This is a genomic window from Chryseobacterium sp. SN22 (genome assembly GCF_008329705.1).
GTDB lineage: Bacteria > Bacteroidota > Bacteroidia > Flavobacteriales > Weeksellaceae > Chryseobacterium.
This window is the reverse complement of the sequence record NZ_VTSX01000015.1, coordinates 57,672-115,342: the sequence shown is the minus strand read 5'-3', so window position 1 is coordinate 115,342 and position 57,671 is coordinate 57,672. Positions and strand designations below refer to the sequence as shown.

Annotated in this window: 52 protein-coding genes (2 of these 52 cut by a window edge); 30 read left to right on the top strand and 22 right to left on the bottom strand. The window is 41.0% G+C overall.

Annotated elements, in window-relative coordinates; all coding sequences use genetic code 11:
• The 26 genes from FY557_RS11805 to polA form a co-directional block, all read left to right on the top strand.
• Nucleotides 1-67 carry the final stretch of a peptidoglycan-binding domain-containing protein gene (locus tag FY557_RS11805; RefSeq protein ID WP_149247448.1) on the top strand. Its footprint begins 2,270 nt before the window's first position, so only the last 67 of its 2,337 coding nucleotides appear in the window; its start codon lies beyond the left edge, outside the window; it ends in the stop codon at nt 65-67.
• A 6-nt stretch (nt 68-73) separates the two neighbouring features.
• Nucleotides 74-970 carry a hypothetical protein gene (locus FY557_RS11800; RefSeq protein ID WP_149247447.1) on the top strand — a complete coding sequence of 299 codons (897 nt, stop codon included), beginning with the start codon at nt 74-76 and terminating at the stop codon, nt 968-970.
• A 189-nt stretch (nt 971-1,159) separates the two neighbouring features.
• Nucleotides 1,160-2,011, top strand: coding sequence for a hypothetical protein (locus tag FY557_RS11795; protein ID WP_149247446.1), 852 nt, complete (start codon nt 1,160-1,162; stop codon nt 2,009-2,011).
• 164 nt (nt 2,012-2,175) lie between these two features.
• Nucleotides 2,176-2,991 (top strand): hypothetical protein, encoded by an 816-nt coding sequence (locus FY557_RS11790; RefSeq protein WP_149247445.1) that lies wholly within the window; start codon nt 2,176-2,178, stop codon nt 2,989-2,991.
• 84 nt (nt 2,992-3,075) lie between these two features.
• Nucleotides 3,076-3,519 carry a hypothetical protein gene (locus FY557_RS11785; RefSeq protein ID WP_149247444.1) on the top strand — a complete coding sequence of 148 codons (444 nt, stop codon included), beginning with the start codon at nt 3,076-3,078 and terminating at the stop codon, nt 3,517-3,519.
• A gap of 22 nt (nt 3,520-3,541) precedes the next feature.
• Entirely contained in the window at nt 3,542-4,387 is an 846-nt protein-coding gene (locus tag FY557_RS11780) for an SH3 domain-containing protein (RefSeq protein ID WP_149247443.1), read from the top strand.
• A 37-nt stretch (nt 4,388-4,424) separates the two neighbouring features.
• A complete protein-coding gene (locus tag FY557_RS11775; RefSeq protein ID WP_149247442.1) occupies nt 4,425-4,820 on the top strand; it encodes a hypothetical protein in 396 nt (131 codons plus the stop codon).
• Between the two features lie 39 nt (nt 4,821-4,859).
• Nucleotides 4,860-5,324: a hypothetical protein gene (locus FY557_RS11770; RefSeq protein WP_149247441.1), complete on the top strand. Its 465-nt coding sequence runs from the start codon at nt 4,860-4,862 to the stop codon at nt 5,322-5,324.
• Nucleotides 5,325-5,439: 115 nt separating this feature from the next.
• Complete coding sequence (locus tag FY557_RS11765) at nt 5,440-6,153, top strand: hypothetical protein (protein WP_149247440.1); 714 nt, start codon at nt 5,440-5,442, stop codon at nt 6,151-6,153.
• A 134-nt stretch (nt 6,154-6,287) separates the two neighbouring features.
• Entirely contained in the window at nt 6,288-6,818 is a 531-nt protein-coding gene (locus tag FY557_RS11760; RefSeq protein WP_149247439.1) for a hypothetical protein, read from the top strand.
• Nucleotides 6,819-7,226: 408 nt separating this feature from the next.
• Nucleotides 7,227-8,189: a hypothetical protein gene (locus tag FY557_RS11755; RefSeq protein WP_149247438.1), complete on the top strand. Its 963-nt coding sequence runs from the start codon at nt 7,227-7,229 to the stop codon at nt 8,187-8,189.
• Nucleotides 8,190-8,379: 190 nt separating this feature from the next.
• On the top strand, nt 8,380-8,784 hold the full coding sequence (gene tssD, locus FY557_RS11750; RefSeq protein WP_185151712.1) for a type VI secretion system tube protein TssD: 405 nt from the start codon (nt 8,380-8,382) through the stop codon (nt 8,782-8,784).
• 268 nt (nt 8,785-9,052) lie between these two features.
• On the top strand, nt 9,053-11,548 hold the full coding sequence (locus FY557_RS11745; protein WP_149247436.1) for an ATP-dependent Clp protease ATP-binding subunit: 2,496 nt from the start codon (nt 9,053-9,055) through the stop codon (nt 11,546-11,548).
• A 40-nt stretch (nt 11,549-11,588) separates the two neighbouring features.
• Nucleotides 11,589-12,461, top strand: a complete 873-nt coding sequence (locus FY557_RS11740; protein WP_149247435.1) for a lytic transglycosylase domain-containing protein — start codon at nt 11,589-11,591, stop codon at nt 12,459-12,461.
• 42 nt (nt 12,462-12,503) lie between these two features.
• The gene (locus tag FY557_RS11735; protein WP_149247434.1) at nt 12,504-14,441 is read left to right on the top strand and encodes a type VI secretion system Vgr family protein; all 1,938 of its coding nucleotides are present in this window, start codon (nt 12,504-12,506) and stop codon (nt 14,439-14,441) included.
• Nucleotides 14,442-14,448: 7 nt separating this feature from the next.
• Nucleotides 14,449-16,080: a T6SS phospholipase effector Tle1-like catalytic domain-containing protein gene (locus tag FY557_RS11730; RefSeq protein WP_149247433.1), complete on the top strand. Its 1,632-nt coding sequence runs from the start codon at nt 14,449-14,451 to the stop codon at nt 16,078-16,080.
• A gap of 55 nt (nt 16,081-16,135) precedes the next feature.
• Nucleotides 16,136-17,149, top strand: coding sequence for a DUF2931 family protein (locus FY557_RS11725; RefSeq protein ID WP_228451778.1), 1,014 nt, complete (start codon nt 16,136-16,138; stop codon nt 17,147-17,149).
• Nucleotides 17,150-17,584: 435 nt separating this feature from the next.
• Complete coding sequence (gene tssD, locus FY557_RS11720) at nt 17,585-17,995, top strand: type VI secretion system tube protein TssD (protein WP_185151711.1); 411 nt, start codon at nt 17,585-17,587, stop codon at nt 17,993-17,995.
• A gap of 225 nt (nt 17,996-18,220) precedes the next feature.
• Nucleotides 18,221-20,398: a type VI secretion system Vgr family protein gene (locus tag FY557_RS11715; protein WP_149247430.1), complete on the top strand. Its 2,178-nt coding sequence runs from the start codon at nt 18,221-18,223 to the stop codon at nt 20,396-20,398.
• Between the two features lie 7 nt (nt 20,399-20,405).
• Nucleotides 20,406-21,464 carry a LysM peptidoglycan-binding domain-containing protein gene (locus FY557_RS11710; protein ID WP_149247429.1) on the top strand — a complete coding sequence of 353 codons (1,059 nt, stop codon included), beginning with the start codon at nt 20,406-20,408 and terminating at the stop codon, nt 21,462-21,464.
• 5 nt (nt 21,465-21,469) lie between these two features.
• On the top strand, nt 21,470-22,816 hold the full coding sequence (locus FY557_RS11705) for a PAAR-like protein (RefSeq protein WP_149247428.1): 1,347 nt from the start codon (nt 21,470-21,472) through the stop codon (nt 22,814-22,816).
• 254 nt (nt 22,817-23,070) lie between these two features.
• Nucleotides 23,071-23,460 (top strand): hypothetical protein, encoded by a 390-nt coding sequence (locus tag FY557_RS20350; RefSeq protein ID WP_228451777.1) that lies wholly within the window; start codon nt 23,071-23,073, stop codon nt 23,458-23,460.
• A 2-nt stretch (nt 23,461-23,462) separates the two neighbouring features.
• The gene (locus tag FY557_RS11695; RefSeq protein WP_149247426.1) at nt 23,463-23,909 is read left to right on the top strand and encodes a tetratricopeptide repeat protein; all 447 of its coding nucleotides are present in this window, start codon (nt 23,463-23,465) and stop codon (nt 23,907-23,909) included.
• A gap of 75 nt (nt 23,910-23,984) precedes the next feature.
• Nucleotides 23,985-24,335, top strand: coding sequence for an immunity 51 family protein (locus tag FY557_RS11690; RefSeq protein ID WP_149247425.1), 351 nt, complete (start codon nt 23,985-23,987; stop codon nt 24,333-24,335).
• A gap of 310 nt (nt 24,336-24,645) precedes the next feature.
• Nucleotides 24,646-25,077, top strand: coding sequence for a hypothetical protein (locus FY557_RS11685; protein WP_149247424.1), 432 nt, complete (start codon nt 24,646-24,648; stop codon nt 25,075-25,077).
• 408 nt (nt 25,078-25,485) lie between these two features.
• Nucleotides 25,486-28,326, top strand: coding sequence for a DNA polymerase I (gene polA / locus FY557_RS11680; RefSeq protein WP_149247423.1), 2,841 nt, complete (start codon nt 25,486-25,488; stop codon nt 28,324-28,326).
• A gap of 106 nt (nt 28,327-28,432) precedes the next feature.
• Here the strand turns inward: polA and FY557_RS11675 are convergent, their stop codons facing one another.
• Both FY557_RS11675 and FY557_RS11670 read right to left on the bottom strand, forming a co-directional pair.
• Nucleotides 28,433-29,158, bottom strand: a complete 726-nt coding sequence (locus FY557_RS11675) for a DsbA family oxidoreductase (RefSeq protein ID WP_228451776.1) — start codon at nt 29,156-29,158, stop codon at nt 28,433-28,435.
• Between the two features lie 91 nt (nt 29,159-29,249).
• Nucleotides 29,250-29,645: a DoxX family protein gene (locus tag FY557_RS11670; protein WP_228451775.1), complete on the bottom strand. Its 396-nt coding sequence runs from the start codon at nt 29,643-29,645 to the stop codon at nt 29,250-29,252.
• Nucleotides 29,646-29,767: 122 nt separating this feature from the next.
• Between FY557_RS11670 and FY557_RS11665 the strand changes: the two genes are divergently transcribed.
• A complete protein-coding gene (locus tag FY557_RS11665; RefSeq protein ID WP_149247422.1) occupies nt 29,768-30,124 on the top strand; it encodes a winged helix-turn-helix transcriptional regulator in 357 nt (118 codons plus the stop codon).
• Nucleotides 30,125-30,196: 72 nt separating this feature from the next.
• On the opposite strand, the gene FY557_RS11660 is transcribed toward FY557_RS11665, so the two are convergent.
• From FY557_RS11660 to FY557_RS11585, 15 genes are all read right to left on the bottom strand, one after another.
• Entirely contained in the window at nt 30,197-30,934 is a 738-nt protein-coding gene (locus FY557_RS11660; RefSeq protein WP_149247421.1) for a protein phosphatase 2C domain-containing protein, read from the bottom strand.
• Nucleotides 30,935-30,970: 36 nt separating this feature from the next.
• A complete protein-coding gene (locus FY557_RS11655) occupies nt 30,971-31,369 on the bottom strand; it encodes an immunity 22 family protein (protein WP_149247420.1) in 399 nt (132 codons plus the stop codon).
• A 132-nt stretch (nt 31,370-31,501) separates the two neighbouring features.
• A complete protein-coding gene (locus FY557_RS11650) occupies nt 31,502-32,059 on the bottom strand; it encodes a YdeI/OmpD-associated family protein (RefSeq protein ID WP_149247419.1) in 558 nt (185 codons plus the stop codon).
• A 5-nt stretch (nt 32,060-32,064) separates the two neighbouring features.
• Nucleotides 32,065-32,601 (bottom strand): HD domain-containing protein, encoded by a 537-nt coding sequence (locus FY557_RS11645; RefSeq protein WP_149247418.1) that lies wholly within the window; start codon nt 32,599-32,601, stop codon nt 32,065-32,067.
• A gap of 13 nt (nt 32,602-32,614) precedes the next feature.
• Complete coding sequence (locus tag FY557_RS11640; RefSeq protein ID WP_149247417.1) at nt 32,615-33,040, bottom strand: hypothetical protein; 426 nt, start codon at nt 33,038-33,040, stop codon at nt 32,615-32,617.
• A 19-nt stretch (nt 33,041-33,059) separates the two neighbouring features.
• On the bottom strand, nt 33,060-33,701 hold the full coding sequence (locus FY557_RS11635; protein ID WP_149247416.1) for a hypothetical protein: 642 nt from the start codon (nt 33,699-33,701) through the stop codon (nt 33,060-33,062).
• Between the two features lie 60 nt (nt 33,702-33,761).
• Entirely contained in the window at nt 33,762-34,631 is an 870-nt protein-coding gene (locus tag FY557_RS11630; RefSeq protein WP_149247415.1) for a hypothetical protein, read from the bottom strand.
• A 28-nt stretch (nt 34,632-34,659) separates the two neighbouring features.
• Nucleotides 34,660-36,375, bottom strand: coding sequence for an ATP-binding protein (locus tag FY557_RS11625; protein ID WP_149247414.1), 1,716 nt, complete (start codon nt 36,373-36,375; stop codon nt 34,660-34,662).
• A gap of 6 nt (nt 36,376-36,381) precedes the next feature.
• A complete protein-coding gene (locus FY557_RS11620; RefSeq protein ID WP_149247413.1) occupies nt 36,382-37,491 on the bottom strand; it encodes a sensor protein KdpD in 1,110 nt (369 codons plus the stop codon).
• Between the two features lie 347 nt (nt 37,492-37,838).
• A complete protein-coding gene (locus tag FY557_RS11615; RefSeq protein WP_185151710.1) occupies nt 37,839-38,924 on the bottom strand; it encodes a porin in 1,086 nt (361 codons plus the stop codon).
• A gap of 341 nt (nt 38,925-39,265) precedes the next feature.
• Nucleotides 39,266-39,817, bottom strand: a complete 552-nt coding sequence (kdpC, locus tag FY557_RS11610) for a potassium-transporting ATPase subunit KdpC (protein WP_149247412.1) — start codon at nt 39,815-39,817, stop codon at nt 39,266-39,268.
• Nucleotides 39,818-39,981: 164 nt separating this feature from the next.
• A complete protein-coding gene (gene kdpB, locus FY557_RS11605; protein ID WP_149247411.1) occupies nt 39,982-42,021 on the bottom strand; it encodes a potassium-transporting ATPase subunit KdpB in 2,040 nt (679 codons plus the stop codon).
• A gap of 148 nt (nt 42,022-42,169) precedes the next feature.
• Nucleotides 42,170-43,864 carry a potassium-transporting ATPase subunit KdpA gene (gene kdpA, locus FY557_RS11600; protein WP_149247410.1) on the bottom strand — a complete coding sequence of 565 codons (1,695 nt, stop codon included), beginning with the start codon at nt 43,862-43,864 and terminating at the stop codon, nt 42,170-42,172.
• 949 nt (nt 43,865-44,813) lie between these two features.
• Entirely contained in the window at nt 44,814-46,139 is a 1,326-nt protein-coding gene (locus tag FY557_RS11590) for a sigma-54-dependent transcriptional regulator (protein WP_149247409.1), read from the bottom strand.
• 409 nt (nt 46,140-46,548) lie between these two features.
• Nucleotides 46,549-47,037: a GNAT family N-acetyltransferase gene (locus FY557_RS11585; RefSeq protein ID WP_149247408.1), complete on the bottom strand. Its 489-nt coding sequence runs from the start codon at nt 47,035-47,037 to the stop codon at nt 46,549-46,551.
• Between the two features lie 136 nt (nt 47,038-47,173).
• Here FY557_RS11585 and FY557_RS11580 point away from each other — a divergent pair, with 136 nt between their 5' ends.
• A complete protein-coding gene (locus FY557_RS11580) occupies nt 47,174-50,050 on the top strand; it encodes a M16 family metallopeptidase (protein ID WP_410495929.1) in 2,877 nt (958 codons plus the stop codon).
• Between the two features lie 30 nt (nt 50,051-50,080).
• Here the strand turns inward: FY557_RS11580 and FY557_RS11575 are convergent, their stop codons facing one another.
• From FY557_RS11575 to FY557_RS11565, 3 genes are all read right to left on the bottom strand, one after another.
• A complete protein-coding gene (locus tag FY557_RS11575) occupies nt 50,081-51,160 on the bottom strand; it encodes a GNAT family N-acetyltransferase (protein ID WP_149247406.1) in 1,080 nt (359 codons plus the stop codon).
• On the bottom strand, nt 51,157-52,119 hold the full coding sequence (locus FY557_RS11570) for a polysaccharide deacetylase family protein (RefSeq protein WP_228451774.1): 963 nt from the start codon (nt 52,117-52,119) through the stop codon (nt 51,157-51,159). Before FY557_RS11570 ends, FY557_RS11575 begins: the two co-directional genes overlap by 4 nt.
• Before the next feature lie 102 nt (nt 52,120-52,221).
• Nucleotides 52,222-54,360: a S46 family peptidase gene (locus FY557_RS11565; protein ID WP_149247404.1), complete on the bottom strand. Its 2,139-nt coding sequence runs from the start codon at nt 54,358-54,360 to the stop codon at nt 52,222-52,224.
• A 255-nt stretch (nt 54,361-54,615) separates the two neighbouring features.
• Between FY557_RS11565 and FY557_RS11560 the strand changes: the two genes are divergently transcribed.
• Nucleotides 54,616-55,098 carry a copper resistance protein NlpE gene (locus FY557_RS11560; RefSeq protein ID WP_149247403.1) on the top strand — a complete coding sequence of 161 codons (483 nt, stop codon included), beginning with the start codon at nt 54,616-54,618 and terminating at the stop codon, nt 55,096-55,098.
• A 30-nt stretch (nt 55,099-55,128) separates the two neighbouring features.
• Here FY557_RS11560 and FY557_RS11555 read toward each other — a convergent pair whose 3' ends face one another.
• Nucleotides 55,129-55,773, bottom strand: coding sequence for an MgtC/SapB family protein (locus tag FY557_RS11555; RefSeq protein WP_149247402.1), 645 nt, complete (start codon nt 55,771-55,773; stop codon nt 55,129-55,131).
• 86 nt (nt 55,774-55,859) lie between these two features.
• Here FY557_RS11555 and FY557_RS11550 point away from each other — a divergent pair, with 86 nt between their 5' ends.
• On the top strand, nt 55,860-56,564 hold the full coding sequence (locus tag FY557_RS11550) for a hypothetical protein (RefSeq protein ID WP_149247401.1): 705 nt from the start codon (nt 55,860-55,862) through the stop codon (nt 56,562-56,564).
• A 51-nt stretch (nt 56,565-56,615) separates the two neighbouring features.
• Here the strand turns inward: FY557_RS11550 and FY557_RS11545 are convergent, their stop codons facing one another.
• Nucleotides 56,616-57,671, bottom strand: partial view of a T9SS type A sorting domain-containing protein gene (locus FY557_RS11545; protein ID WP_149247400.1) — the 3' end only. The gene runs 1,656 nt beyond the window's last position; 1,056 of the gene's 2,712 nt are visible here — the last part of the coding sequence; its start codon lies beyond the right edge, outside the window; its stop codon occupies nt 56,616-56,618.

Here is a 57,671-nt window from a genome sequence, read left to right as displayed (position 1 = left end):
AGTATATAAAAAACATATACAAAGTATAAGAGCAAGATTTGTAAACGAGTTCGAAAAAAGTAAATAAATTAAAATGATAAAACTACTAAGACTATTCTCTATTTTACTCCTTTTTTCTTGTAAGGGAGAATCCGGGAAAAAGGAGAAAACTGATAGTATCTCTGCTAACAATCAAAATGCGGCTATTGCTTCGTCTGTTAATGAAAAACCGGTTGATTGCTACGATTACCTTACCGAATTGGTAAGAAGCAGCAATTTCCCTTTTGCAGAATGGAAAATAAACAAAGAAAAAGTAAATCTGATTATTGATGAAGAAAATAATGAGATAATATCAAGTAAACTTGTTTTTGATACAAAAGGAACCGGAACTATAGGCTGGGTAGAATATCATAAAAAAGATGGGAAATTATACAATACCTCTGCTGAACTTGAGAGTCCTGTAGAGCTGAAATATAATAAAAAATGGCAAAATCTTTTTGACAATTGTTTATCTGAAAACAAAAAGAGCAATCCTGATAAAATAACACAGAGTAATTCTGAAAATTTAAAAGAATTTTATGATCGGTGTATACAACTTACTCTGCCAAACAGCTATGATTATGATGCTATAATTGAAGAAAAAGGTTTTCTTCCTGTGGATAAAAAATACTATCAAATTTTTCCTGTTGAACATCAGGATAATTATAAAATGGCAAAACTCCCGACAATTGATAATATCAAACCGGTGATTTTAATTACATACAACGAATCCGGACAATCGACGTGGTATTTATTTACACTAAATGATCAATATGTACCTGTTTCCAATATTATATTGTATACAAGCGAAGAGCTTGACAACGGTACATCCAAAGCAACTACTTATAAGATATCTAAAGATTATAAAATAACCATAAGCCAGGAATCTGGAGACAAAGTAATAAATAAAAAAGTTTATACTATTTCAAAAGATGGGAAATTCGTTTCTTAACAAATTTGAGTTTAGTAAAAATCAAATATGAAAGTTTATTTTATTATGTTGTTAAATATATTGATTAGCCTTTGATACAAAAGCAATTTGCCAATCAAAAATATCAAACGGGCAACTATCTAATCTAGAATAAGAAATTAACAAAATATAAAAAGCAGATTGATGAAATTAAAATATGATAAATAAATTTTGATATTACTTTATATATCAAGTACAATAATTTCCTGTAAAGGGGATGATTCAAAAAGTGAGAAAAGATCTGAAAATACTACAAATTTTGTTGAGGCTAAAACCGCAAATAAAGAAAAGAATGTTTCTTTACCGGAATCCTGGCGGTGGAAATCCCAGGATAAAAGTCGTGAGTTGATGATTAAGATCGTAAAATTAACTCATGATTCTCTAATTGCACAATATTGTGCAGTTTACGGTAGTGGTGAAAAGCTGGATTGTGAGTTTGAAGACAATTTTAATATAAAAGCGGCTTTCGATCAAAAAAAAGGTACGTATGTTAGAACTTTTAAAAGTTTTTTTAATTCCGGAAAAGGAATTTGCAGTATAAAACGAACTGATAATAGCTTAACATGTAAAATTTTAAAAATACCTTCCGGAGAATATTATGTACCTGATGAATGTGTTTTGCAGAAAAATGAAAACATTTTAAAGACCGGTTCTGCACAAAAAGATTCTGAATCCGAAAGTATTTCAGATGTATTTCCTCTTAATAACAATAATATAAGTGAAAAAATTAATTTGAATACATTTGCTGATAATAATCTGAAGGAAATTTTTAAACAACAATATCAACTGGATGTAGATGCTTTTTCTGAGTTACCATCAAGTGGGAATTATAATCTATATCTTGTAAATAATGTCAGTGGAGATAGCGACCTGTTTTATCTAATTACCATGAAAGAGCAAAAATTCACGGATAGACTTGAAATTTCAAACAGTAATGGAAATGAGGACTCAGAATCGATATTTGAAATTAACAAGAACTATAACATATCTATTTTTTACAAACTAATAATAAGAGAAAATTAATTAATACCTTTTATTTGAATAGTGACGGAAAATTTATAAAAAAATAAATAATTCCAAACCTTTAAAAGAATGTAGCCTATTTAATGCGCAAGACCGTTTTTCAATTATTCACCATTTTATTATTCGTATTGTATAGCTGCAGCGAAAACAAAACGGGTAGGAGTATGATTGACCGTATCAAAGATAAAAATAAGACTGTACCGCAACCTGATTGGTCAGATGACTGGATTTTTGAGAAAACATCAGCAGATGCTGATGTTCCTGAAGAGCAGTTTACCCTGACCATCATTCAGGAAGGAAACCGGATTAAAGCGCAATATTGTGCTATTGCTAACAGCGGTGGAAAGATTGATTGTGAAAGTACAAAAGAATATAACGTTTCAGGTGAGATCCGGGATGGAAAAATCACGGGAGAATTTTTTAGTTTTTTTGATTCTTCGAGAAATAAAGGAAAGTTTGAAATCTCTTCCTTAGATCGAGGTAAAATCCAATGGAAAGTAGTAAGTCCTCCAAAAGGAACATTTTACGCTCCGGATCGCTGCGTGTTAATAAGAAAAACCGGAAGCTTTCAATCTCAAAATTCAGAAAGTAAAACAGTAAGTCTTTTACCAATTGATTATAAAGATCTGGAAAGCAAAGTGAAGTTTGTAAATCAGCCTGAAGAGTGGTTGCAAAAATCATTTATGAAAAAATTTGATCTTTCGGCTGATAGAAGTGCCAAAATCTTTTCGAAAGATGGTTATGATGTATATCTTATTGAAAATCTCGGAGGAGACAGCGAACTTGTTTATCTGATTTCCGTGAAAGGTAAGTCCGTAATGGGAGGAATCAGTGTTGCAGACAGCAACGGCGACAGCAATACGGTAAAAACATTCTCAATAAACGAAAAAAATGAGATCTCGATTTTTGATGAAACGAATGGTAATCGTAAATTATCAGAAAAATATTTTTTTGACAAAGGTGAATTTAAAAAGAAGTGATTGTAAAAATTAAATTGGATACTAAATTGATCACGCTTAAACGTAATTTTATTTAGTTTAAAATAGAATACACAAATAATCTGGATGAAAAAACTATTGATATTATTTATTTTAACTCTTTTTTCTTGTAAGGAACAATCTGATAAGCAAAACGTAAGAAATAAAAATTCACTTATTGATTCTTCAGAAGTTTCCAAAAATAATTTTGATAAATGGCAAGGAGTGTATTCTGCTGAATTTGAAATTACAAGGGCTGATGGTGATTTTAAGGTAAATTATAATATAAAAGTTGTGAGTAAAGAAAAAGTTCTGATTAATGAAAAAATAAATGATGAGGGCAATAGTATTTCAGAACCTTTTATTGAATCAGGGTCAGATGATAAACTAGTCATTAAATCAAAAACGGATAATACTGTAGAATATATTATTTCCAAAAGCGGTAATCAATATTATTTGATGGGCAATACAATTTACATGCTTAATCCTCCAAATGACAAATATGTTTTAAATAAAGAAAAAATTGACTGAATTCGGATAAGACTACACAAAGATGAAAAACTATATGATTATATTCTTAATCGCAATAATCAGCTGTTCCCAAACGGCTGATCAGAAACAGATTACTTATAATGAAGAACATCAGATTGCCAATGAAATTGATGAAAAATCTTCATCATTAAAAAATAGTTCCGGACAAAAGACACATGGAACATTTGAGACCTACGTCAATAACAAATCTTTCTTTATCAGAACTTTTGATATCAACAAAGATGGAATTGCTGATAAAGTAGTCAGCAACGTAGCCTATGAAGGAGAAGATTTGTTTGTATTTTTCGGAAATAAGGCAGGAGGCTATGATGAGGTTTTGGAAACAACGAACTTTTCTGAGGATGGCGGAAATATAATTAAAGATATCTATGAAATCGCTGGTGAAAAAGGCTTTATGGTAAAAACCTACTTTCCTGACAAAGGATATTATGAGAAAGAATTTTATATTGTTCCGGAAAATAACACCTGGATTCTTAAAAATACCATTTATAAAACAATGTCAGATGTTTCAGAGAATTCAGTAAAATATATTTGTGACGTTATGCAGAATATCAATATTACAAAATCAGGTTGGTCGGAAAAGCTTCAGCCGATTCCTGATGAAAATGAAAGAAACAGGAAATGTCGTACAGAAAGTGTTAAAAACTCTGTAAAACAATATATTATTCAGGATCCGGATGGATATACAAACTTAAGAAAAGATAAAAACACATCTTTAGCGATTTTACAAAAAATTAATTCTGGAGAAAGTATAGAGGTTATCAATAATACAGGAGACTGGTTCTTAATAAAAACTAAAAAGGGAATGACAGGGTATGTGCATAAAAGCAGAGTACAAGTGAATTAAATTTAATAGTCATTTTCATGATATTTTATCAATTGCTATGAAATCAATAATCTGTTTCATCATTTTATTCATTAATTTTATAGGTCAGCCTTCTTCACAAGGCCAGGATGCCAATGAAAAAGAATGGATCGGCAGCTATCATTTTTCGGCAAAAAACCGGGACGGTATGAAAACGAGTTTTGACATACAGATTATCAAGCTTAATAACGTTACCGTAAAATACAGCAATGATGAAAGTAAACCGAAGATCTACAAAAATATTAAAAGCAAATTTATTCAAAAAGATAAAATAAGCATCGCTTTTAATCCAAAAGATAAAGAAATGGGAGCGATATATGTAGAAAAACTGGATGATGATTTTTTTATATCGGGAAGTCCTATTTATTTTATTAATCCGGGAAATGATGATCTTCCTCTAAAGAAAGTGAAGTGATTAGATGGACTCCATAAATTTAGATAGACATACATAAAAATGAAAAAATACATTACCGGATGCCTGTTAATCATCATCGGCTGTTTCAATACGCCATTGAGGTCAATGAATAAGAATAATGACTGGCGAATCATGGTCGGTAAAGAAGGAATTGCAGGAGGATATGGATCTTTTGTCCTGAGTTGCGGGTCCGGTTGTGCCATATCGTATACGGCAGAAAAAGTTCAACGCAGTCTTCCCCGAATAACGGTTACCTTTAAGGTGGAGATGTATCTGGACGGGCAATTATCGGATACTTATTATGAAACCTATGTATTTTCATATGATACGGCCGGCCGCATCAGGAACATCTATCCTAAAGGAAAAAGTGAAGACGTATTGAAAAACGGGTTGCCTGCTACCCAAAAATCATTCAGGGATTTTGCTGATGAATTGGTGAAGAAAGACAAGAATTCCCGGAAACCGCCCAATCAAAATGATTTGAAAAGTAAAAATTCTTTTTGAAGATTTTCTTTAGCCTATGAGAAACATTTTAAAAGCAGCATTAAACTTAGGAGTATATTTATGCTTAATCCTCTTATTTGGTTGTAATAAAAGCAGGCAGGAACCTCGGCCGAAAATGGCTGCAAAAGCTGATACAACAGTAAAGCAGAATACCGAACCCCAGGCAGATAAGAAATATTCCTGTAAAGATCTGCTGAAAGAACTCGTTTTATCAAGTAATCTGGAAGCTTTAAAGAAATTCAGGGAAACAGCGATCAGAATTGAAAATATTTCAGACAATAAAATTACCATCGAAGTCTACGCAAAGGAAATGTCGGACCGGACCGGCGAATTGCGTACCGTTGAAAATACGGTAGCGTGGCTGGAATTTATCCCCGAAAGTAAAAAGCTTTACGACATAACGGCAGATCCCGAATCGCCTGTTGATCTGAATTATGATAAAACCCTCTTCACCCGGCATTCAATTTCTGAATTATGTGGTCTGAAAACAGCTGAGCCTGTTCAGCAAAAAACAGATGTTTCCTGTAAAGAAATTACCGGCGAAATGGCATCCGGCCAGGAATGCATCTTATCTTCAACCACCTTTGAAAAAGCATATCAAGATCTCATTAACAAAGGAGCCGTAAATGATTCAAAATATCTTCCGAAGCAATTGCCGGCAAAAAATACATCAATGGAAATCAATAAAGACGGATTAATGAATATCGATTTTAAAATAACGGGCAGTAAAGTAAGTATTGAAATGTTGTATGCAGGAGGAACAACCGATATTGCTTTTGAAAAACAGGAAAATAATGTAAAGAGAACAGTGATCTATAATGCTGATTAATAATGACCTGAATTAATGCCATAAATCTGAGATAAACAATTGACAGATTTTAATATCGCAATTTAGACCAAAAAATATGTTCCGATGAAAATTTATGGTATTTTTGATCAGACAACCAAATACGAAAATACGGTATGATCAGAAAAAAACTTTTCGGACTTTCACTCATCGCCGGACTGGCTGTGGTTTCCTGCAGCAAGAATGAACCGAATCACACAAAAGCCAGACCGGAGTCATCCGTTGTTTCATCCCCTGCGGATCATGCTGTAGATCCGGTGAAAAAACAAAACACCGGACAACCGGAAAAAAACATCGGAGCACCCGAAGAGAAAAAGCCGGAAGCTGAAGTTTCCAAAAAATCGGTAGAAGGTAAATATGTAGCTGTTTCCTGTGATGGCGGAAGATTCTCTGTCGAATTTAAAAATACCGGCGGCAAGCCGGTTTTCAAAATTTTTGATAAAGGAAAAGTAATCGCAACAGGAAATGTTTCTACAGAAACCGATGAGAAAACCGGGGAAATTACGGAAATTGACATGGGAGATATCGGAGGCCTGTATGAAGGCGATAAAATCATTATCCAGAACTACGGGAACGCCATGAATGAATTCGATCATTTTACCCAGTGCGGCGATAAATACCTGGAGTTTACCAAAGTAAATAAATAGCCTGAACGCGAAGTAGAAACTGGTTTAAAGGCTGGAAGAGGGGAGCGGGAGGCTGGAAGTTTCTTCGGTCACCATATCGATACCAGTTCAAATATCAAATGATCGTGTTTACACTCCGTAAATAACAGACTCCATTTTAAAATTCCAGATCATTTCCTGTCTTTTTTATTTTAAATAACTGGAAACAAATTAAGTATCATCGAATTCACGTTATTATAAAAGATCACTTGTAAATTTTCCACTCCGCCATTGCTGAGCGGAGCGTCTTTGCGAACAAAAATCAAAACCATTATTCAAAAGCACTTTGCGGACGTTATGTTTAAAATATCCGCATTCAACTATCATTAAAACAATTTTGTAAAATAAAAATTTTCCTCTAAATTAGGTTGAGCCAAAAACAAAAATAATATGACCATTCATTTTATTCTTTCCGGGGAGACGCTGGAAAGCATATCTGAAGAAATTCATCTCGAAAACCCGAAATACCTCAAAGAATTTCACAATGCCCATTGTGCAAGGGAAGACATGATCCATGAAGCTCTGGTTCCGGGAAAAAAGCTGGTGGTTCCGGATCTGGGCAGAATCCGCGAATACAACAGCCGGAATGATGCCGCTTTTAAGCATCCGAAATTAAATCCGGACATCCCTTTCCGTCCTGAAAATTTCAGTAGAATATTTTCAGTGGTCAATAAAGAAACCGAAGATAACGGGCTGGAAGAAAACAGCAACACGCTTACCTATACTGTCTCATTAAAATGGCTGAAGACAGAAGGAAATTACCACTTCTTCCAAATATTTAAAAATAATTTTTCAGAAGGAAACGGCAGCATGGTGGCCGATCTCGCTGCAGAATCGATCCGCTCCCTGAATCCGGTTGAGGTAAAGACAGATCTTAAAGGGAATATTCTGCAGGTGTCGTTACCTGAAGAAACCCTCAGGGATTTCAGAAAAATAAAAGAAAGGCTCACCGATTTTTTTCCGGATCATTATGCAAAAACTTATCTTGACCAATTTGAAACGGCCGTGCTCAACCAGCGCCTGTTCAGCAGCAGGATGAAAGAAGATGTTTTTATTAAAACCTATTTTGCAGCCTTACGAAACCGTTTTGAAAACGGAAAATCCTTTCTGAAACAATCGGTCGGCGAGGAAAATATTCACATCGATATCCGGCAGCAGGTGGAAAGTCCGGATTACGATCGGGAAATAGTTCTGATTCAGGACTCGGACCCGGCAGAAACAGACAAAAGTTTTAATGGAAAATATAGGCTGGATTCACATTCCGGTATGGTGAATGAAATTGAAATCCGTTATGCTATTTCCCTTTTCGGTGTTAAAAACAACAGTTTTTTTACACTGAAAATGCTCTCTTAAATCGTTTGTTATCAGGCTGATGTTAAGTATTTGTTAAATCTAATATCGTAGAATTACGACATCAAATCGTAGAATTACGACAAAATTTAAAATTGAGATTTAAAAATTTTCAAAAAAAAGATTGCTGTTTTATCTTTGTATCACAATCATCGAATCACAAAGTATTATTAACGATTAAAATTTACAAATCATGGCAGCAAATTCAAGAGGAATCTTAAAATTCAACGGCGGCGAAGGCCAAAAATTATTAAAACTAAATTACAGTGTATCAAGATCTACGGATGTTTCCGGTAGGGTAGCTTCAGACCCGTCCAATGCATTGATCAAGCTTACCGTAGAAGCCACTGAAAAATCAGACATCCTGGAAAGCTTACTGAACGGGAAATACAAGCCTACGACAGGGGAGGTGACCTTCAATAAATCCCACGAAGAAGGCACCCTGATTACCCTGACATGGGAAAACGGTTATGTGATCCAGCACCAAGTGGAATTTGATGCGGTAGATGAAAACAGCATGCTGATCAGCTTCGTAGTAAGTGCGGAAACCATCAATTATGGTAACTCTGCTTATGAAGGTCTTTGGCCATCAGTATAAAAAGGATTGTGTATAAATACCATATCAAAAAAGGCTGTCCCTGAAAGACAGTCTTTTTTTAACTTTAATTTATAAAATATGGTATGCGATGAATAATATTGGTATGTCACATTTTTAAGACATATTTTTCATATTTTCCGAAAAATCAATATCTTAGTAAACAGTAAAATTCAGTCGGTTATGGATTGATTTTTGCTGCATTTCAGCGGATAAAACCAATGAATACACCAATACATCATACAGAATATTAATTTGAGAATAATACACAATGGGAGTACTAGTAACCAACGAGACGGTAAAACAGCTTTTTCATATTGCACAGTCGATCGCCAAGGAAAATTACAATGCAACTTATGGCGCACCACATATCCTGCAGGCTTTAATGCACAGAGATATCGGCCTTAGTGAATTCCTGAAAAGCATCGATAAAGATCCGGGATATTTCTATGAATGGGCAGACGTGCGAATCGAAGACTATCCGAAAACTACCCACTTGCCCGATGAAGTACGGGAAGATGAATCGGTAGACCAGATTGTTGAAGAAGCAGATGATGTCCGGTTGAAACTCGGGTTGGATGAAATTACCCCGGTCTGTATCCTGACAGCCATCGTAAAACCGCAGGTTGCTTTTACTTTACAGCAGCTGAAATCACTGCCCCTCAGAGAACACGAAATTTTTAATTTATACAGGAAAGATACCCCGTACGAAAGTTCCGGAAATGCAGACTTTTCCTCCATTTTTTCAAATGGTTCCGAATATTCGGACAATTCTTTTCCGTCGATTAAAAGCTATTGCGTCGACCGGACCGCCCAGGCCAGGAAAGGCGAGATCGAAAATATCATCGGACGGGATAAAGAGCTGAGAATGCTTGTTGAAATTTTATGCAGAAGAAGTAAGCCGAATGTAATTATCATCGGTGAACCCGGCGTAGGGAAAACTGCATTGGTAGAAGGTTTTGCCACTGAAATTATTAAAGGGAATGTTCCCGATATGCTTAAAAACGGGACTTTACTTGAACTGGATACCGGCGCTTTACTTGCCGGAACTTCTTACAAAGGCGAAATTGAAGACCGCCTGAAAAAGGTAATCAACGAATGTAAGAAAATCGAAAAAGCTATTCTTTTTATTGATGAAATTCATACGTTGCTCGATCCGAAAGGAAGCATCGGTAACGTGGCGAATCTATTAAAACCTGAATTGGCAAGAGGGGAAATTACTGTTATCGGAGCCACGACCCAGGAAGAATACAGAAAAATTATCGAGCCGGAACAGGCTTTCAACCGTCGTTTTGAAGTCTTGACCGTCAATGAACCGGATGAAAAGACCTGTGTTAAAATGATTGATGTTCTTTTGGACGGTTATAAAAAACACCATGGTATCGAAGTAGAAAAAACCGCCCTTCCGGAATGTGTAAGGCTCGCCAAAAGATATGCTAAAGGAAAAAAGCTTCCCGATGCAGCTATCGATCTGCTGGACCGTACCATGGCCGCCATCAAAATGCTGGACGAACTTTCTGAAAAAGAGCTGGAAAGCTGGAAAACAAGCTATGATGAAATCCTGAAAGAAGAATTTTTTGAAGAAAAGGATAAAGCCGATGAACTGATCTGGACCTATAATCTACTCAGGGATAAAATCAGCCCGATTTTATGGGGATCGTTAAGCGAACAGCCACAGATCGACAATTCGATGCAGGTTGAACAGATTCAGAAGATTATTGAAGATACCTATGCAGAGCTGTTACAGCATGCTTCCGTAAAAAGGGAAAAGGTGGACCGTCTGGAACTGGCAGCCGTAATGGCCGCTAAAACCAACATCCCGATCGGGAAAATTCAGGCGCAGGAAAAAGAAAAGCTCCTGAATATGGAATCCCTTTTAATGAACAGGGTAGTTGGTCAGGATCATGCCCTGAAAATCCTTTCGGATGCAATTGTTGAAAACCGCAGCGGACTTAATAAACCGGGGCAGCCGATAGGGTCGTTCTTCCTTCTGGGACCTACCGGGACAGGAAAAACCGAGCTGGCCAAATCCATGGCAGAACTGCTTTTCAATGATGAAAAAGCTATGGTGCGATTTGATATGTCGGAATTCAAGGAAGAACATTCCGCAGCCCTCTTATACGGTGCGCCTCCGGGATACGTAGGATACGAAGAAGGCGGAATGCTGGTGAATAAAATCAGACAGCAGCCGTACACCGTAGTTTTATTCGATGAAATTGAAAAAGCGCATCATTCGGTATTTGATGTATTTTTACAGATCATGGACGAAGGAAAAGTTCATGATAAGCTTGGAAAAGAAGGTGATTTCAGCAACGCGCTGATCCTGTTTACCTCAAACATAGGAAGCGAGGAAATCGTGAAGCAGTTTGAAGAAGGGAAAATTCCGGAATCCAACTCTTTGATGCAGATCATGTCGAATTCAGGACGGTTCAGGCCGGAATTTCTGGCAAGAATTACGGAAATTATCCCTTTTGCTCCGATCACGGAATCTATTGCAGAACGGATTTTCAATATTCAGCTCAAATCATTGCACACTTCACTCACAAGACTTGGAATGAGCCTGAAAATCACTGATGAAGCTGTGAAAAACCTGGCTTTGGGCGGATTCAGCAGCAAATATGGAGCAAGGCAGATTTCCGGAGTAATCCGTTCCCAGCTGGCGAGGCCGATTTCTAAAATGATTGTAAGGGAAGAGGTAAAATCAGGCCAGATCATCCATGTCGACTGGAATTCGGAAGAAGAAAAGCTCGATTGGAAAGTAGATTGATTTCACAAAAAATCAAGGCCTTTATCATATAATTATAAAAATGAAAATGAATCTTAAAAATATCTTACTGGCGGCGATGCTGCTTATGGCTACGCCCATGGTGAATGCCCAGTTCCTTACCGCTTCCGATACATCGGAGAACAGCGTAAAAAGATATAAAAGCATCATTAATGCCAATAAGGAAATTGTAGATTTTATTGAGTATTCTTTGGTTCAGAAAGGGTTGCCGAGGCATTTGAGGAACCTGGCTCTGATTGAATCCCATTTCAACAGAAATATTACCTCAGGAGCCGGTGCGGTAGGGGTATGGCAGTTTATGACCGCCCACGCCAATCAATATGGACTGACAGAGCAGAACAGGAATGATCTTTATAAAAGCACCAAAACGGCAGCCGTTTCTTTAGCCAACCTTTATAAAAAGTATAACAACTGGATAACAGTAGTGGCTGCCTATAATTGCGGGGAAGGAAATATTGCGAAAGCCATGGCTGCTGCTAATTCTTCACAGTATCACGTATTTTATAAATTTTTGCCTGAAGAAACCATAAACCATGTTAAAAAATATCTTAATGCCTGCTATGCCACGGGAGAACTTCAGGCAGTGCTGAGCAATTACAATTCTTCAAGAATGAATACGGTATTCTTTGCAGACGGCGGAAGCAAGAAAGACAATTCACAGCTGGCAGAAACCGATATCAATGCAGGATTTAACTTAAATATCATTGCAGACGAGCTGGACGTGGATATGGAAAAACTTCTTTCATGGAATCCCGGAATCAGCGATGAGCTGAAGCAGAAAGGGCAGAGTACCCTATACCTGCCAACCGATCTGATGCCCGATTTTTTATTGAGAAAGACTAAAATTCTCTCCAGATCCGTTAAAGAATCAAATACACCAACCATCAGGCAGTAGCCGTTGAGAAATCATGTTTAACCTATCCAAATCACAGGAAATATGAAAACAGAATCACAAGATATAGCAAACAGTCCTTCATTCCGTCCGTCACAAAATGCCGACGGAATTTCCCAGAACCACCATACCGGAATCAACAGGCTGGTAAAGCTTTCCCTGGTTATCGAAGGAAAAGTGATCCGGTATTATAAGCATTTTAAGCTTACCCAGAGTGCAAAACGCCATCATGAATTCAGTGTAACATTGGCTCATGACGCCCTGGGTGGCCGCCAGACCCATACTTTGGAAGAAGCCAATAAATTTCTCGGGAAACGTCTGACCGCTGTTATTTCCTATAAAGATATCGATAACAGTCCTGAAAGAACTTTTGTGGGCGTCATCACCGGAGTAGGTTTCAGCCAGGAAAAAATGAGCCTCGGAAATATTGTGCTTACGGGATACAGCCCGACCATCCTGTTGGACGGTGCGCCTCACGTTCAGAGCTTTGGCGGTGCTTCTCCGGTAAATATGGGGATTATTGCCAATGAAGTCATCAGGCAGGGGATTGATTCCAGCCGGTTTGATGTGAGGGTGGATACCAATGATTATTCACAGATTATTTACAGCAGTCAGTATGACGAAACACATTATAATTATCTGGCAAGAATGGCTGAAGCGTATGGCGAGCAGTTTTATTACGATGGTGAAGTTCTGCATTTTGGGAAGCTTCCTCCTCAGAATAAGCCCATCAAATTAACGTACGGAAGCAGTGCGAATGATATCAGGGTGGAATTAAAGGCGGTTCATACCAAACCGCAGTTTTACGGCTATAACAGCAGTAAAAATGAAAAGTTAACATCCAGCGAAACACCGATCCAGCATGTGAGTGATCTGGCAAAAACGGCCTATGCCCACAACGATAAGATATATAAAACACCGGCTTTACAGGTAGCTCCTATTAAAGCGTCTACCCATCTCGATGTAGAATATTCACAGAGAAGCACAGCGGGGAGTGAAGCGGTGAATGTGTTTTCCGTATCGGGACATACTACCGTTCCGTTTTTACATCCCGGATGCGTTGTAGATGTCCAGATGAGAAAAATAGACAGCAACGAGTCGGATTATTTTACCAGGATTATGGTGACAGAAACATCTCATGAAATCGATACCATCGGTCATTATACCGGAAGTTTTGAAGGCATCGCTTCGGATACAGGATTTATGCCGAAGCCGGAATTCAAGGTTCCGAAAGCGGAACCTCAGATCGCAACGGTCGTTTCCAATGCAGACCCGGAAGGGCAGGGCAGGGTACAGGTGCGGTTCGACTGGCAAAATAATGATACCACCCATTTTATCCGAATGATGAGCCCGGATGCAGGCGGAACCGACCAGATCACCCAAAACAGAGGCTACGTAGCAATTCCGGAAGTCGGGGACCAGGTCATGGTGAATTTTGTACACAGCCATCCGGACAGGCCTTTCGTAATGGGAGGAATGTTCCACGGCGGGGTCGGGCTCGGCGGCGGTGCGGACAACCGGGTGAAATCCATCCAGACCCGAAGCGGTCACCGGGTTGTTTTTACCGAAGATGAAAGCATCATCATTACCGACAAATCAGGCAACGAAATTCATCTGGATACCACCGGAAGCAATATAACCATCACCGCTCCCGAAACCATGACGCTCAACTGTAAGAATATGAACATCAACGTCGGGATGAATATGACAACAACGGTCGGAATGAATAAATCCGATACGATTATGGTGAACCATACGGAGAGTGTAGGCTCCATGAAATATCTTTCTACCGGTGCCGATTTCATGACGAATGTGGTAGGAAGAATGAGTCATTACGTGAAAGGCGATATGGAAGTTTACGGAGAAAAAGAGCACAAGCTCACTTCTATGAAAGGTGTTGAAATCAACAGTGAAGGAAAGGTGGAACATCACGCAGAAAAAGAAGTTCAGAATAACAGCGGCGAAAAATCCAAAAATCACTAATTGAATCATGAGCATCGAATATATCGTAGAAGGCAAGGCTGTGATTCGTACAAGCGGGGATTATAAAACCTATGCCAAAGAGGAAATCATCCACAACAGTGCTGTTTCGGTGGAACAGAAAGGAAATGAAACCGGTGTAAGCTATAATCCGGCCGAAAAAATCATTCCGAATGATAAACCCGTCAATACCATTGACGTGACTCTGAATCTTTTTTTTGACGGTACTCTTAATAACAGGACAAATACAATAGCTGGAAAACGACAGGCTTCGCCTAGCGGGAGCTATGCAAATGACTTTAGTAATGTAGCAAAAGGTTATAATGCTATTGATCCCAATGCTCAGAATCAGGTTGCTTATTATGTTGAAGGAATCGGTACTGTAGATGAAAAATCTGATAATGATACGCTGGGACTGCCGGTACGCGGAGCAGGGATGGGACTAAATGAAAGAGGAGTAAAAGCAAAGGCTACCAAAGGTTGTGTAAAAGGAGCGGAAGCAGTCCAACGGAAATTTCCCGGTAAGAAGATTGATGTACTCACTGTAAATGTTTATGGATTCAGCAGGGGAGCTGCGGCAGCCCGCCATTTTCTGCATATTGCCGGAACAACAGCCAGTTCGCAGATTATTTCTGATAAACAGATCATGGTTTATCCTTCTGCATTTTATGAAAAATCGGATACCGAACCCATGCCATCACAATATATTATTATTAATGAACCTGACTCACCTTTATTGAAATATGGTTATTTTGGAGCTTGTCTGATTAATGAGAAAGTGGAAGCAAAAACCGTACGATTCAATTTTGTAGGATTGTATGATACCGTAGCCTCATATGGAATTAATCATAAAGGAACATCTTTGTTTGGATTCAGCATTATTGATGATGATTCCAAGCAGTTGGGACTTAATGCCGTAAGAAATGCTTCTTTTGTATTACAGTTGGCTTCTTCCGATGAATATCGGGACAATTTCAGCCTTACCAATATTGACAGTGCTGGCATCCGGGGATTACAGCTTACCTTACCCGGAGTACATTCAGATATTGGTGGAGGATATGTAAATAACGATCCGGAGAATGTGCTGTTGTACTCAGAAGTAAACAGTGATAGTGGGTGCAAAAAATTCAGAGAAATTTTGATTGATGAAGGCTGGTTTAGCCCTGAAGAAATTACTATTGAGTCTAAAGTAGTTCCATCACGGGTTACTCTCATAAAATATGAGCTTTGGGGAAGAAGAAAAAAGATATCGAACGAATATGATAAAGTTTCTCTGGAACACATGTTCTATTATTCTAAACAGTTTGACGTAAAATATGATGAGGGTCTAATAGGAGATTATCAAATTAAAGATGGTTTTATTAAGGACATCAGCAATAAACTTATCGGAGGATATATCGCTCCGTGCAATAATGTAAGAAACCAGTATGTGAATGATTATAATGCTGGGAAACATCCTTCGGCAGGAGAATATATAAGTAAAATAAAGGGTTATTCCTATCTTGATTCGGGAATCGATATTAAAAAACTACGGAACTTATATTTGCACTGGTCTGCCAATCTGGATTCTTTTGGAATGGGGCCGAAAGTATCTGGGCCGAGACCTATTGCAGAACGCAAAAGATATATACTAAATGGATAAATGGAACAATTTTATGTTTGCGCTGGGCATGCTCCAGCTTGTAAACTGTCAGGATATGAAGAAAAAAGAAATGCCTATGCCGAGTTATGATGTACAGATCTCCCATCCGTGGAACAATTATATGATTACTCCGGTGGAAGATAGAATTATCACCTTGGAAGGCGTTCCTTCCCATCTGCCTTATGGAAGCTCGTCCGGGACCTGGGGCGATTCCGGAAAAGGGTTTTCGGAGCAGGGAGGGACACCTTTAGGAGCCGATATTGTTTATTTTTCAAGATATGAAGATAAATTTTATCATCTGAAAGCAGATTTTCCAAAAGATAAAGTATTGTCTCTGGTTCAAAGGGCTTACTCCAATAATGAATCTGATTCATCCAGTGAGCCTTTAAAAGAATTCATAAGCATTAAAGACGAACCGGATTATTATGAAAAGTATAATAAATTCGGAAAGTCCTATTATAAATTTGCAACTCTTGTCTTCGGATTTGCTCCTAAAGGGATGGTCGTTGTCTGGTTCCGCTACGGTTATGTATCCGTACAATTGGGTGAATTCCAGGCTGAGGTAGTAAAGGATGATAAAAAGTATGCGGATAAAATGTTTGCCGACATCTCGCAGACGAGAGAAGAGATCAAAGAGCGCATGTTTATGCCTGATGCCTCGCCTCAGAAGTGGAAAGATTATCAGAAAAGATATTTGTGGGCTCCTTACATCAGTTCGGAAAATAAAACTTTCCGTTTATTCCGAACACAATCCGAATATTATAATGGGGAGACGGAAATTATGCTTCGCCCTTGGGGGATTATGCCGCCGGTAAAAGAACGGGCAGTACCGAAAGAAATGTCTTTCTTTTGGGAAACCGAAAAAGGAGAGGCTTTTGAAGGCCGCGCATTCTTCAGCTGGGAAAAAGTGAATCAGCAGTTTGAAAAAGCAGGAAAAGATTTTAAACTTGATTTTAAAATAGCCCCGGATAACAACAGTATGCAAATCAGGATCAACAATCAGCCGGTTGAAGTAGACAGCACAAGAATTTACAAAAGCGATTTTAAGTTTAAGGAATCTTATAAATAACCTGATGATTCAGCAATTTACTGAATTAAAAAATCAAGTGGATAAGTAAGATTTGAGTAGAGTTTTATGATCTGATTCTCCTTTTTGTTTTATAATAATCATCCGGATCACTCATCTTTCCGGAATTATTTTATCCCTTTTTTAAATTTAGATATGTTAACAGGTATTAAAAATATATTAAATTAATATTAATATTTCTCCGATTTGTGTAAAATTTTATTTGTTTTAGTAATCTGTACTTTAATTAAGGTGCTGATTGTTATGTTTTTATGTTTTAATTTATTTCCAGGGTAGTAGAATTACGACATCAAATCGTAGAATTACTACAAAAGATGAATTTATGTTTTAAATATTTTCAGGTTAAAAATAAGTGGTCTATCTTTGACTCAACAAATCAACCAAATCACAAAATATTAACGATTAAAATTTACCATCATGGCAGCAAATTCAAGAGGAATCTTAAAATTCAACGGCGGAGAAGGACAAAAATTATTAAAGCTGAACTACAGCGTATCAAGATCTACTGACGTTTCCGGTAGAGTTGCTTCAGATCCTTCAAATGCTCTGATTAAGCTTACCGTGGAAGCTACTGAAAAATCAGACATCTTAGAAAGCTTACTGAACGGAAAATACAAGCCTACAACAGGTGAAATCACTTTCAACAAATCCCATGAAGAAGGTACCCTGATTACCCTGACATGGAATAATGGATATGTAATCCAGCATGAAGTAGATTTCGACGCGGTAGACGAAAACAGTATGCTGATCAGTTTTGTGGTAAGCGCTGAAACCATCGATTACGGAACGTCCAATTACCAGGGGCTATGGCCGGGAGGCAGCAACTAAAACCTACAATCATCTTAGTAAAATAAAATTGGTTACAGAATAGCATAGCTCAACAGAGTAGCTATTCTGTTTTTTTTTGAAATCAGTGGATTTCACTATTTGTCTCAATCTAATTCATAAATGGTGATCAGTATTGAGATTTGATTAATAAAAATTTATCTGGTATTTCTCCGGATAAATTTTAGCAGTAAATAAAACACATTGAATCAATTAAAATTACAAGGCATGTTTAAGGATGGCAATAATCCGGAAATTTCTTCTTTTTCAGTAAAAGCTCCCGCCACGACACCGTTCGGAGAAGGAGAGGAGATGATCAGTAAAACTACCGGAAAAATTCAGGAAAATACAGACCGGGCGATTCAGAAAGCTACACAAAAAATTACACCGGAACAGGCTTATACAGGAGTTGCCGGAGAGAATTCGGGAATGCTGATGAATCAGAAGTTACAGCCCAATACCCCGGATTTGGTAGAAAATAAAGTCTGGTCTCAGCAACCGACTTCAAAAATACACAATGCAAATGCAATTCCCGAAAGCCAGATTCATGGTATTAACCGGGTCGTAAAGCTGGATATTGTGGTGGAAGGAAAAGCGATTAAGCATTTCAAACATTTCCAGTTAAAGCAGAGCGCCACCAGGCATCACGAATTCAGCTTAATGCTGGCCCATGATTCTTTGAGGAATGCTGAAAATCATAATCTTGAAGAAGCCCAGAATTTCTTAGGCAAAAGAATTACGGTTGTTTTTAAATACAAAGATGTGGAAGAGGGCCCTGAAAGAAGTTTTGTGGGAGTTGTTACCGAAGTTGGATTCAGCCAGGAAAAAGGGAGTCTGGGAAATATCGTATTAGCAGGCTGCAGCCCGACTATTCTTCTAGATGCTGCGCCCCATATCCAGAGTTTTGGCGGTGCCCAGGAAATCAGCCTGAACAGCATCGCTGATCATGTCATTAAAGAAGGGCTTGGACACGGAAAATTTGATTTCAGGGTCGATGCCAAGCATGGTAATATTTCCTACAGTTCGCAGTATGAAGAAACCCATTATAATTACTTAGCAAGGATTGCAGAAGCTTATGGCGAACAGTTTTATTATGATGGTGAAGTATTGCATTTCGGAAAGCTCCCGCCTCAGGAAAAACCTATTAAACTTATTTACGGAAGCAGTGTGAATGATGTGAAGATCCGGATGAAGGCTCAGCACGTAAACCCGAGTTTTTATGGTTATAACAGCAGTAAAAACGAAAGATTGACCACCGGACACTCGAAAATTACCCACACTTCAGACATTGCAAGGCGAGCTTATGAAATTTCAGAAAGAACATTCACTACACCTTCCTTAAGGGTAGCACCAATAAAGGCATCTTCATTCATTGATGTGGATGCATCACAGAAAGGTACCGCAGGCAGCAAGGCATCGGAGGTCTTTGTTACCTCAGGCACAACAACGGTTCCTTTTCTTTATCCCGGATGTCCGGTAGATCTTGAAATGAGAAAATCGGAAACAAACGAGACTTCCTATTTTACCAAAATCCTGATGACGGAAATCTGCCATGAGGTCGATGCGCGCGGCTATTACACCGGAACCTTTGAAGCGATTGCCGCTGACTGCGAGTATATCCCGCGCCCCGAATTTGAAATTCCGAGGGCGGAACCCCAGTTTGCAAAGGTAATTTCCAATACCGATCCGCTCAATCAGGGAAGGGTACAGATTCAGTTCGACTGGCAAAACGGATCATCGACCACAGAATTTATTCGCGTAATGACCCCGGATGCGGGATCCAGCGATAAAGTCAGCAAAAACAGGGGGTTCATGGCAATTCCGGAAGTCGGGGATCAGGTCATTGCCAATTTCGTACACCAGCATCCCGACCGGCCGTTCGTCATGGGCGGAATGTTCCACGGCCAGGTAGGCGGAGGCGGCGGAGCCGGAAACAACATCAAAAGCCTGAGTACCCGGAGCGGTAATAAGCTGGAACTTAATGACGGCGAAGGTTCGGTATTCCTCACCGATCAGGGCGGTGCCAATATGAAGTTTGACGGTGCGGGGAATGTCATTCATAATGCCAATAATGACAGCACGAAAACCGTAGGAAATAATAAAACGGATAAGGTTGGAAACAATAAAAAGCTGGAAGTCGGCTGTGATCACATAGCGGATATCGGGAACACCCATAAAATTGAAGTAGGAAAAGGACAAAGTGTGTTTACCATGGATCATACCGGAACCATTGATCTTACCGGTGTTAAACAGATCAAGTTAAAGGTCGGCAGCAGCGAGATTATTATTACCGAAAGTAAAATTTCAGTAACCAGTCCTATCGTTGAAATTAAAGGCAGTGGCAGCTCAAAGGCTATCTTTAATGGAAGTACGACAATTGAAGGAAGTCAAATCATAGAAAACTAAATCAACATTGGAACCGAACAGATATTATGTAAAAAACGGAGACACTTTGCCTTCAATAGCTGAAGAATTAGGTTTATCCATTTCTGAAATTAAAAAATATCATAATGAATCTTCAAGACCTCATGAATGGATCAAGGAAGATAATTCTTTACCTGTCTGGTCCACTTTCATTATAATTCCGGATTCTGTAGAAGTTTTAAAAAGGAAAAAAGAAGATTTTTTGTCTTCTGAAAGAGCGGCATTGATACAAAAAGAAACAGATACGGATGATTATCTGATTTTACAGAAAATTGATATGCAGGTTTCCGGAGGCAGCATGATCGATTCTGAAACAGAAATGATGTGGGAATTCAGGAAATTTAGAAAAGATGGGATTTTTTACGGTGAAATTCAACAAAAATCACATCAGGTAAAATATATCAAATCCATTTACCGGCAGTTTGCAGAATATATGCAGAAGTTTAATAAACCCTTGGAGCACTTGGTAATCGAGCTTTCTCACGAAGGCGGTGTAGAGTCATTGGCAAATCAGGACGAAATCATGGAAAGATGGAATAGGCTTAAAAATGAATTACAGCCTGAAATGGGAAATACACTCGAAGAAAAAAATATAATCGAAGGCGGCGACCGGGATTTCAGTGATACATTGCCATTGATAAAAAATAACATCCTTTATACCTTGTTTCTAAATGACCTGTTTTATGAATATGTTGAGCTTGGCACTTTCGTTGAGCAGGAAAAACAACAATATACCTCACAGGTTTTTGCCAATGAGCAGGTAATGCTCCTCTCAAAACGGAAAGTGGAAAAAGAGGGGGATATTTTAAAGATAAAATTTTATTCTGAAGCAGATCCCGGTAAAAACGGTCATCTGAGAAGTATTTACAATACCAAGCTGAAAGATTTTTTACAGGAAAATTTTGACTATGCGCTTACCTGGTCTCTCGAATATCATTTTGATATTCGAAAAGGAAAAATGCTTTTATGCCATTCAAAGATTAAAGAACAGGCAAGCAGAAAATATACCCACCTTACGGAACATACCATACAACTTAGTAAAAATTAACGCAAATGGCTAAACTATATGTACCCGATGGAGCATGGCTGGTATGCTCCAATGGAATGAAAAAGCAGCAGATAAAAGTGACCAGCCAGTCTAAAGTTACCATTGCGGGAGGCTATCTCAAAGCGACCGTGGATGACAGACCGGGAGGAAACTTCATGTGTGGTAAAATGATCGTTGCAGGCGCTATTATCGGTGCCGTAGCAGGGATTGCACTGGTAGCCGGATCCATTGTTTCCGGGGGAGCATTAGCGGTGGCGGCTATTGCCGCAGCAGGTGCCGCAGCGGGTGCCGGCGTATCTTTAATTCCGTCAATCTGTGGAATGCTGCTTCACGATTGGACTCCTTTCGATACCAATGTCCTGACTGTAGGAAAACATCCTTTATTGGAAAACTCTCAGATTCCATGCCGGCTTGGCGGGAATGTTATGATTTTGTTTTCCGAAAAAGCAGCAGATGAATTTACCGATATTACAATGGGAAGAACCGCCATTGATACGGTGGGTGTCATTGCTCTTTCTTATCTGATGTATCCCGCATTGGCGGCACTCGGAACCAGTGGTTCCACAGCCATCGGAACCTTTGCTAAATTCGGTTGGAAAGCAGGTCTAAATTATGTCGGTGGTGCAATTTTAGCAACAGGAACAGCTTATGCAGTTGGTTGGAGTATCGATCTGGCAAAAGGAGGCATTTATTCTGTTATTCCTACCGGAGACGGAAATACGGTAAAAAATTATGTTGACGGATTTGAATCTGACCCCGAAAAACTTGTAGAAAATCAAAAGCTAGCGAATGGTGACGGAAATAAAGCCCTTTATGAACATACCAATGATATTGGAGGAGCAAATGGGCCGGGAAGAGAAACAATAGGTAACAGAACTTCACAATATAGTGTGACAGAAAGATCCACATCAGTCCGATTAGATGATATTGAAGAACATGGCCCCACCACTTCCGATCAGTCAGGAAGAATACAGGGGGCTATTGAAGGAAGAAACCCTACCCATACTCAAAATACCAATGTAATAGATCAGGATTTTGGCGGCCGGTATCAGGAAGTGGAACGAACTTCTGTGACAACGAATTCACAATATTCACCACTTTCAAGAGCAGAAATCCCCTCCACGATCGGAAATACCGTGAAAAATACTTACCTGGACCAAAAAGGGCTTCCTACGTTTTCTAAAAATGAAGGTCCTAAAGGAGGAGGAATTGTTATGGGATTACTTCAGGATGCTTATAAAGGAATAACCAATTTTGTTTTGAAAGGGCAGGCAGAAGATTTAATACAGGCATTACAAAATGAAGAAGCAACGGCAAGGGCGAAAATAAATGTACTGGCAGGTAAAGATTAATTTTCATGAACATCTCTATAAAGTATAAAATATATATTATTACACTGTTTTTTGGTGTGCTTTATTTTGTGTATTCTATAATAATAAGCACTTACGATTTTATTAATATCAAGCATAAACAATGGGTAAATGCAGAAAATCAAAGTACCGTATATTCGAGTCGGAGAAGTACGACGGTGACTTATAATTTCGTAAAGGATCATGTCAGGATAAGTCGTAAATATCCCGGAATTTTAGAAGGAATAAATACCTGGATGTGGGGAATAGATAAGACAGCCCGGATACAGAATATTTCTTTTTATATTCGGGAAAAAGATGAACAAAGAATCAAATACCATCAGATACACCATCGAAAAGACATCTTGGGAAATAAACTTAATGAAATGGAAGCAGTACCATTTTTTGGCTTAAGAACAATAAATTCCAACGCCAATACCTTTTTACTTATATTGGATATCTGGAAATATAATTATTCTGTTCTGGTGGCATTTATTGTACTTATTTCACCTTACTTTATATTTTTTGTTCGGAAAAAAATCTTAAAAAAAGAGATAGAAAAGAATCCGAATAATGAGATGGAACAGAAAATAGGAGGGTATCAGATGCTGTTTTTTATTCTTTTTGTTATTAATTTAATTGTTTAGAAATGAAAAAAGTGTTACAAATTGTAATTGGTCTTGTTGCATTAGGGTTTTTGATAATTATTATTAAAAATAATTTTTTTACTTCTGCCGATACAACATCGTATGAGGAAGGATGGAATGCTTATGAAAAAAACCAGTATGAAATGGCAATTTTTAATTTTAATCATGTTGATAAAAATAAACATCCTGATGTATGGGTGGGCTTGGGGTCAGCCTATTTAAAAACAGGAGATTATACCAATGCGATTCAGCATTTACAGAAAGCTTATGATCTTAACTATAAAAAAGGGACTGAAGATTACACTAAACTTTTGGTCTCACTAGGAATGAGCTATCTCTATGCAGGAAATCTGGAGAAAGCACAATTCTATTTGGAAAAAGCAAGATCATTAGGATATGATACAGCGGTTAATTTTAAAATTTTAGATTCTATCCGCTCGAAACGTTAATAAATGTTATAAAATTCCGGGCAAAAAAGAAATTCCGTATCTTTAGTTTACTTAAACTAAATCAAACTTAAAAGTATGGAAGCCTACAATTTTGAAACGGCCATCAAGCCCTTTTTCTGGGTAGCCTCAGACAAAACTTTTTCAGTATGTTTAAACGCCGGAACCTACAAGCCCGAAATTTTCGAGTGGCGGAAGGATGAAGGTTTTGAAGGAAACGGATACGACTGGGCCTCGCTCGCGAAAGTGTTCCTCGAAGAAAAAAGGCCGGATCTTGCCGAAGACATCAGGTTCGATCCCGAAGCCGATATGTTCTGTGCCTATTCCGAAAATGCGGAACGGTTAAAGGAATTCATTACCGAATTCAGGAAAACCTGCGAAGACGAACTACAGATCCAGGATCTCTTCCTGAAAGCGGAAATCGATTAATCCATCATACAAGACCTCATCCGGGGTCTTTTTTAATTTTGGCTACTGGCTACTGGCTACTGGCTGTTGGCTATTATTTTACAATTCACCATTGACCATTTATATTAACCAATCACCTAATTTTTCAGGAGCTTTTTCCGGCTATCCACTATATCTTTTTTGTTTTTATCAATTCCGGACTTCATAGCAAGAGCCAGCATAAAAACAAAAAAGGATGCCGTTCCTATCCGGGCTATGACGGAAGACCTCCTACTGATCAACCGGACTTTCCGGAGACGGAAGAATTTCTTATTTTTAATAAAAATTTAAAATGACCAGAACAATTCTTTTACTCATCACCCTTTCAGGACTGTTTGCCGTGATGCAGGCACAGACGAAATCCTTTCTCTATACCGGAACCGTGGACGGTAAAATGCAGGTAACGCTCTACCTTCAGGAAGAAGAAAACGGGTGTGGCGGAGATCCCTTTTACAACGGAATCTACCGGTATGATAAAGCCAGCAACTGGCTGCAGCTCAGTATTTCCAAGAACAATAAAAACCAGTACGCCATGGTAGAGGATGGTTTTACGGGTCTGATGATCGTACGGAAAGAAGGAACCGGCTTAAAAGGCCTGTGGATCAGTCCCGATGGGAAAAGGCAGCTGCCTGTTATTCTCAAGAAGCAGGTAATCAGTCCGGAACAGGCAGAAAGCTATAAAGACACGCTGGAAAAAATCAATTATGAAAACCATGATTGCTGATAAAACAAAATTCACCAGATAAATGTCAATACCAGATCAGTAATCCAGACCATTAGAAAACTTATATCTAACATGATATTGAACCGCTCCCGTTTTTCATAGCAACCTTATCTTCAAATAAAACTTCCTGTCCTTGACATCATCAAGCCCCAACAGGGCGGCTTACCTCAGCATCGGGTACAACCCGGTGGATCCGGGACATCATCACATCAGAATCAGGTACAGCCCGACGGAAAATCAACGGTAAAACATAAAAGTGAAATTGTTGCAGGATTCAAACAATCTTTACCCCATGACCTTACCGTAAAACCCCAAACCCCGGATCTTCTCCGATACAATATCTCCGAATCTCAGGTTTCCGTTGAAAAAAAGAAAACTAATTCCTTATCTTTGTTCTTTATGGAAAATATGGACGCAACACAGGATAAAAGGCTCTTTCTCATCGATGCCTATGCAATGATTTTCAGAGGATATTACGCATTGATCAGAAGCCCGCGAATCACCAGTGCAGGACTGGACACTTCTGCCATCTTCGGTTTTACCAATTCACTGATCGAACTGATCCGGAGGGAGAGGCCGTCCCATCTTGCTGTTGTGTTCGACGTTGGCGAGGCCAGTGTCAGAACCACGGATTTCCTCGAATACAAAGCCAACCGGAGCGAAACGCCGGAAGCCATTACCGCATCAATCCCTTACATCCACCGGATCCTGCAGGCCATGCACATCCCGATCCTGGGCGTACCCGGATACGAAGCGGATGACGTGATCGGAACCATCGCCTGTAAAGCGGAAAAGGAAGGCTATACGACCTTTATGGTAACCCCGGACAAAGATTTTGCCCAGCTGGTTACCGATAAGATCAAGATTTATAAACCCGGACTGAAAGGAAGCGAAGTCGAAATCCTGGGCGTGGAAGAAGTAAACGCCAAATACCAGATCGAACGCCCGAAACAGGTCATCGATTTCCTGGCGATGATGGGCGATGCGGTGGATAATATTCCCGGACTGGAAGGCGTAGGTGAAAAAACGGCCATGAAATTCCTGAAAGAATACGGAAGCATCGAAAACCTGCTGGCCAACACCCATGAACTGAAAGGAAAACTGAAGGAGAAAGTGGAAGCTTCCGCAGAACGCGGCATCCTGTCCAAAAAACTGGCAACCATCATCTGCGATGCACCGGTGGAATTCCATCAGGAACAGTACGACCTGGAAACCCCGGATTTTGAAAAGGTGAAAGAAGTCTTCGACGAAATCGAATTCAGAAGGCTGTACGATAATTTATTCCGGGCGTTTGCACCGGTAGTTACCGGAACCGGCAGTACCACTTTGGAGACTACTGCTGTAACCGAAACAACGCCGCAACAGAAAGTGGCACAGGCAGTGGGTCAGCTGGACCTTTTCGCCACGTATGAAGAATTGGACCAGGCAGCCGGAACAAAATCTACCATCGAGCACAACGATCACCTGTACCAGTTTGTAGACAATTCGAAAGCCCAGAAAATGCTGGTGAGAAATCTTCTGCAGCAGAGGGTCGTGTGTTTCGATACGGAAACCACTTCGCTGAACGAACTGGAAGCCGAGCTGGTGGGAATGAGCTTTTCCTATAAAAAAGGACTGGCCTATTATGTTCCGCTTTCCGAAGACCAGGGAGAAGTATTGCAGACGCTGGAAATTTTCAGGCCGTTCTTTGAAAAGGAAGACCTGCTGAAAGTAGCACACAACCTGAAATTCGATTATAAAATTTTAAGAAAATACCATATCACGGTAAAAGGGGCCATGTTCGATACCATGATCGCCCATTATCTCCTGAACCCGGACGGAAGACACGGCATGGATTACCTTTCCGAAATTTATTTAGGCTACAAACCGGTTTCCATTGAGACCATCATCGGTAAAAAAGGCAAGAACCAGGGAAGTTTCCGGGATGCGGACCTGAGAACCCAGACCGATTATGCGGCCGAAGACGCCGATGTAACCTTCCAGCTGTACGAACTTTTTGCCCCGCAGCTGAAAAAGGAAAACCTGGAAGACCTTTTCTTCAACATCGAAATGCCGCTGATGGAAGTATTGGCTAAAATGGAACTTGCCGGGATTTCCCTTGATGAAAAATGGCTGGCCCAGGAAAGCATCGACCTGGAAAACGACCTGCGGCAACTGGAAGCTAAAATTTTTGAGCTTTCCGGAGAAGAATTCAATGTGAACTCTCCGAAACAGCTCGGTGAGGTCCTGTTCGAAAAACTGCAGCTGGATCCGAAAGCCAAGAAGACCAAAACCGGACAGTATGCTACCTCGGAAGATATCCTGCAGAAACTTGCGGGCAAGCATGAAATCATTCAGCACATTTTAGAATACAGGACTTATCAGAAATTAAAATCCACCTATGTGGATGCGCTGCCGTCCCAGATTGAAAAATCGGACAACCGTGTACATACCAACTTTTCTCAGACGACTGCGGCCACGGGCCGTCTGGCAAGTGTCAACCCGAACCTGCAGAACATCCCGATCCGGACGTTGAGAGGACAGCAGATCCGTGGAGCGTTTGTCGCCGGTGAAGGGAAAAAGATTATCTCTGCCGATTATTCCCAGATCGAACTGCGCCTGATCGCTGAGATTTCCGGTGAGGACAACATGATCAAAGCATTTCAGGATGGGGAAGACATTCACGCTTCTACCGCAGCGAAACTCTTCAATATCCCGTTGGAAGAAGTATCCAAAATCCAGAGAAGCCAGGCCAAAACCGTGAACTTCGGGATTTTATACGGCCAGGGTGCCTTTGCTTTGGCGGAACAGACCGGATTGTCCAGAAGCGAAGCCAAACAAATGATCGAGGCCTATTTCGAAACCTATTCCAAGCTGAAAGCCTATATGGCAGATCAGGTGAAGAAAGCCCGCGAAATCGGTTATGTAGAAACCATCCTGGGAAGGAAGCGTCATCTGAAAGACATCAGCTCCGGCAATTTTGTCGTGCGTGCCCATGCCGAAAGAAACGCCGTTAACGCTCCGATCCAGGGAAGTGCGGCCGATGTCGTGAAAATGGCCATGATCAAGATCCAGAAAGAGTTTGAAAAAGAAAAACTTCAGACCCGGATGCTGCTGCAGGTTCATGACGAATTGGTTTTCGAATCTCCGGTCGATGAGGTGGATGTAGCTGTCAATATCATCAAAATGGAAATGGAAAACGCGATTGAAACCCAGGTTCCGCTATTAGTAGAAGTAGGAGTGGGAGAGAACTGGCTGGAAGCGCACTAATAAATTGCATTCAACAAAAAATGCTTCGGCTTTTGCTCCAATATATTTGGAATAAAAGCCGAAGCATTTATATTATTCTTTTAAACAAGCTGTCTTATTATAATGCTTATTTGCACTCTCCGTCCGGTGAACAGCTTTTCCCCTGCAGAGTTTCTAATTCTGTTTTTGGGTTTTCTTTCTGCCATTCGGTAAAGGACTTTTCAAGTGTTTGCAGAATTTCTTGAGGCTGTTGCGCTCCTGCGATGGCATATTTGCGGTTTACGACGAAAAAAGGGACACCTCTTGCGCCTAAAGTCTGTGCTTCCCGACTGTCATTCTCTACCTTCTGTACGTATAAATGATCTGTTAGTGCTGTATTGACCTCGGTTTCCGTTAAGCCGATTTCTTTTCCCAGTTCAATAAGCGTGTAGTGGTCATTCAGATTTTTACCTTGGGTAAAATAAGCATAAAACAGCGTTTCTTCCGCTTTTTCACCCAATCCTTTTGTTTTAGCGAATTGTATGATGCGATGGCCTTTCATCGAATTGGTAACAAGGGCTTTTTCCAGGTTATATTCAAGCCCTACACTTTTTGCGTACTGTATCAGGTCCTGGTGCATCTTTTTGGACTGCTCGTAGCTCAGGCCTTTGCGGTCGGCCACAAACCTATACATATCGTTTTGGTACTTTGGTACTCCGGGCATAGCAGGATCAAGCTGAAAACTTTTCCATTCCACTTCGATGAGTTCTTTATTCGGGAACTGGGATAAAGCTTTCTCAAAATTCCGTTTTCCGATATAACAGAACGGGCACATCATATCCGACCATATTTCTATTTTCATTTTATTTTCCATTGCCATACTTTTTGTTTGTGTAAATTGTTTTTGTCGATTTTCCTGACTGCAGGCCATGAAGGAAAGCAGCAGGAAAACAGCTGTCCATGAATTATTTTTCATAATTCAGTTTCCGGAAATAATAATAGGATGCTGCAAGAAATGCAAACGGAACAAGCGGGGCAACACCTTTGACGAATCCATCCACAATCCCGTGTGCCAGACTTGCGGATAATAAAAGGATGCCGAAGCCTGCATAAGCCCATTCTTTGAACATCGTCGGGATCGCAGGAACCAGAATGACGATGGCGCCTACGATTTTCAGGATATCCAGCTCAAGAGGAAAATAATCGGGGAACTGTAAGCTTTTCACGGATTGGATGAGATATTCTCTTGGAGCGAAATAAGAGGGCAATACGATCAAAGCCATGGTAAGGCCGGTAATGATCCAATAGGTACGTTTTGCCTTTTTATCAGGGTTCCGTGTGAAGTCAATCTGTTTTGTCATTTTTAGAAAATTAATTGGTGAAATTTCTGTTATAGTTATTTTAATGAAACAAAATTACATACATTTGCTTACATTTTGTAAGCAGTTACCCGAATGTAAGCAGTTACCTTAAAGTAAGCAATATGACAGATCAATTTCCGGAAAGTACCCAAACCGAATGTTTGGCAAGAATGCTGACGGTGCGTGATGCCCTTGACGTAATCAGCGGCAAATGGAAAATCCTTATCATTATTTCCATTATGAGCGGCCATAAGCGTTTCAGGGAAATAGAAAGGAGCATTCCGAAAATCTCCTCAAAAGTTCTTGCTAAAGAACTGAAAGACCTGGAAGAACACCAGCTCATTAAACGGACCGTATATGACGAGTCGCCGGTATTGGTTGAATACACCGCCACAGATTACGTTTTTACACTCGAAAAAGTTATTGAGGAACTCCATCACTGGGGATTGAATCACAGAAAAAAAATATTAGGACAGTAACGTAAAAAAGTGCATGTTCCTTTTCTTCGTCACCTGTACATCTGATATTGCAGATTCAGGTCGTGCTTTGCTCTATTGTTTTGTAATTCTTATAACGGCAAGATCATCCGTAGGTTTCATGCCGTAATGATGCTCCAGTCTTTTTAATTTTATGGAAAGCATGTCTTCTGCATCAGACTGGCTTGTATCATGCAAAAGATAGTCGATCGGATTGATTTTTTCATCATGATCCGTTTTCCTGATGGCTGTGAATGAAGAAATTCCGTCTGTTGCAATAGAAACATCTTTAAGCCCACTAAAAAATATTTTCTGAGTCTGACGGTTATACCAGTCTTCAAAATTTTCTTTTAAATGATAGGCAAGATAATCAGGTTTGTTATCTCTTTCAAATTCTGTGATTTCTCCATTGATAGAAACCAGGCCGTCGCCGATACACAGGGCCACACCTTTATCCTTTTCTTCGTGATAAAGCAGAAGCGTCACCGTGGTAAGAAGTTCTTTTTCATCGAGCATCAGATGGTTTTTAAGGCGATCAATCTCTTTGAACAGTTCTTTTAATACCGTTTTTAGGTCTTCTTCCGGATCAGGATTTTTGTGGATCTCGTATAGCTCCTGATATCCTTGTTCAATGCATATTTTCCGCAGGATCTTTCCCACCAGGGCAGAAGCAAACTGGCTTTCCATCGCGGTTGAGCATCCGTCCATGACGGCACACAGCATTTTGCGACTTCCCATTTTCTTCATCATCAGGAAATCCTCACAATGATTAATATGGTAATCGCCGATCTGAAGCGCAGAATAAATGGTCATTAAGAATTTGAAAAAGGGTAAAGTTTTTAAAGATTTTTACGCAGAATATTCGATTCCGCCCACATATGTCAGTGAGAAAAAATCATCTTCTACGGATACCGGCTTCGGAACCTGCCCGCGGTTTAAAAAGATAATGCAGTTTACCTCAAATTTCAGGTTGATTTCATTCAGCCTGTTCACCAGGATCGGGAGCCATTGCTCGGCGAAGGAATACTCGGCGAACTTTTCGTAAATCGTGCGGTTTCCGTCTTCAAAACCGTATTCTACAAAATCGTGGTCAAGCCATACGGTATCCTGGGAAGCGGCAAATTTCGAGATGTGGATGTCATCGGATTCTTCCAGAAGATAATAGTTCTCGTCTTCCTCCACAAAATCATAAAAATCTTCCTCACTCTGAAAATTCCCTACCCAAAAATCTAATGTATCCGTATTCATCGGTTGCTTTTTTCTGAATTAAAGGTTCAAAGGTATGATAATCTCAGGAAAAAACCAGCGAATTACAACGTTAAACCTCATAGGTTTTCAAAAAACCTATGAGGTTTAATCAGTATATACTACCAATCATATCTACGTCATTCGTTTCCCTGCTTCACTTTCCCGGATCGTCTTTTCCAGTCTTGAAACTCTCGTTTTTTCCTGTTTGGCACCCATGATCCAGTGCAGCATTACTTTTTGATAAGACGGAGCCTGAGTGGTGAAAAATTCCCAGGCTTTTTTGTTGGCCTTAAACTGCTTTTCAAATGTCGGATCGAGCACAGCGGGTTCTTTTTCATGGGAATAGATCGCCGATTTTGCTTCTTTTCTTAAGGCAAAAGCTTTCAATCCGGCTTCGGTCATCAGTCCGGCGGCAGTAAGTTCATCCATTTTCCGGATGTTAACGGCACTCCAGATGCTTGTCGGTTTTCTGGGCGTAAAGCGGATGCTGTAGCTTTCTTCATCAATCGATCTTCTCACCCCGTCGATCCATCCGAAACACAACGCCTGATCCACCGATTCCGGCCAGGTCATCGAAGCTTTTCGGGTTCCGACCTTATAAAAGCCCACGAGCAGTTCCTTTTCGGTCTGATGATTTTTTTCAAGCCATTGGCGAAATTCGTGAGGAGCAGGGAAGAATGTTGGTTTCATTTTAATTAATCTGCGTTATAGTCCTGAATTTTACTTTGCAGCCGGTTTTCCAGATAAGGGTTTCCGCCACGCAGTTCTTCAAGAATCAGGATGGCTTCCTGTCTGTATTTTTCAATTTTCTCTGAAGTCCAGAAATGCGGAGGTTTCTGCAGATTGGTGATCCGGTCTGCCAGCTTTACGGCCCGGACTTCTTTAGGCTGTTGCTTTATTCTTTGCAGGCTATCAGTCATCCTTTCATCTTTCGGAAGCTCCGCATTTTTAGTCAGTGCCAGAACGCCTCCGGCAACAGCTTTACCGAATTTTTTACTCAGTTCTTCAAAAGTAGCATCGGTATCTTCCAGCACGTCATGAAGCAACGCCAGCTGAACCGCAAAACCGATATTAAAAGAATCTGATTGTTCTGAAGCAACCAGAATTTCCATCGCCACGTTGCTGAGATGGACGACATAGGGAAGGGTGGTCCCCGGAATGGTCTGATTGATATCGGCATGCTGCTGTGCTGCAAATTGTATGGTGGTTTGGTAAATATCCTGTAAGCTCATGTTTTTTTGTTTGTTAATAATGAAACTCGCTGCAGACTTCTCTAAAGGGAAGAGCGGTTATTTTTTCGATAATATCTTCATGAATGGGAAAGGCATACTGATCCTGAAACCAGATAACGGTAAGCGCAGAAAAATGCTTATCCGGATCGCGGAATACCTTCCGGCACAACAACATGGCGATGCAGGTTACCAAAGGCAGTTCCATCATTTTACCAAAAGGCCCGTATTCTTCCTCACCCACTTTTATAACGGGTTTAATCATATAGATTTCATCCGGAAAAAACAGGTTTTTAGCTTTTATTTCTGTATTGTGCAGAATCATTTTGTTTAACTTCTCACAAGGATAACCTTCCAGTAACCCTTCATAAGTAATTTTCTGATGAATGGAAGTAATTTCTATTTCAATATCTTCTTTGAGTACAAGATGAAAATGATCCATAACTATAAATATTTAACTTTTACTTTCCTAAACTTTCAAAATCAGTCTTCAGTTTAGAGGAAATCAATTGTTTTTCAAGGTAATAATTCTTCATCATTTTCAAGAATCTTTTGGACTTTTTAAGAAATTCCTTTTCAAAATGCTCTTCTCCTGTCTCTCTAAGATTTACGCAAGCGCGAAGCACAAAACGTCCTGATGCTTCAAACTTTTTACTCATAAATAAGGTTCCGGCCAGAGAAAGATAGGAAACAAACGGATATTGGATTGTGTTTCTTCTTAAATAGCTGACTGGCAGGCTTTCGTTTATATGTCGAAAATGACTGGCTATATGAATTGAGTATTTCTCCACTTCAATGACAAAAAAGTCGTCAACGATTTCTCCGTTGTAATCGGTCTCTAAAATATAATAGCCTACCGGAACCATCGAATTTTCAGTGTACAGACTGATTTTTGTATCAACTGTAGGCAGAAAAAATGAATGCTGAATATTGAATCGATGACCATCGAAAACCGGTTTTAATTCACTTTTTTCGTAGCCGTTGAGAAAGTTTTCATTTTCATAGTTTACAGAGTAAAACTCTTCGAAACATTTAAAAGTCTTTTCTTTAAGTTTAAATTTTTCGCAAAAGTCGGCTAATTGTTGAGCAAGGTCGGTTATCATAGCTTTTTAGTATAGGTCAGCTAAATTAGTTATTTTCCGGATATAGAAAGTTTCAGCATTTTAATCTTCTTTATCATTTCCATGAGCAGGATTAAGCATACTCTTTTTTAAAGACTCGAGATGAGGATTGGGAGGACTTTGCATTCCGAAACTTGACCATCCGGTATTATAGGACAAGATAATTTCCCGCCAGAAAGGAATGGTTTTAGACGCATCATATTTATAATCGTCCTCGCGGATTTTTCTGGCTTCAGCTGTGAATTCAGGATAGAATTCCTGGTATTCTTCATCGAATATCGGCTCCGTCGTTCCCAGATACTGCGGTCCGATCTCATTTAAAATATATGTTCTGAATGTCCAACCATACACAATGGTGTCTGTTCCCCAGATAGACAGTACGGGTCTGTGCTTTAGATTAGGATCACTTACCATAAAACGGTGGGAATATATAGGAATAAGCGGTGGGGATTGTTTATATATTTCAGTGAATACTTTTACAATTTCTTCTTTTGTATCAGGCCTGATTCCCCATGAATTTTTCCAAAAGGGATGTTCTTCATGGAGAACATCACGAAGGACTTCCTGAAACGGCCATACTAACTTTTGCCTGATTTCCTCATCATCTTCCAGCCAGTTGATAAAGAAAGAGTTTTCCTGAGTAATCTGTTCTGCTTCCTCTTCAAAACCATCGGTATACTCTATTTTTTCTTTTCTGTCTAAAGTATGCAAAATTCTTAAAAAAGCCCTGTGCTCCGGAGCAAAGCTGATCTGGTATTTCTGTTCAGTTTCATCGATCTGACCTTGTGTAAGGCCCTGCCATCTGGCTTTATAACTCCAGTCATCAGCATTGGAATCATCAGCCCAACATTTTTCCGAGGTATCTTTTACCCAATATAAAAATGCAGTGAAGTCTTCAGGTATTGTTCCCATGTATGTTTTTTACAAAAATATAAATTATCTAAACCAACGGCAGTGAAAAATAAAAAGTACTTCCCTGGTTCAGCGAGCTCTTTACCCCAATTTCCCCATGCTGCTTTTCGATGAAATTTTTGGAAATGGCCAGTCCGAGGCCGGTGCCGTTCTGGTGTTCGCCCGGAACCTGGAAGTAGCGGTCGAAAACCTGGCGGTGGTATTTTTCATCAATTCCTTTTCCGGTATCCGTAATGCTGAACCGGATCTTTTCATCGGCCTTTTCCACGACGATCCGGATGCTCTCATCCTGGAAAGAATGTTTGATGGCATTGCTCAGGAAGTTGTTCATCACCCAGACGGTTTTGTCAAAATCAGCCATTACCAGATCCTGGTCATCAATAAGAAACTGGGACATCATCGAAATATTTTTCTGTTCGGCGAGTTTTTCCACGTTTTTGATGGCAGCGGCGACGATTTCTTTCGGCTGGCAGTTTTCGATTGTCAGCCGGATATTTCCCGTTTCTACCTGGGATAAATTAAGAAGCTCACCGGTAATGTCCAGCAGCCTTTGTCCGTCTTCATTGATGCTTTTCAGCAGTTCTTGCTGCTGCTCGTTCAGGTCCCCGAATTTCTGGTTTTCCAAGAGCTGAACCCCCATTTTAATGGCTGATATCGGTGTTTTGAGCTCATGGGAAATCGTAGCGATGAAATTGGTTTTGGCAAAATCCAGCTCTTTGAAAGGCGTGATGTTCCTGAGGAGGATTACCCTGCCGATGTATTTTTTCTCCCTTTCGCCGGTTTTCACGATATTGATCGGAATGATGTCCTGGTCGAAATAATTTTCCTTGTTGTCGGAAACGATTTTAATCGGTTCCTCGTTGTTTTGGTCTGCATTTTTCAGCAATTCCCGGATCAGGTCATTGGTGATGGCAACTTCATGGGCAGTTTTCCCGATGATATCGTCTTTATTCAGCCCGGTGATTTTCAGAGCTTCGTCGTTAATCATGTAAATGAAATTGTTTTCATCCAGGCCGATAACGGCATCGTGCATATTATTCACCAGGGTCTCGATGCGCTTTTTATCCATCAGTTGTTCCGAAAGGCTGCTGCTTTCGTATTCCTGAAGCTTTTCTGCCATTACGTTAAAAGAGTTGGCAAGATCGCTGAATTCCTCGCTGCCTTTAAAATAAACCCTTTCGTTATAATTTTTATTGGCGATCTGGCGGATGCTGGCGGTAAGCTGGCTGATTGGCTCGGCAATGGTTTGCGGAAGGTTGAACAGGAGGACAAAAGCAATCAAAAAGCAGACGGTTCCTAAACTGACGATCCAGAAGGTGGCATTTCCCGCAGTGATGATGGCGATATCGCTTTTCCGTTCGATTCCTTTCATGTTCAGCGACATAATGGTCACCAGGTCTTCGCGGATCAGTTTTTCCTTTTCGGCCGTCGGCTGCAGGAGGTAATTCTTAAAATGGAGGTTCAGGTTCTGGGTGGCTTCCTTTTCCCCAAACTCGGTGAGGTTTTTTTCCTGCAGTACCGAGTTCTTCTGAAAATCCTTAACGGCCACTGCACTGTCGGTTTCTATCTTATCCAGTGCCAGCAGCATGTTTTTGGAAAATTCGATACTGTTGTAATTGGCGGTCAGGATCTTTTCAGTATCCGATTTTAGTTTATTGATATATACCGAGCCGATCACGGAAAGCAGAACGATCAGCACGAATAAAAGACCTACGCCGAGGGTGAGTTTTGTTTTAAGCTTCATTCTCTTTTAAGATAAAATAATAATATCGATCTGTCTTTCATTCAGCCGGTTCATCAGCGTATAGATCCAACTGTACCCGAAGATCCGCTGCAGCAGATTGGAGTGGGGCTTTCCGATGCAGACCGTCGTCATCTTATGCTCGATCACGTAATCCAGAATCCCTTTGTGGACGCTGCTTTCCTTTACGCGGACCACTTTCGCGCCCAATTCCTGTGCTAAATTAAAATTATTAATTAAAAAACGCTGTTTGTTCAGGGCGATTTTTTCAGGGTTTTCCGAAGGTCTCTGGATATACAGCACGGTCCACGGACTGTTGTAATAACTGGCGAGCCTGGCGGTTTTACGGATGATGTTTTTCGCGATTTTTTCATTGCTGCTGATGCAGGCGAGGAATTTGACGGGCTTAAAGCTTTCGGTCTTGATTTCGGTCTCCACTTTCCTTTCCACATGGGTGGCGACTTCCTTTAACGCCAGCTCGCGCAGCTGAAGGATGTGCCCGCTCTGAAAAAAGTGGTTCAGGGCGGTCTGGATTTTTTCTTTCTTATAAATCTTTCCTTCTTTAAGCCGGGTCAGCAGTTCGTCGGCGGTCAAATCGATATTTACCACTTCATCGGCAAGGGCCAGGATTTTGTCGGGAACTCGCTCTGCAACTTCAATTCCGGTAATTTTCTTTACCTCTTCATTCAGGCTTTCGATATGCTGGATGTTCATCGCGCTGATTACATTGATGCCGTTATCCAGGATTTCCAGCACGTCCTGCCATCGCTTTTTATTCTTCGAGCCTTCGATATTGGTGTGGGCCAGCTCATCCACCAGAACTACTTCCGGATGGGTATTGATGATCGTCTGAAGATCCATTTCCTCCAGGTTTTTACCTTTGTAGAACGATGATCTTCTCGGAATTTCAGGAATGCCGTCTGTAAGGGCTACGGTTTCTTCCCGGCCGTGCGTTTCGATATAGCCGATCTTTACATCGATACCGCTCCGCAATAGCGCATGGGCTTCCTGCAGCATCCGGAAGGTCTTTCCCACACCGGCACTCATCCCGATGTAGATCTTGAATTTCCCTTTCCGGGATTTCTGGATCAGTTCTAAAAAATCTTTTGCTGACGACATGGCTTTTATTTTTTTGAGTTGGAATTTTTGCATTGAGGTATGAAATGCTGGGTGATGGATGCTGGAAGATGGAAGTTCTTAAAAAGCTGCTTTAAAGAAATTCGACAGTAAATCATAAATTCTAGATAAACTCTGACTTATGTTTCTTAATTGGTGGCTGAGCGGAGCTGAAGCCACGCAATCACCTGTGAAGATCTGTAGTTAATAAATTTACGCTTATTAACTTCCAGCATCCATCATCAATCTTCCAGCTTATTATCCAATTATCCGTGAAAATCCGGCAGATCTGTGGTCAACAAAATACACGCTCAATGATTTCCAGTTTCCAGCACCACGCATCCAGCCCATTAAAACCAGGCCGCCAGGCTCGTCGTTATAAAAAGATTGTTGTTTTTAAACTCATCATTCTTCATGAAAATGGCATCTTTGGAACTGAAGCTTCTCGCTTCGGTACGGAAAACGACATTTTTGGTTACGGCATAATCCACATTCACAGAGTAACCGAAAGTCTGGAATCCGTTCGGGGTTTTCGTATTGATGATCACGCCGTTTTTATCGTTATAATATTCAACCCTGCCGGCCAGTGCCCACTGATCATCCAATTGGTATTTCAGCAAAATATTCGGGGAATACCAGAGGTTGTAGCTTTCGCTGCCTTTTTCCTTCTGTTCGGCACCGATATCGAATCCGAGGGTCGTGGCAAACTTGTCGGTCAGCTGAAAACTTCCGAAAAGATCATGGAAATACCGCATTCTTTTTTCGGCTTTTGCTTTATCGTTTCCGATGAAAGAGCTGCTGTTCAGGGTAATTTTTTCATTCGGTTTGTAGGTCAGCTGATGCCCGAAGGAAATTGTCTGGTTGCCATCCGGTTTGGCAATCCGCTGCCATCCGTTGAGGATAAGTCCGCTCAGAAGCCATTTTCCATTATCCGATGTATATGAAATTTTGGCTCCGGTTTCAAAATATGGCGAGTTTTCGGCAGCCAGGCTCCGGGTCAGGTTGATATTGTCTTTCCCGATGGCGCTTTCCCAGCCGATGTGCGACGGCATGATCCCGGCATCGATCCAGAGGTTTTTCGTTTTTGAAATTTTGACACCGATATTCGCTTCGTTGACGTAGCGTAAAGCTTCCTGTTCCGCAGTCATATTGTCCTGGGCGTAGGTTCCGGCCATTAAAGCGACGTTCGCCCGGAAGTTGTCATCCTGATAAGAACCTTTTATAAATCCCAGGTTCAGGTTTACTTCATTGTGGCGGTTGTAGGAATACAGGAAGTTCTGGCGGGTATGATTGGCCGGTTCATTGAAATCATAGGTATAAAACAATTCTGCATAAGCGGAAAAGGTAATTTTATTATTCGTTTTTACAGAATCCGCCGATTGTGCTTTGGGGAAGAAAATTCCTAACAGGATGCTGGCAACTATATATTTTTTCATGGGTGATGGAAGTACAGCAAATACTGTACATAATTGGATTAATTTAAATGGTTTGAAAGGTTCTTTTCAGACAAGTTCATCTGTAATTGACGCAAAGGATGATGATGTTGTTTCCACATATTTTAAAGCGGACAAAGTTAAGCGGCAAAGCCGCTGATGAAGCGAAAGAATAAAGTCCGCTTCATCGGATCAGCCTGCTGATCTTTTCTTTGCTTCCTCATAGTATGCATTCAGCAATTAAAAAACTTTGCGTTAAAAAAGCAGCTAAGTGATGCATTGAAATTTTTAGTCCTTTCTGTCTTCAAAATAAGATGGATGATAACCTGAATATGAACAAGTACTTAGTATTTCAGCTCGTCCAGTGCAATATTCAGTTTCAGGACATTCACTTTGGAAGGACCGAAAGCTGAGGTTTCCGTTTGTCTGGCAATCAGGCTTTCGATTTTCTCCAATGGGATCTTTCTTTCTTTTGCAATTCTTCTGGCCTGATATGCGGCACCTTCCGGCGAGATATCGGGATCCAGTCCGCTTCCGCTGGCGGTCACCAGTTCGACGGGAACTTTTGTGTTCTGCATTTCCGGGTTCTGCATTTTCAGCGTGTCGATTCTTTTCTGAACCGTTTGAAGATATTCCTCATTACTTGGCCCTTTGTTGCTTCCGGCACTTCCGGCGGCGTTGTAATTTACCGCCGAAGGCCGGCCGTGGAAATATTTCGGGGACTTGAATTCCTGGCCGATGTTGGCGTAAAATTTCTGTCCTTTATAGTTGATGATTTCCGCATTTCCCTGGGTCGGTAAAACCTTGGACCCTGCGTAAACGATGCCTGAATAAATTCCGACGATTACAAGCATAACCAAAGTCAGTCGTAAGGCAGATAAAATATGATTTTTCATTGTTCTAAATTTTTTGTTATTATGGAAAGGATGGTGATGGAAGCTGGAAGCTGGAAGTCACTTGAGTTATAACTAACAGGGAGAAGTCTTTATCTTATTATCATTTAATAAATTAAAACAGTATATTATCAACTTCCGGCACCCAGCCTCCCTCTTCAGCTTTATTAAAAAAACAGGCTGATCACCAGATCGATGAGCTTGATTCCGATAAACGGAGCGATAATCCCGCCCAGGCCGTAGATCAAAAGGTTTCTTCTTAACAGGGCGCTGGCCCCGATCGGTTTGTAGGCCACGCCTTTTAAAGCTAAAGGAATCAGGATCGGGATGATAATCGCGTTAAAAATAATCGCCGATAAAATCGCTGATTCCGGACTGTGCAGATTCATAATGTTCAGCTTCTGAAGAGCCGGGATAAAGGTGATGAACAATGCCGGGATGATGGCGAAATATTTTGCTACGTCGTTCGCAATACTGAAGGTGGTCAGTGTTCCGCGGGTCATCAGCAGCTGTTTTCCGATTTCTACGATTTCAATAAGTTTCGTAGGGTCGTTGTCCAGATCCACCATGTTTCCGGCTTCTTTGGCTGCCTGGGTTCCGCTGTTCATGGCAACCCCCACATCGGCCTGGGCAAGGGCAGGCGCGTCATTCGTTCCGTCGCCCATCATTGCGACCAGCTTTCCTTCCTGCTGTTCTTTTTTGATGTAGTTCATCTTGTCTTCCGGTTTCGCTTCGGCGATAAAATCATCTACACCGGCTTTTTCAGCAATGAATTTCGCGGTTAAAGGATTGTCACCGGTTACCATTACGGTTTTTACGCCCATTTTTCTCAGTCGTTGGAAACGTTCCTGGATCCCGGTTTTGATGATGTCCTGAAGTTCGATGACGCCCCAGACTTTCTCATTCACGGAGACCACCAGCGGTGTTCCCCCGTTTTCTGAAATTTTCGTAACGGCTTCCTGGGTTTCCTGCGGGAAAACATTCCCTGCTTTTTCCGTCAGTTTTTTAATCGTATCATATGCCCCTTTACGGATTCTTGTGTTTTCAAAATCGATGCCTGAAGTCCGGGTTTCTGCCGTGAAATCGATGTAAGTCGGATGGGGAACCAATAAATCTTCGGATTTCAGCTGGCTGAGTTCGATAATGGATTTTCCTTCCGGCGTTTCATCGGCAACTGAGCTTAATGCGGAAGCTTTAATAAATTCTTCCATTTGGATATTGTGGGAAGGGTGGAATTGGGTAGCCTTACGGTTCCCGATCGTGATCGTTCCTGTTTTATCCAGCAGCAGGACGTCGATATCGCCGGCGGTTTCTACCGCCTTACCGCTTTTGGTGATTACGTTGGCTCTCAGGGCACGGTCCATTCCCGCGATCCCGATCGCAGAGAGCAGACCGCCGATCGTTGTCGGGATCAGACAAACGAAAAGTGAAATGAATGCTGCGATGGTGATCGGCGTCTGCGCATAATCTGCAAAAGGTTTCAGGGTAACGGTTACGATGATAAAAGTCAGCGTAAATCCGGCCAATAATATAGTGAGTGCGATTTCGTTGGGTGTTTTCTGCCGGGAAGCGCCTTCTACCAGGGCTATCATCTTGTCGAGGAAAGATTCTCCGGGTTTGGTGGTCACTTTCACTTTGATCCGGTCGGAAAGGACTTTCGTTCCGCCGGTCACGGAGCTTTTATCACCGCCGGCTTCGCGGATCACAGGGGCACTTTCCCCGGTGATGGCCGATTCGTCGATGGTGGCCAGCCCTTCAATGATTTCCCCGTCCATCGGGATCTGGTCCCCGGCTTCGCAGAGGAAGATGTCGCCCAGCTTCATGTCGGCTGATTTTTTAAGAACGGTTTCGATCTGGAACCCCTGTTTGTTATCCACAACTACTTTTGCCGGGGTTTCTTCACGCGTTTTTCTCAACGTATCAGCCTGGGCTTTTCCCCTTGCTTCAGCGATGGCTTCGGCGAAATTGGCAAAAAGGACCGTGAAAAACAGGATGATGAATACTAAAAAGTTGTAGGCGAAGCTTCCCTGGGATTGGTTGCCGGTAAGGCTGAACAGGCTTACAACAAACATGACCGCCGTTCCGATTTCCACCAGGAACATCACCGGGTTTTTAAACATGATTTTCGGATTAAGCTTAACAAAAGACTGTTGGATCGCTTCGTTAACCAGATCTTTCTGAAACAATGTCTGTGATTGATTTTTCATTGTTTTGAATGATTTTTATTTTGAACCGTTAAGATGTATTCAGGACTAAAGTTTGGATTAAGAAAATATTCAAAGAATATTTAAAGCTTCATCATTTGATGAACTTACTGTTCCTGAAAAGATTTTAACGGTTTGATTATTTTAAATTTTATTTTGAAAAATACTGCAGCTGTTCTGCAATCGGTCCCAGCGTAAGGGCAGGGAAAAAGGAAAGCGCGGCAATCAGGAGTATGACGGCTAAGGTCATGAATCCGAAGGTAGCGGTATCCGTTTTCAGCGTTCCCGCACTTTCCGGGATGTATTTTTTCCGGGCCAGTAATCCGGCGATAGCCACAGGGCCGATGATCGGGATAAACCGCGACAGCAGCAGGACGATTCCTGTTGAGATGTTCCACCACGGGGTATTGTCGCCTAACCCTTCAAATCCGGAACCGTTGTTGGCGGAAGAGGAAGTGAATTCATACAGCATTTCGCTGAAGCCATGGAATCCGGGATTGTTTAATGTTTTTGCCCCGAATTCAGGAAGATAGGCGGTTAAGGCCGTTCCCACCAGAATTAAAAACGGGTGGAACAGGGCGACGATCATCGCAATCTTCATTTCCTTAGCTTCGATTTTCTTTCCTAAAAATTCCGGAGTTCTTCCGACCATCAGTCCGCTGATGAACACGGCCAGGATGATAAAGATAAAGTAGTTCAGGATTCCGACGCCGCAGCCGCCGTAAAAGCAGTTGATCATCATCGCCAGCAGCTGGTTCATCCCGGAAAGCGGCATCGTACTGTCGTGCATGGCATTCACAGAACCGGTAGAAATTACAGTCGTTGCAATGCTCCAATACGCGGACGAAGCACTTCCAAACCGGATTTCCTTCCCTTCCATGGCTCCGAGATGAGGGTGGGTTCCCATTTCAGTAATCAGCGGGTTTCCATGGGTTTCATTGATGACATTCGGAACGGTCAGGGCCAGGAAACCGATGGTCATGACGGTAAAGATCGTCCATGAAAGCTTTCTTTTCTTCAAATAAAATCCAAGCGCAAACACCATGGCAAAAGGAATGATCATCTGGGTTACCATTTCTGTCATATTCGTCAGGTAATTCGGATTCTCCAGCGGATGGGCCGAGTTGGCTCCGAAAAATCCTCCGCCGTTTGTCCCTAAATGTTTAATCGCAATAAAAGCTGCTGCCGGACCTCTGGAAACATCAGCTTTTTGTCCTTCTAAGGTCGTGATATGGTCTTTGCCTTCAAACGTCATCGGACTTCCATTGGCAGAAAGGATCAGCGCAACGATAATGCTGATCGGAATCAGGATTCTGGTGATGGATTTCGTGAAGAAATCGTAGAAATTCCCCAATTCCATAGTGGTTTTGTCTTTAAAGGCTTTGAACAGTACGGCCATTGCGGCCATTCCTGTAGCGGCGGTTACAAACTGAAGGAACATCAGATACAGTTGGCTGAGATAGCTTACGCCCGTTTCACCGGAATAATGCTGCAGGTTACAGTTCACCAGAAACGAAATGGCTGTATTAAAGGCCAGATCCGGTGGCATATCCGGGTTTCCGTCGGGATTCAGCGGAAGCCAGGACTGGTTCAGAAGGATGAAAAATCCGAGGACGAACCAGATGACGTTGATAGCCAGCATGGCAAACATATTCTGCTTCCATGTCATCTGCTTGTCCGGGTTGATTCCTGAGATCTTATAAATAAGGTTTTCAGCCGGCCGGAAAATTTTATCCCAAAAGGTTTTTTTATAGCCATATACCTCAGCAATATATTTTCCGAGAAAAATACCAATTACCAATGTCACGGCAAACATGACAATAATGCCTAAAATTTCTGTATTCATGATTCAATTCAGGTTAAAATTTTTCGGGTTTTATCAGTACGTAGCAGATATACCCGAAAGCAAGGACAGATAGGAAAAATAAACTCCACATGATCTTATATTTTATCAAAAAATTCAACAGATTTATACGAGATCCAGAACAGGACGGCACTCAGTGCGATTAAACCGATCAGCATCATAGCACAACAATTAGGGTTAATAAGGTAAGAACTGCATAAGACACCATCAGCAGGCTCAGTTTAGAGTGCTCAGGCTTTCGCGACATTTTTTTTGGAATGGTCATTTTTAAATATTTTATTCTGAACCGGTAATGCCAAAAGAAGTTCCAATGTATTGGAATTTAATTTAAGTTGCTGTTTAATAGCTTGTTGGGTGGTTTTAAATAAACTTGCAACAACACAAAAGCCTATCAAAATGATAGGCGCGTTATTAAAATGATAGGATGTTTAGATTAAAAAGTGCTAAGATTCTATCATAGTGGCTTCGGCTCCGCTCAGCCACCGGATTGCCGGATTTCTTTTATGTTACAAGACAAAAATCCCAGATTTTTAAAAGCTTTTTGTGTGCTTTCTTTAGGATTGAGTATTGAACTTATATTTAGTTGTTTATTAATCAAAATAAAATTAAGGATGCTTAGTGAGGATTCAAAATAGAGTGACTTCTGATAGGATGATAAAAAATTTGTTTGATCATTCATATTTCTTATTGTACTTTGGTAAAAGAAACTTCCGGCATCCCGCTTATTACCTGATTTAATTAAACGGTTCTAATAGGATTATCCTATCCTATAGAAAGCCGTCCCTTCGGGACTTTAAAAGAACATAAATTCGATCGTATCTAGCTTGAATTCGTTTAGCTGTCGAAGCGAAAAATAAAAGTAAGTCTTCAGTGAAAAACTTAAAATCAGCAGCAATTTTTGCCTTGATCTCAGCCTCAGACTTATCTTATCTTATCTTAAATGGTACTCTTCCAGCTTACGGTACAGCGTGGCAATCCCGATTTCAAGCAGTCTGGCAGCTTCCGCCTTATTGCCTTTGGTATATTCCAGAACTTTATGGATATGTTCTTTTTCCAGGGAGCGGATGCTAAGAGAATCTTTTTCCGCCGTCATTTTTTCGGAATAAAGAGGAAGGCTTTCTATATCCAGGATATTTCCGCTCATCAGGATCAGGCTTCTTTCTACGGTGTTTCTCAGCTCACGGATATTTCCTTTCCAGTCGTTCTTTTCTAAGGTTTTATAGTATTCCGGGCTTACTTTGACATCGGCAAGATGAAGCTTTTGGGCGAAAATGTCTACAAAATTTTTGGTTAGTGCTTTCAGGTCTTCTTTTCGCTCACGAAGCGCCGGAAGCCGGATCTCAAAAATATTGAGCCTGAAATAAAGATCTTCCCGGAAATGCCCGTGTTTGATTTCTTCTTCCAGGTCGCGGTTGGTGGCGGCAATCAGTCGGAAATCGGATCTGGAAACCTTGGTTTCACCCATTTTGATAAATTCTTTGGTTTCGAGGACCCGCAGCAATTTGGCCTGCAGCTCGACCGGCATTTCCCCGATTTCGTCCAGGAACAGGGTTCCGCCGTTGGCTTCTTCAATCAGTCCTTTTTTATCTTTTATCGCTCCGGTAAAAGCTCCGGCTTTGTGCCCGAACAGTTCGCTTTCCAGAATGTCTTTGCTGAAGGCGGAGCAGTTGATGGCAACAAAACTGTTTTTCTTCCGGTCGCTGCCTTCATGGAGGGCATTGGCAAAAACTTCTTTTCCGGTTCCCGTTTCACCGGTCAGCAGCACGGTAGCATCGGTTAAGGCCACTTTTTCTGCCAATCTCTTAGCCTGAAGGATCAGCGGGGAAATCCCGATGATGCTTTCGAAACCTTTTGCCGCAATGTTTTTGTGAACGGTTTTAGACCGGTTGTCTTTCGCCTTTTCCATGGCTTTGTAGGCCAGCGGAATAATTTTATCATTGTCATCGCCTTTCACCAGGTAATCGTAGGCTCCGTTTTTCATCGCCTGAACGGCATCGGTGATATTCCCGAAAGCCGTCATCAGAATAATTTCCAGGTGCGGGTATTTGGTCTTGATGGATTTTACCAGATCAATTCCGAAAGCATCCGGAAGCCGGACATCGCTCAGGACGATATCAAATTCGTGCTGTTCCAGCATCGTCAGGGCCGAACGGGCGGTGGAGGCTTCTTTGACGTTAAAATTTTCCTGGGAAAGGATCATTCCCAATAATTTCAGGAGCTTGATCTCATCATCGATGATCAGAATGTTTCCGTGCATGGTGCGATTTTGTAAACCGGTACAAACTTATCGAATTTATTTTGGATTAAAGTAACTTAAAAGTCCGAGATATTGGGTCCCGGCTTTTCATAACAAACGAACTGTAAGAAAAGATACAACTATTCCGCAGTTCCGGTGTTGCAGAATTCTGATCATCTTCTACACAGATAGTTGCACCTCCGGAGCAAATTAACTATCTATTAATCAATGTACTATGAATTGAATCACTACATTTAACCTTAAATAATTTAAAAAATATAAAAGCGTAATCAGTCAATATTTAAAAAAAATTCTTTTAGCAACTGATAACAATATTCTTTGATCATTAATCTGGTCGGTTGTGATATTGGCTGGAAAAAACTTCCCGCCTCCGGCTTCCTTCTTCCAGCCTTTTTACAAGCAAAATTAATTATCCGTTTTTCTCAAATTTCATAATGATTACCGGATTATCCAACGGGGACGAGGGCTCACTGATTTCAGTAAATCCGATTTTTTTATAAAGGTGATAGGCGTATAGATTGGTTCTTTTTACTTCCAGATAAATATCAATATTTTCAAATTGATGGCTGGCTTCCTTAATAGTTTTATCCATCAGCCCGGCGCCGATCTTATTTCCCTGATAACCTTTTTCAACATACATCTGATAAATATAACCTGTATTATTTTCATCCTTAATAAAAGTACAGATTCCTATCAATTGATGATCTATGAATGCTCCTATTACAAATCTGTCCCGGGTCTGATTTTCGATATCCAACTCCATTCTTAATCTTTCATGTTTCAGCGCTTCTTCATAGGTTACCCCGAAAGCGTTGGGAAATTCCTGTAGACTTTCAAGGCGTATGGTTCTGTACATTTTGCTTTCTTCCGGCAGCAGTTTTCGGTAGTGAACATTCATAGATTTCTGTAATTTTTGGTCGGATGGATACTTATCGGATATAAATTAAAACTATAGATGCAATAATAAGGAAATTCAGGATTGTTCTTTCATGATTGCTTACCTTTGTATTCACTCTGAATTGTAAGGGTGAAAAATGAAATTTATGATCGAGAAAAGATTCAAGGAAGAAATTTATACAGATAAAAACAACTACGAATATATAACGGTTTCCCATGACGAAAATAAAGTAAGGATTTATACTTTAAAAAACGGATTGAAGGTTTTCCTTGCCCGGAATGCAGACGCACCGAGAATACAGACCTATATCCCGGTAAGAACGGGAAGCAATAATGACCCTGCCGATAATACCGGGCTGGCCCATTACCTGGAGCATATGATGTTCAAAGGGACTTCAAAACTCGGAACCCAGGACTGGGAAAAAGAAAGCCAACTGCTGAACAGTATCTCGGATTTATACGAAAGCCATAAAGCAGAAACGGATCCTGAGAAAAAGAAAGAAATTTACCGTAAAATCGATGAGGTTTCCCAGGAAGCCAGCCAATATGCCATTGCGAATGAATACGATAAGGCGATTTCGTCACTGGGCGCTACGGGAACCAATGCCCATACCTGGTTCGATGAAACCGTTTATAAAAATAATGTTCCTAACAATGAGCTGGAGAAATGGCTGAAGATCGAAAAGGAACGTTTTTCGGAACTGACTTTACGTCTTTTCCACACGGAGCTGGAATCCGTGTATGAAGAGTTCAACAGGGCACAGGATAATGATTCCAGGCTGGTACAGTACGAAATGATGGATGCGCTTTTTCCGACGCACGCCAACGGGCAGCAAACCACCCTGGGGAAAGCGGAGCACCTGAAAAATCCTTCCATGAAGGCCATTCATAAATATTTTGATGAATATTATGTTCCCAATAATTATGCGATGGTGCTGGTTGGAGATCTTGATTTTGAGGAGACCATTCAGCTGGTAGACCGGTATTTCGGGACAATTCCTTACCGGGAACTGCCGGAGAAAACACCGGTTGTCGAACAGCCCATTACCGGGACTGTAAAAAGAACGGTAAAGAGCCCAACGACCCCACGCGTTCAGCTGGCCTGGAGAACGGAAAGCTATGGAACCCGTGAAGCCATACTGGCCGATATTGTGGCCAATGTTTTAAGCAACAGGGGAGAGGCGGGGTTATTGGATTTAAATATCAACCAGACCCAGAAACTGCTTTGGGGGCAGGCCTATTCGGTAGGACTGAAACAGTACGGTTATTTTTCTATTGTTGCTGTTCCCAAAGAAACCCAGACGCTGGACGAAGCAAAAGAATTGGTACTGGAGCAGGTGGAGCTGGTGAAAAAAGGGGAGTTTCCGGATTGGATGCTTCCTGCCATCATCAACGATTTCAGGCTGCAGCGGATGAAGTCCCTGGAAACAGCGGACGGACTCGCCACCAATCTTTACGATACCTACATCAAAGGCAGAAGCTGGGAACAGGAACTGAATGAGCTGGACGATTATGCACAGTTTACCAAAGAGGATGTCGTAGCTTTTGCCAATGAATTTTTTAAGGAGAATTATGTCATTGTCTACAAAGAAAAGGGCATCAATGAGAAACTGATCCGGGTAGAGAATCCGGGCATTACGCCGATCAAAATAAACCGCGAGGCCCAATCGGAGTTCCTGAAAGAAATCCTTGCTGAGAAAACGGAAGATATCCGGCCTGAATTTATCGATTATCAGAAAGAAATTAAGACCGATGCGGTAAAAGGCAAGAAAATAAGCTTCGTTAAAAACAAGTACAATGATATTGCCCAGGTTCACTTTATTTTTCCTTTCGGCAGCGATCATGACCGTGATCTGGGAATTTCCATGCAGGTGCTGCAATACCTGGGAACCGACCGGTATGCTCCTGAAGAACTGAAAAAAGAATTTTTCAAAATCGGGATAACCAATGATTTCAAAACCACGAACGATCAGCTTCTGATTTCTTTAACCGGACTGGAAGAAAATATCGAGGCGGGGATTGCATTGCTCCGGCATTGGATGGAAAATGTACAGCCCGACCAGGAAATTTACAAAGATTTCGTACAGACCGTGCTGGAAAACCGTGCAGCGATGAAGAAGGATAAGGGAAGGATTATGACGGCCCTGACCAATTATACGAAACTGGGAGCCTTTTCGCGCTTTACGGATGTAATTTCAAAAGAAGAGCTTGAAAACAGCAAGGTTGAGGTGTTTACCGACCGGGTGAAAAAATTGTTCAGCTTTCCGTATGGGATCTTTTTCTACGGCCGGAATTTAGAGGCTTTCACCGCCTATATCGGAAAATATACGGAACCGGAAACGCTTCAGATTCCGGAACCAAGGAAATATCCTGAGCCGGCAACCGGAGGAAATGTCTATTTTACCAATTATGATATGGTGCAGATGGAAATGAGCAAAGTGGGGAGAGGCAAAGATGTTGACCCGGAAAACTTCGGGAAAATCAATGTTTTCAACGAATATTTCGGACGTGGCCTTTCATCGATCGTTTTTCAGGAAATCCGGGAGAGCAAGAGCCTGGCGTATTCTGCGTATGTTTCCTACGCAGCCAATTCGGAACTGAACCATCCGGATTATATCACGACCTATGTCGGGACGCAGCCGGATAAGCTTCAGATTGCCGTTGATACCATGACGGAACTGATGGCCGAGCTGCCGGAAGTGCCGGTACAGTTTGAAAATGCCAGGAATTCGGCCCTGAAACAGATTGCTTCGCAACGGGTAACGAGAACCAACATTTTCTTCAATACCTTAAGGCTGAAGAAACTGAACATCCACCACGATTTCAGGAAAGACATCTACCATCAGATCGAAAGCCTGACATTTGAAGATTTAAAAGCATTTTACAACCATTGCATCAGACCGGTTGATTTCAATACCGCCATTATCGGCAAAAAAGAAAATCTGAACAGGGAAGCCGTCGACCAGATGGGTACCTTTAAAGAAGTAAGTCTGAAAGATATTTTCGGACATTAACAAAAGAGGCTTGAAAAGCCTCTTTTGTTTTTAGGTCATGGCACAGTCGCCGTCGCCGTCCTGGAATCCGGGATCGAATGATTCGGGGAGATGGGCGATAAGGTCTTTGTGGAACATATACCTTCTTTCAAGATTCCGTTTGTGGATGGCCGGGAATTTCTTTGAATTTTCGATCCGGCTGTTGATATCGGTCTGATAGCTTGTCAATGTTATCACTTTATTTTTTAAGATAAAATAACCAAGGAAATCGATCAATTGGTTCGGCTCTGCTTTTGAAAAAAAATACGGAATTTTTAAATGGCCGTCCCGTAAGAGCAGGAGCGAGCAGGTCACCAGCACATTATCTTCATTAAAAATTTTGATCCAGAAATAAAGGAACTGTTCCGAATAGCTTGAAAACAGATACTTTTCTTCTTTTAATTTACCTTCTAAAACCCAGGGATGATTGATCAGTCCGTTAATCTCTTCCGCATTCCGGTTGCTTTTAAATTTGGAGAGGAAGGCTTTGCTTTCCTGATCAATTTTGTCCAGAACTTCAAATTTAAATTCCGGTTTTTTAACAAAAGTATTTTTTACCGAAATTAAAATGTTAGCCACCGAATCTGCCAAACGGAAAACAGGCTGTAAGGATTTTAGTTCGGGTTTTTTAGCCGAAATAATATGTTTAAGATCGGTTCTGAAATAATACCTTTTCCCTTGTTTGGGCTGTATATATTCAAAAACGCCCATTTTGTTGTAGAGACCTTCCGCTTCTTTTGTAAATTCCGTGATGGCAATGTTTCCGTGATATTCTTCAAAAGCTTTATTCAGGAGGCTTTGGGCAATCCTTTTTCCACGGAATTCATTGCTGATAAACAGGGTACTCAGCCAGGCATAGCTGAAGGTTTTTCCATCTGTTACAAACTGATCGGGAAAGCAGCCCAGGTAACCGGCCAGTTGATCACGATCAAAGGCAAGGATAAGCAATGTCTGATCTTCGTTGGCTTTTGGGTTTTTGATATGGGAAACGGCGCGGTGTTCAGTAATTGGAAGGAAACCGTATTTTTTGTAATCGCCGGATGATACAAATGCTTCAAGCTGCTTTTTATTTAATGTTTTCAGATGGATCATCCTCTTACAATTTTATTTTTGTTCAGTATCTTTTTTAATCTGAAATAAGCAAGCTCTTTTTTCAGAACAGCTTCGGCCGGGTCACCGTTTTCCATGGGAATTCTCTGAAAGTTCCTTTCTATACTGTCGAGTTTAATGCCTGCGCACCCGAACGTGCAGAAGACATCTTTGTTTTTAAAAAAAAGGTCGAAAAATTCTTTTTTCACTCCGAAATCGGTGAAAGGAAAAGCAAAACTTTCGTACAGGAAATCATGCTGCTTCAGGAAATCAAATGTTTTGTCGGTGGTTTCCAGCTGCTGACCGACGGATAATTCATGGTACAGCGGATGATCCCAGCTGTGGGAAGAGATCCCGAATCCTTTTTGGGTAATCCTTGTCATCTGATCAAGTGTCATATAAGGCTGCTGCTGCAGTAAAAATATATTGAAATCGACTTCGAGAACCTCGGCCAGGCGGTCCATAAGATCCTGCTGTAAATAACTGATCTTTAAAATCTGCTGTGCGGGGTTTTCTTTAGGTTGTAAAATACTGAAAATTTCAGGGTTGACCCTTTTATCTGCCTTTACTTTCTCAGCCAGAAGGCTTGCCTTGCACCGGAACATCAAATCCTTGTTGTCAATAAACTTTGGATTGATGAAATTAATGGCATAAATTCCTTTCCGTTCCAGGATAGGCGCAACGACATCATAAAATTCCCTTAATCCGTCATCAAAAGTGAGCAGTGCGATTTTCTTTTTGGGTTGGAAACTTCCGTTGACAAATCCTTTGAATTCATCCCAATTAACAAATTGAAAATGCCTGGCTAAAAAATCAAGGTCCTGCTCAAACTGCTTTGTGTTTTTGTACGGGATTATATTTTTAAGATGGGGCAGGTTTTCATCCGAAACACAGTGATATACGGGCAGGCAATACTCCAGAGGAAAAGAATCTGCAAGATTTTCCTTTTCGAAATTTGACAAAAAATTGATGATTTTGTTTTTCATTCAGATGTCAAAAATAAAAAAGAATCTATTTAAACCGGTTGAAAAATTTAAATAGATTCTTTAGATATGCTTTAAAAATTACTTTACAATCTTCATTTCATCCACCAGCCATTTGGAATCGGCAAATTTATCGATGATGAAAAGAATGTATTTGGTGTCTACCATGATGTTCCGGCTGAATCGCGGATCATAATTGATGTCGCTCATCGTACCTTCCCACTGGCGGTCGAAGTTCAACCCTACAAGGTTTCCGTAGGCATCCAGCGCCGGGCTTCCTGAGTTTCCGCCGGTGGTATGGTTGGTTGCGGTAAATCCTACCGGAACGTCACCCGTTTTGTCTTTATACATGCCGAAATCTTTTTTGCTGTACAGGTCGATCAGCTTTTTCGGAACATCGAATTCATAATCTCCCGGAACATATTTTTCCATCACTCCAGAAAGATGCGTCTGGTAGTTGTAGGAAACGGCGTCTCTCGGTGAAGAACCTTTTACTTTTCCATAGGCTACACGAAGGGTGGAATTGGCATCCGGAAAGAACTTACGGTCTTTATCCGTTTTGATCTGCTGCGCCATGTAAGTTTTCTGCAGGGCATCGATCTTCATCTGCAAAGCCGTAAACTGAGGATCCGCTTTGGTCATGTAGGTGTCTCTCATCGTTACATACAGCTGGTAAGCCGGATCTTTTTTGATGGATTTGATCAGTTTGTCCTGATTGGAGAATGCCTTATCGATGTCCTTGCTCAATGAAGCACCGTTTACTTCGCTTCTTCCTGTAATTACGGAGTTTTTAGAAACATCCTCGATGGCCTGGATATTCTGGGCTTCGTTTTTATATTTATCAAACCCCGCCGGCAGAAATTGCGGTGCTGTTTTGTTAGCGTAAAGAGCCAGCAGTTTGGCCGTTACTTTGGCATCCAGTTCTGCATTGTAATCTTTGTAAAAAGAGGTCAGCCTGTTTTTGAAAGCCAATGTGCTTTTTTCGTCGGCTCTTCCTGCTTCCACCGCAGTAATATACCCGTAGTACAGGTTAGCCAGCATCATGGTTTCCGCATTTCTTACGGTTTCAGAATAATAAGCATTGTTTAAGGCATAAGGCGCCTGCTCGGCATACAGTCTGTTCATCTGGTCGATGGTGGATTTGATCTCCGGGTTTTTAGCTGCCAGAGTCCCTTCGTACATTACTTTTTTCTGTACGGCATTGGATTTTTTCAATCCTTCCACTTCGCCGATCCATTTTTTCCAGTAGTTGGCTACCGAAGCATATTTTGAAGCATACTGGATCCGTGTGGCCGCATCCGTACGCATTTTTTCATCCAAGGTTTTTAGTGCCACATCCCTTACCGCAATTCTGGCAGGATCAATCTCTGTCATGATCTTTTCAACGGCAATCGCAGGAAGGTATTCCGTGGTTCTGCCCGGGAATCCGAAAACAAAGGTGAAATCATTTTCATTTTTATCCTTGATGGAAACCGGAAGATAATGCTTCGGAACATACGGTATGTTGTCTTTGGAATATTCCGCCGGCTTGTTGTTTTTATCGGCATAGATCCTGAACATGGAAAAATCCCCGGTATGTCTCGGCCACACCCAATTGTCCGTATCGGAGCCGAATTTCCCGATACTCTGCGGCGGTGCACCTACCAGACGGATATCTTTGAATGTTTCTATCGTGTAAGCGTAAAACTTATTCCCGTAATACATGGATTTTACGGAAATCGACTGATACGGCTCGGTTTTCTGAGCGTTTTTATAAACCTCAATATTTTTGGCAATCTGTTTGGCCAGTTCCGGCTCCTGAAGATTATCCGTTCCCTGCAGGATCTGAGGGGTTACTTCTTTGATATCAACAATGAAATCCACCGTTACGCCGGGGTTAGGAAGCTCTCCCTGCGGATTCTTCGCCCAGAACCCATTGGATAAAAGGTCGTTCTGAACGGTTGAATGCGCCTGGATCTGCCCGTACCCACAGTGGTGGTTGGTGAGCAGAAGACCCTTCGGCGAAATAATTTCGGCCGTACATCCGCCGTTGAACTGCACCACGGCATCCTTAATGCTGGGCTTCTGCGGATTGAAAATGTCTTTGGCAGAGATCTTCATTCCTAAATCTTTCATCTCCTTTTCATTAAGCTCTGTCGGAATCCACATTCCGCCGTATTGCTGTGCAAACGTCATTACAGCCGGCAAAAGAAATACAGATAAGAGTATCTTTTTTGTCATAATCAAAATTTTGTCCCAATTTACGAAGAAAATTTCAGGTTTAAATTAAAGTTTCAGGTTTAAAGTTTTGGTTCAAAGTTCCAATAGTAAATCATCCGGCTAACTTGTAGAGATTTTATTTTAGATTATTAAAAGAATTCACAGAAAGATTCAATTAAAGCTGGAGAACTATCAAACTTTAAACCTCAACCTTTGAACAGCCCCTCGGCTTAATTTTTGCTGCTTAAAAAGCATTCACACCCACAATCACTGATTATGAAACACCAGATGCAGATCTTAGGCATGGCAGCCATTACCTTGTTGGCGTCCTGTACCCAGAAAGATAAAAATCCTGAGATTGATATTACTGCTAAAACGGATCCGATGGCGATCCAGGCTCCTGTCGACAGTGCCAGTACCACAACTTCGGTAGAAGGCGATACTTCTGAAAATGCTCTGGACTGGTCGGGTACTTACACAGCGGTTGTACCATGCGCAGACTGTCCGGGAATCAAAACAGATGTGACATTGAATAAAGACAAAACCTTCACCCTCAACGAAGAATACCTTGAACGGAATGTCAAAAACCAGGACAAAGGAAGCTTCGGGTGGAATGTCTCCGGAAAAGTAATTACCCTCAAAGGAAAAAACTCCAGCTACAAATACAGAGTCGGGGAGAATACCCTTACCCAACTTGACATGAGCGGCCAGCCAATCGACGGCCCGAACAAGGATTTGTATGTGTTTAAAAAGAAATAAAAAAAGAGACATCAAAGCCTCTTTTTTTTATTAAAATTGATAACTGATAATTTTTTCCTCTTTCATTAAGGTTTCCGTTAAAGCCTGATGCTGTGCATTTTTTCCGACAATGATCCAGGAAGTGGTGAGTTCTCCCTCCTCGTATTTCTGTTTTGAAATCATGAACCGTAAATTATATTTCTTAAAAATTGTTTCACAATGCATAAGGTCATGATGACTGGCAACCGTTATTCTATATTCGCGGATTTTATGTTCGCGATCAATCAGCTTTTCAAAATAGGTGAGTGAACTTAAAATCACCAGCACCAGAAGGGTCCCCAGAACGGCAAGGTAAACATAACCTGAACCCACGGCCATTCCGATGGAAGCCGTTGCCCATATCGTTGTTGCCGTAGTGATCCCATCAATTTTGTTATCGCCTTTAAAGATCACACCGGCCCCAAGAAAACCGATTCCGGTAATGATGTTGGCAGCAATCCGGTCGGGGTCATCAACACCGATCTTGACAGAAAGAATAGTAAACAGGCAGGAGCCGAAACAGATCAGGATGAACGTGCGCAGCCCCGCCGATTTGTTCCGGTATTCGCGTTCCGCACCGATAATAATTCCGAGAACCACGGAAATGAAAATAAGCAGCAATTCGTTCTGAATCGAATGGTCATTTAGAAATTCCATTGTTAAAATCTTACTTATTAAAGTTACGATAATTCTTTCGTAAAGATTTAAAATGAGGTATATTAGATTTAAAATTAGACGATAAAATGATTCCTGAGGAGCTAAATGATGCTGTTGAAAACCTGTACGCCGTATTTTCAGGATATGGGCTAAAGACACACATCACCGGCTGTCCGTGCTGTGTGTCGGATGCCGATCAGGAAAAGATTTACAGCATGCATCTCAGGGAATTACAGGGAGAAGACCTGTCGAGATATGCGTTCAAAGCGATGACGACCTGGGGTAATGTGAATGATTTTAAGCATTTCCTGCCCCGCATCCTGGAACTGATGCGTGGTGATGAACTCAATATTCATGCTTCAACGGTGCTGGGCAAGCTGAAATACGGCCGTTGGGAAAGTTGGGAATCCGCAGAGCAGAAAGCAGTGACCGCTTTCCTTATCGCGTGGTGGAAACATATTCTTGCACACCATTCTTGTTTCGATAGCAGTTTTTTCTGCGGATTTTATGCATTAACGGGAACTATCGAAGTTCTGCTGCAGCATTGGCCCGTAGAGATTGCCGGGAATACGTTTGTGATCTATGTCGACTTCATTCAGTTTTATTATCAGGACTTTATCGGCCGGAAAAATGATTTTAAAGATTTCGATGAGACGGTGCATACTGAATTTTCCGGATGGATCAGGAAAAATACGGTGTTTCTGGAAGAAGGGTTTTATTACTTCGAAAATAATAACGGGCGATTTGCTGCTGAGATTTCCGATGCGCTGTATACTTTTGAACACAGCTAAAAAAAAGACTGCCTTATGAAAGACAGTCTTTGCTTATGATAACAATTAAATTTAGTTTTTAATAAATTTCTGAGTGAATGTTTGATCCTTTGTCGATAATTTAACGATATAATTTCCTTTGGCAAGCTCAGAAACACCGACAGTGTTTCCTTTAACCGGAACAGCCATCATAACCCTTCCCGCAGCATCATAGATTTCAGCTTTTATGATTTTATTTTTGGATTGAATATTTAGGACGTCTTTTGCCGGATTCGGATAAATGGCAATGTTGCCGGTTTCTTTACCGGTTTCTGCAGTAGCCAGTACGTTCTGCACGGTTGTTGTGAAGGTATTTGTTGTAATCGGCGCATTATAATCAAAATAAATTTTTGCCAGATTGCTGAAGCTGTCTCCGGCATTTAAGGTAGATTTTGTTTTGATCTTAAATGAAACATATCCGTCATTATTCGCATCATCAAATGGCAGCTGAATATTTTCAAAGATAAATTCCACAACATTCGGATTCGTTGTCCTCGTAACGAAGTTATGGCTTGCATTCAGCGGGATCAGACTGGATACATTATATTTGGAAACGTCAATAACGTCTTTTATTATAACGTTTTGTGCATTTGCCGTTCCTGTATTTTCAAACCGAATCAGATAATGAACGTAGTCCCCGACTTTTATCTGTGAAATTGTAGTTCCCTCTAAACAGCTTTTGTCATTTGGATCAAAAGAATTCACAACCGTCTGATTCAATGTAAATATATTGTCAGAAGGCGTATCATCAGCAGCACTGTTTACCTGCACTGTATAGTTTAAAATATCGCCTTCGTTTAAAGCGGGAGTCTGGATGGGGGTGTTCAGTTTTAAAGTCACTGCGATTTCTCTTGTTTCAAAAGGAAGAAGATTCGTGAAATTCCAGTTTAGCAATCCTGTGGATTGTGAATTCGGAGTTACCATTGACGATAAATAATCAGTCACATTATCATTATAATTAAATGAAACCGTTCCGGATTGTGTCGTGTTTCCCTTGTTTTTATAAACGATTTTATAGGTTGCGTTAAATCCGGGACGTGCCGCCATAAGCGGAATGATTACTGCTTCGAGGTCATTGTGTATGCCGTT

Excerpts from the sequence above, each read along its gene's own strand:
- FY557_RS11560 (WP_149247403.1), top strand. The coding sequence starts at position 54,616 with ATGAAACACCAGATGCAGATCTTAGGCATGGCAGCCATTACCTTGTTG.
- kdpB (WP_149247411.1), bottom strand. The coding sequence starts at position 42,021 with ATGAAAAATCAATCACAGACATTGTTTCAGAAAGATCTGGTTAACGAA.
- FY557_RS11650 (WP_149247419.1), bottom strand. The coding sequence starts at position 32,059 with ATGAAACCAACATTCTTCCCTGCTCCTCACGAATTTCGCCAATGGCTT.
- FY557_RS11630 (WP_149247415.1), bottom strand. The coding sequence starts at position 34,631 with ATGGGAACAATACCTGAAGACTTCACTGCATTTTTATATTGGGTAAAA.
- tssD (WP_185151712.1), top strand. The coding sequence starts at position 8,380 with ATGGCAGCAAATTCAAGAGGAATCTTAAAATTCAACGGCGGCGAAGGC.
- FY557_RS11620 (WP_149247413.1), bottom strand. The coding sequence starts at position 37,491 with ATGTCGTCAGCAAAAGATTTTTTAGAACTGATCCAGAAATCCCGGAAA.
- FY557_RS11760 (WP_149247439.1), top strand. The coding sequence starts at position 6,288 with ATGATCAGAAAAAAACTTTTCGGACTTTCACTCATCGCCGGACTGGCT.
- polA (WP_149247423.1), top strand. The coding sequence starts at position 25,486 with ATGGACGCAACACAGGATAAAAGGCTCTTTCTCATCGATGCCTATGCA.
- FY557_RS11800 (WP_149247447.1), top strand. The coding sequence starts at position 74 with ATGATAAAACTACTAAGACTATTCTCTATTTTACTCCTTTTTTCTTGT.
- FY557_RS11645 (WP_149247418.1), bottom strand. The coding sequence starts at position 32,601 with ATGAGCTTACAGGATATTTACCAAACCACCATACAATTTGCAGCACAG.
- FY557_RS11660 (WP_149247421.1), bottom strand. The coding sequence starts at position 30,934 with ATGACCATTTATTCTGCGCTTCAGATCGGCGATTACCATATTAATCAT.
- kdpA (WP_149247410.1), bottom strand. The coding sequence starts at position 43,864 with ATGAATACAGAAATTTTAGGCATTATTGTCATGTTTGCCGTGACATTG.
- FY557_RS11585 (WP_149247408.1), bottom strand. The coding sequence starts at position 47,037 with ATGAATGTTCACTACCGAAAACTGCTGCCGGAAGAAAGCAAAATGTAC.
- FY557_RS11735 (WP_149247434.1), top strand. The coding sequence starts at position 12,504 with ATGAAAACAGAATCACAAGATATAGCAAACAGTCCTTCATTCCGTCCG.
- FY557_RS11785 (WP_149247444.1), top strand. The coding sequence starts at position 3,076 with ATGAAAAAACTATTGATATTATTTATTTTAACTCTTTTTTCTTGTAAG.
- FY557_RS11665 (WP_149247422.1), top strand. The coding sequence starts at position 29,768 with ATGACAGATCAATTTCCGGAAAGTACCCAAACCGAATGTTTGGCAAGA.
- FY557_RS11715 (WP_149247430.1), top strand. The coding sequence starts at position 18,221 with ATGTTTAAGGATGGCAATAATCCGGAAATTTCTTCTTTTTCAGTAAAA.
- FY557_RS11615 (WP_185151710.1), bottom strand. The coding sequence starts at position 38,924 with ATGAAAAAATATATAGTTGCCAGCATCCTGTTAGGAATTTTCTTCCCC.
- FY557_RS11705 (WP_149247428.1), top strand. The coding sequence starts at position 21,470 with ATGGCTAAACTATATGTACCCGATGGAGCATGGCTGGTATGCTCCAAT.
- FY557_RS11640 (WP_149247417.1), bottom strand. The coding sequence starts at position 33,040 with ATGGATCATTTTCATCTTGTACTCAAAGAAGATATTGAAATAGAAATT.
- FY557_RS11775 (WP_149247442.1), top strand. The coding sequence starts at position 4,425 with ATGAAATCAATAATCTGTTTCATCATTTTATTCATTAATTTTATAGGT.
- FY557_RS11575 (WP_149247406.1), bottom strand. The coding sequence starts at position 51,160 with ATGATCCATCTGAAAACATTAAATAAAAAGCAGCTTGAAGCATTTGTA.
- FY557_RS11590 (WP_149247409.1), bottom strand. The coding sequence starts at position 46,139 with ATGCACGGAAACATTCTGATCATCGATGATGAGATCAAGCTCCTGAAA.
- FY557_RS11565 (WP_149247404.1), bottom strand. The coding sequence starts at position 54,360 with ATGACAAAAAAGATACTCTTATCTGTATTTCTTTTGCCGGCTGTAATG.
- kdpC (WP_149247412.1), bottom strand. The coding sequence starts at position 39,817 with ATGAAAAATCATATTTTATCTGCCTTACGACTGACTTTGGTTATGCTT.
- FY557_RS11675 (WP_228451776.1), bottom strand. The coding sequence starts at position 29,158 with ATGGAAAATAAAATGAAAATAGAAATATGGTCGGATATGATGTGCCCG.
- FY557_RS11740 (WP_149247435.1), top strand. The coding sequence starts at position 11,589 with ATGAAAATGAATCTTAAAAATATCTTACTGGCGGCGATGCTGCTTATG.
- FY557_RS11550 (WP_149247401.1), top strand. The coding sequence starts at position 55,860 with ATGATTCCTGAGGAGCTAAATGATGCTGTTGAAAACCTGTACGCCGTA.
- tssD (WP_185151711.1), top strand. The coding sequence starts at position 17,585 with ATGGCAGCAAATTCAAGAGGAATCTTAAAATTCAACGGCGGAGAAGGA.
- FY557_RS11580 (WP_410495929.1), top strand. The coding sequence starts at position 47,174 with ATGAAATTTATGATCGAGAAAAGATTCAAGGAAGAAATTTATACAGAT.
- FY557_RS11770 (WP_149247441.1), top strand. The coding sequence starts at position 4,860 with ATGAAAAAATACATTACCGGATGCCTGTTAATCATCATCGGCTGTTTC.
- FY557_RS11625 (WP_149247414.1), bottom strand. The coding sequence starts at position 36,375 with ATGAAGCTTAAAACAAAACTCACCCTCGGCGTAGGTCTTTTATTCGTG.
- FY557_RS11755 (WP_149247438.1), top strand. The coding sequence starts at position 7,227 with ATGACCATTCATTTTATTCTTTCCGGGGAGACGCTGGAAAGCATATCT.
- FY557_RS11690 (WP_149247425.1), top strand. The coding sequence starts at position 23,985 with ATGGAAGCCTACAATTTTGAAACGGCCATCAAGCCCTTTTTCTGGGTA.
- FY557_RS11655 (WP_149247420.1), bottom strand. The coding sequence starts at position 31,369 with ATGAATACGGATACATTAGATTTTTGGGTAGGGAATTTTCAGAGTGAG.
- FY557_RS11555 (WP_149247402.1), bottom strand. The coding sequence starts at position 55,773 with ATGGAATTTCTAAATGACCATTCGATTCAGAACGAATTGCTGCTTATT.
- FY557_RS11695 (WP_149247426.1), top strand. The coding sequence starts at position 23,463 with ATGAAAAAAGTGTTACAAATTGTAATTGGTCTTGTTGCATTAGGGTTT.
- FY557_RS11745 (WP_149247436.1), top strand. The coding sequence starts at position 9,053 with ATGGGAGTACTAGTAACCAACGAGACGGTAAAACAGCTTTTTCATATT.
- FY557_RS11765 (WP_149247440.1), top strand. The coding sequence starts at position 5,440 with ATGGCTGCAAAAGCTGATACAACAGTAAAGCAGAATACCGAACCCCAG.
- FY557_RS11670 (WP_228451775.1), bottom strand. The coding sequence starts at position 29,645 with ATGACAAAACAGATTGACTTCACACGGAACCCTGATAAAAAGGCAAAA.
- FY557_RS11725 (WP_228451778.1), top strand. The coding sequence starts at position 16,136 with ATGAAGAAAAAAGAAATGCCTATGCCGAGTTATGATGTACAGATCTCC.
- FY557_RS11730 (WP_149247433.1), top strand. The coding sequence starts at position 14,449 with ATGAGCATCGAATATATCGTAGAAGGCAAGGCTGTGATTCGTACAAGC.
- FY557_RS11790 (WP_149247445.1), top strand. The coding sequence starts at position 2,176 with ATGATTGACCGTATCAAAGATAAAAATAAGACTGTACCGCAACCTGAT.
- FY557_RS20350 (WP_228451777.1), top strand. The coding sequence starts at position 23,071 with ATGTGGGGAATAGATAAGACAGCCCGGATACAGAATATTTCTTTTTAT.
- FY557_RS11780 (WP_149247443.1), top strand. The coding sequence starts at position 3,542 with ATGAAAAACTATATGATTATATTCTTAATCGCAATAATCAGCTGTTCC.
- FY557_RS11685 (WP_149247424.1), top strand. The coding sequence starts at position 24,646 with ATGACCAGAACAATTCTTTTACTCATCACCCTTTCAGGACTGTTTGCC.
- FY557_RS11635 (WP_149247416.1), bottom strand. The coding sequence starts at position 33,701 with ATGATAACCGACCTTGCTCAACAATTAGCCGACTTTTGCGAAAAATTT.